The organism is Bacillus sp. OTU530, assembly GCF_038440375.1.
The window spans coordinates 1-57,671 of record NZ_JASATP010000036.1 but is presented as its reverse complement, the minus strand read 5'-3'; the positions used below and the strand labels follow the sequence as shown (position 1 = coordinate 57,671).

The 57,671-nt window shown below is 37.7% G+C and carries 50 protein-coding genes, 3 pseudogenes and 1 riboswitch (1 of these 54 running past the window's edge); of the genes and pseudogenes, 22 read left to right on the top strand and 31 right to left on the bottom strand.

Annotation, left to right across the window (positions count from 1 at the left end; genetic code table 11):
• The 3 genes from AAHB12_RS21920 to AAHB12_RS21910 form a co-directional block, all read left to right on the top strand.
• Positions 1-374: the 3' portion of a YdhK family protein gene (locus AAHB12_RS21920; protein WP_342047081.1), read on the top strand. 175 nt of this gene lie to the left of the window's left edge; the window shows 374 of its 549 coding nt (coding positions 176-549); its start codon lies beyond the left edge, outside the window; it ends in the stop codon at positions 372-374.
• Between the two features lie 1,155 nt (positions 375-1,529).
• Positions 1,530-1,697: a hypothetical protein gene (locus AAHB12_RS21915; protein WP_342047080.1), complete on the top strand. Its 168-nt coding sequence runs from the start codon at positions 1,530-1,532 to the stop codon at positions 1,695-1,697.
• Positions 1,657-1,992 carry a CBO0543 family protein gene (locus AAHB12_RS21910; RefSeq protein WP_342047078.1) on the top strand — a complete coding sequence of 112 codons (336 nt, stop codon included), beginning with the start codon at positions 1,657-1,659 and terminating at the stop codon, positions 1,990-1,992. The genes AAHB12_RS21915 and AAHB12_RS21910 overlap by 41 nt, the downstream gene beginning before the upstream one ends.
• Positions 1,993-2,342: 350 nt before the next feature.
• Here the strand turns inward: AAHB12_RS21910 and AAHB12_RS21905 are convergent, their stop codons facing one another.
• Positions 2,343-2,645: a hypothetical protein gene (locus tag AAHB12_RS21905; protein ID WP_342047076.1), complete on the bottom strand. Its 303-nt coding sequence runs from the start codon at positions 2,643-2,645 to the stop codon at positions 2,343-2,345.
• 47 nt (positions 2,646-2,692) lie between these two features.
• Here AAHB12_RS21905 and AAHB12_RS21900 point away from each other — a divergent pair, with 47 nt between their 5' ends.
• Complete coding sequence (locus tag AAHB12_RS21900; protein WP_342047075.1) at positions 2,693-3,577, top strand: YVTN family beta-propeller repeat-containing protein; 885 nt, start codon at positions 2,693-2,695, stop codon at positions 3,575-3,577.
• Between the two features lie 372 nt (positions 3,578-3,949).
• Here the strand turns inward: AAHB12_RS21900 and AAHB12_RS21895 are convergent, their stop codons facing one another.
• Together AAHB12_RS21895 and AAHB12_RS21890 are read right to left on the bottom strand one after the other, a co-directional pair.
• Positions 3,950-4,321: a hypothetical protein gene (locus AAHB12_RS21895; protein ID WP_342047074.1), complete on the bottom strand. Its 372-nt coding sequence runs from the start codon at positions 4,319-4,321 to the stop codon at positions 3,950-3,952.
• A 148-nt stretch (positions 4,322-4,469) separates the two neighbouring features.
• Positions 4,470-5,525 (bottom strand): DUF3231 family protein, encoded by a 1,056-nt coding sequence (locus AAHB12_RS21890; RefSeq protein ID WP_342047072.1) that lies wholly within the window; start codon positions 5,523-5,525, stop codon positions 4,470-4,472.
• A gap of 429 nt (positions 5,526-5,954) precedes the next feature.
• Between AAHB12_RS21890 and AAHB12_RS21885 the strand changes: the two genes are divergently transcribed.
• The 5 genes and pseudogenes from AAHB12_RS21885 (at position 5,955) to AAHB12_RS21865 (ending at position 9,077) form a co-directional block, all read left to right on the top strand.
• On the top strand, positions 5,955-6,452 hold the full coding sequence (locus AAHB12_RS21885; RefSeq protein ID WP_342047071.1) for a DinB family protein: 498 nt from the start codon (positions 5,955-5,957) through the stop codon (positions 6,450-6,452).
• A gap of 621 nt (positions 6,453-7,073) precedes the next feature.
• The gene (locus AAHB12_RS21880) at positions 7,074-7,655 is read left to right on the top strand and encodes a Crp/Fnr family transcriptional regulator (protein WP_342047069.1); all 582 of its coding nucleotides are present in this window, start codon (positions 7,074-7,076) and stop codon (positions 7,653-7,655) included.
• Positions 7,656-7,835: 180 nt separating this feature from the next.
• Positions 7,836-8,111, top strand: a complete 276-nt coding sequence (locus AAHB12_RS21875; RefSeq protein ID WP_342047068.1) for an ArsR/SmtB family transcription factor — start codon at positions 7,836-7,838, stop codon at positions 8,109-8,111.
• Between the two features lie 79 nt (positions 8,112-8,190).
• Positions 8,191-8,374 (top strand): annotated as a pseudogene (locus AAHB12_RS21870) (recombinase family protein); the annotation flags it as partial.
• A 415-nt stretch (positions 8,375-8,789) separates the two neighbouring features.
• Positions 8,790-9,077, top strand: a complete 288-nt coding sequence (locus tag AAHB12_RS21865) for a DapH/DapD/GlmU-related protein (protein ID WP_342047066.1) — start codon at positions 8,790-8,792, stop codon at positions 9,075-9,077.
• 131 nt (positions 9,078-9,208) lie between these two features.
• On the opposite strand, the gene AAHB12_RS21860 is transcribed toward AAHB12_RS21865, so the two are convergent.
• Entirely contained in the window at positions 9,209-9,577 is a 369-nt protein-coding gene (locus AAHB12_RS21860; RefSeq protein WP_342047065.1) for a Gp49 family protein, read from the bottom strand.
• Positions 9,578-9,837: 260 nt separating this feature from the next.
• Positions 9,838-9,981, bottom strand: a riboswitch (cyclic di-AMP (ydaO/yuaA leader).
• 194 nt (positions 9,982-10,175) lie between these two features.
• Between AAHB12_RS21860 and AAHB12_RS21855 the strand changes: the two genes are divergently transcribed.
• Complete coding sequence (locus AAHB12_RS21855; protein ID WP_342047064.1) at positions 10,176-11,798, top strand: FMN-binding glutamate synthase family protein; 1,623 nt, start codon at positions 10,176-10,178, stop codon at positions 11,796-11,798.
• Between the two features lie 395 nt (positions 11,799-12,193).
• Here the strand turns inward: AAHB12_RS21855 and fabF are convergent, their stop codons facing one another.
• Positions 12,194-13,429 (bottom strand): beta-ketoacyl-ACP synthase II, encoded by a 1,236-nt coding sequence (fabF, locus tag AAHB12_RS21850; RefSeq protein WP_342047063.1) that lies wholly within the window; start codon positions 13,427-13,429, stop codon positions 12,194-12,196.
• A gap of 120 nt (positions 13,430-13,549) precedes the next feature.
• Between fabF and AAHB12_RS21845 the strand changes: the two genes are divergently transcribed.
• The 5 genes from AAHB12_RS21845 to AAHB12_RS21825 all read left to right on the top strand — a co-directional run bounded on the left by AAHB12_RS21845 (position 13,550) and on the right by AAHB12_RS21825 (position 17,826).
• Entirely contained in the window at positions 13,550-14,401 is an 852-nt protein-coding gene (locus AAHB12_RS21845) for a helix-turn-helix transcriptional regulator (protein ID WP_342047061.1), read from the top strand.
• 68 nt (positions 14,402-14,469) lie between these two features.
• Positions 14,470-14,694 (top strand): hypothetical protein, encoded by a 225-nt coding sequence (locus AAHB12_RS21840; protein WP_342047060.1) that lies wholly within the window; start codon positions 14,470-14,472, stop codon positions 14,692-14,694.
• Between the two features lie 553 nt (positions 14,695-15,247).
• On the top strand, positions 15,248-16,312 hold the full coding sequence (locus tag AAHB12_RS21835; protein ID WP_342047059.1) for a PrsW family glutamic-type intramembrane protease: 1,065 nt from the start codon (positions 15,248-15,250) through the stop codon (positions 16,310-16,312).
• A gap of 596 nt (positions 16,313-16,908) precedes the next feature.
• Positions 16,909-17,082 carry a hypothetical protein gene (locus AAHB12_RS21830; protein ID WP_342047058.1) on the top strand — a complete coding sequence of 58 codons (174 nt, stop codon included), beginning with the start codon at positions 16,909-16,911 and terminating at the stop codon, positions 17,080-17,082.
• A gap of 513 nt (positions 17,083-17,595) precedes the next feature.
• A complete protein-coding gene (locus AAHB12_RS21825) occupies positions 17,596-17,826 on the top strand; it encodes an alpha/beta hydrolase family protein (protein WP_342047056.1) in 231 nt (76 codons plus the stop codon).
• A gap of 234 nt (positions 17,827-18,060) precedes the next feature.
• Here AAHB12_RS21825 and AAHB12_RS21820 read toward each other — a convergent pair whose 3' ends face one another.
• Positions 18,061-18,423, bottom strand: a complete 363-nt coding sequence (locus AAHB12_RS21820; RefSeq protein ID WP_342047093.1) for a CBO0543 family protein — start codon at positions 18,421-18,423, stop codon at positions 18,061-18,063.
• On the opposite strand from AAHB12_RS21820, the gene AAHB12_RS21815 reads away from it, so the two are divergent.
• The 5 genes from AAHB12_RS21815 (at position 18,389) to AAHB12_RS21795 (ending at position 24,876) form a co-directional block, all read left to right on the top strand.
• The gene (locus AAHB12_RS21815) at positions 18,389-18,706 is read left to right on the top strand and encodes a hypothetical protein (protein ID WP_342047095.1); all 318 of its coding nucleotides are present in this window, start codon (positions 18,389-18,391) and stop codon (positions 18,704-18,706) included. The genes AAHB12_RS21820 and AAHB12_RS21815 overlap by 35 nt on opposite strands.
• 815 nt (positions 18,707-19,521) lie before the next feature.
• On the top strand, positions 19,522-20,553 hold the full coding sequence (locus tag AAHB12_RS21810; protein WP_342047055.1) for a LacI family DNA-binding transcriptional regulator: 1,032 nt from the start codon (positions 19,522-19,524) through the stop codon (positions 20,551-20,553).
• 823 nt (positions 20,554-21,376) lie between these two features.
• Positions 21,377-22,165: an SDR family NAD(P)-dependent oxidoreductase gene (locus AAHB12_RS21805; protein WP_342047054.1), complete on the top strand. Its 789-nt coding sequence runs from the start codon at positions 21,377-21,379 to the stop codon at positions 22,163-22,165.
• Positions 22,166-22,184: 19 nt separating this feature from the next.
• A complete protein-coding gene (locus tag AAHB12_RS21800) occupies positions 22,185-23,129 on the top strand; it encodes a sugar phosphate isomerase/epimerase family protein (protein ID WP_342047053.1) in 945 nt (314 codons plus the stop codon).
• 325 nt (positions 23,130-23,454) lie between these two features.
• Positions 23,455-24,876, top strand: coding sequence for a sugar porter family MFS transporter (locus AAHB12_RS21795; RefSeq protein ID WP_342047091.1), 1,422 nt, complete (start codon positions 23,455-23,457; stop codon positions 24,874-24,876).
• A gap of 349 nt (positions 24,877-25,225) precedes the next feature.
• Here AAHB12_RS21795 and AAHB12_RS21790 read toward each other — a convergent pair whose 3' ends face one another.
• The 13 genes from AAHB12_RS21790 to AAHB12_RS21730 form a co-directional block, all read right to left on the bottom strand.
• Positions 25,226-25,780 (bottom strand): DUF2179 domain-containing protein, encoded by a 555-nt coding sequence (locus AAHB12_RS21790; RefSeq protein ID WP_342047052.1) that lies wholly within the window; start codon positions 25,778-25,780, stop codon positions 25,226-25,228.
• A 1,416-nt stretch (positions 25,781-27,196) separates the two neighbouring features.
• Positions 27,197-28,267: a toxic anion resistance protein gene (locus tag AAHB12_RS21785; RefSeq protein WP_446715599.1), complete on the bottom strand. Its 1,071-nt coding sequence runs from the start codon at positions 28,265-28,267 to the stop codon at positions 27,197-27,199.
• A gap of 15 nt (positions 28,268-28,282) precedes the next feature.
• Positions 28,283-29,890 (bottom strand): YceG family protein, encoded by a 1,608-nt coding sequence (locus AAHB12_RS21780; protein ID WP_342047051.1) that lies wholly within the window; start codon positions 29,888-29,890, stop codon positions 28,283-28,285.
• Positions 29,891-30,505: 615 nt separating this feature from the next.
• Positions 30,506-31,084, bottom strand: a complete 579-nt coding sequence (locus tag AAHB12_RS21775; RefSeq protein ID WP_342047049.1) for a TerD family protein — start codon at positions 31,082-31,084, stop codon at positions 30,506-30,508.
• Between the two features lie 57 nt (positions 31,085-31,141).
• Positions 31,142-31,735: a TerD family protein gene (locus tag AAHB12_RS21770; protein WP_342047048.1), complete on the bottom strand. Its 594-nt coding sequence runs from the start codon at positions 31,733-31,735 to the stop codon at positions 31,142-31,144.
• 748 nt (positions 31,736-32,483) lie between these two features.
• Complete coding sequence (locus AAHB12_RS21765) at positions 32,484-33,131, bottom strand: IS200/IS605 family accessory protein TnpB-related protein (RefSeq protein WP_342047047.1); 648 nt, start codon at positions 33,129-33,131, stop codon at positions 32,484-32,486.
• A gap of 202 nt (positions 33,132-33,333) precedes the next feature.
• Positions 33,334-33,543, bottom strand: coding sequence for a DUF5370 family protein (locus tag AAHB12_RS21760; RefSeq protein ID WP_342047045.1), 210 nt, complete (start codon positions 33,541-33,543; stop codon positions 33,334-33,336).
• Positions 33,544-34,757: 1,214 nt separating this feature from the next.
• Positions 34,758-35,285: a Panacea domain-containing protein gene (locus tag AAHB12_RS21755; protein WP_342047043.1), complete on the bottom strand. Its 528-nt coding sequence runs from the start codon at positions 35,283-35,285 to the stop codon at positions 34,758-34,760.
• Positions 35,286-35,394: 109 nt separating this feature from the next.
• Positions 35,395-35,910, bottom strand: coding sequence for a DinB family protein (locus AAHB12_RS21750; RefSeq protein ID WP_342047041.1), 516 nt, complete (start codon positions 35,908-35,910; stop codon positions 35,395-35,397).
• A 351-nt stretch (positions 35,911-36,261) separates the two neighbouring features.
• Positions 36,262-36,930 carry a DUF2642 domain-containing protein gene (locus tag AAHB12_RS21745; protein WP_342047088.1) on the bottom strand — a complete coding sequence of 223 codons (669 nt, stop codon included), beginning with the start codon at positions 36,928-36,930 and terminating at the stop codon, positions 36,262-36,264.
• Positions 36,931-37,010: 80 nt separating this feature from the next.
• Positions 37,011-38,354 carry an arsenic transporter gene (locus AAHB12_RS21740; RefSeq protein ID WP_446715598.1) on the bottom strand — a complete coding sequence of 448 codons (1,344 nt, stop codon included), beginning with the start codon at positions 38,352-38,354 and terminating at the stop codon, positions 37,011-37,013.
• A gap of 659 nt (positions 38,355-39,013) precedes the next feature.
• Complete coding sequence (locus tag AAHB12_RS21735; RefSeq protein ID WP_342047038.1) at positions 39,014-39,625, bottom strand: transglutaminase-like domain-containing protein; 612 nt, start codon at positions 39,623-39,625, stop codon at positions 39,014-39,016.
• A gap of 349 nt (positions 39,626-39,974) precedes the next feature.
• Complete coding sequence (locus tag AAHB12_RS21730; RefSeq protein WP_342047037.1) at positions 39,975-41,345, bottom strand: MFS transporter; 1,371 nt, start codon at positions 41,343-41,345, stop codon at positions 39,975-39,977.
• Between the two features lie 282 nt (positions 41,346-41,627).
• On the opposite strand from AAHB12_RS21730, the gene AAHB12_RS21725 reads away from it, so the two are divergent.
• Positions 41,628-41,936: an ArsR/SmtB family transcription factor gene (locus AAHB12_RS21725; protein WP_342047036.1), complete on the top strand. Its 309-nt coding sequence runs from the start codon at positions 41,628-41,630 to the stop codon at positions 41,934-41,936.
• A gap of 331 nt (positions 41,937-42,267) precedes the next feature.
• Here the strand turns inward: AAHB12_RS21725 and AAHB12_RS21720 are convergent, their stop codons facing one another.
• From AAHB12_RS21720 to AAHB12_RS21670, 11 genes are all read right to left on the bottom strand, one after another.
• The gene (locus tag AAHB12_RS21720) at positions 42,268-42,372 is read right to left on the bottom strand and encodes a helix-turn-helix domain-containing protein (protein ID WP_342047034.1); all 105 of its coding nucleotides are present in this window, start codon (positions 42,370-42,372) and stop codon (positions 42,268-42,270) included.
• Between the two features lie 224 nt (positions 42,373-42,596).
• Complete coding sequence (gene iolI / locus AAHB12_RS21715) at positions 42,597-43,442, bottom strand: 2-keto-myo-inositol isomerase (RefSeq protein WP_342047033.1); 846 nt, start codon at positions 43,440-43,442, stop codon at positions 42,597-42,599.
• A 51-nt stretch (positions 43,443-43,493) separates the two neighbouring features.
• Positions 43,494-44,915, bottom strand: a complete 1,422-nt coding sequence (locus AAHB12_RS21710; RefSeq protein ID WP_342047032.1) for a sugar porter family MFS transporter — start codon at positions 44,913-44,915, stop codon at positions 43,494-43,496.
• Between the two features lie 174 nt (positions 44,916-45,089).
• Positions 45,090-45,962: a helix-turn-helix transcriptional regulator gene (locus AAHB12_RS21705; RefSeq protein WP_342047030.1), complete on the bottom strand. Its 873-nt coding sequence runs from the start codon at positions 45,960-45,962 to the stop codon at positions 45,090-45,092.
• A 222-nt stretch (positions 45,963-46,184) separates the two neighbouring features.
• On the bottom strand, positions 46,185-47,387 hold the full coding sequence (locus AAHB12_RS21700) for a Gfo/Idh/MocA family protein (RefSeq protein ID WP_342047029.1): 1,203 nt from the start codon (positions 47,385-47,387) through the stop codon (positions 46,185-46,187).
• Positions 47,388-47,727: 340 nt separating this feature from the next.
• The gene (sdaAA, locus tag AAHB12_RS21695) at positions 47,728-49,290 is read right to left on the bottom strand and encodes an L-serine ammonia-lyase, iron-sulfur-dependent, subunit alpha (RefSeq protein WP_342047027.1); all 1,563 of its coding nucleotides are present in this window, start codon (positions 49,288-49,290) and stop codon (positions 47,728-47,730) included.
• 84 nt (positions 49,291-49,374) lie between these two features.
• Positions 49,375-50,727, bottom strand: coding sequence for an amino acid permease (locus AAHB12_RS21690; protein WP_342047086.1), 1,353 nt, complete (start codon positions 50,725-50,727; stop codon positions 49,375-49,377).
• A gap of 116 nt (positions 50,728-50,843) precedes the next feature.
• On the bottom strand, positions 50,844-51,821 hold the full coding sequence (locus AAHB12_RS21685) for an L-threonine 3-dehydrogenase (protein WP_342047026.1): 978 nt from the start codon (positions 51,819-51,821) through the stop codon (positions 50,844-50,846).
• Positions 51,822-51,923: 102 nt separating this feature from the next.
• Positions 51,924-53,120 carry a glycine C-acetyltransferase gene (locus AAHB12_RS21680; RefSeq protein ID WP_342047023.1) on the bottom strand — a complete coding sequence of 399 codons (1,197 nt, stop codon included), beginning with the start codon at positions 53,118-53,120 and terminating at the stop codon, positions 51,924-51,926.
• A 191-nt stretch (positions 53,121-53,311) separates the two neighbouring features.
• Positions 53,312-55,639: a helix-turn-helix domain-containing protein gene (locus tag AAHB12_RS21675; RefSeq protein ID WP_342047022.1), complete on the bottom strand. Its 2,328-nt coding sequence runs from the start codon at positions 55,637-55,639 to the stop codon at positions 53,312-53,314.
• Positions 55,640-55,716: 77 nt separating this feature from the next.
• Positions 55,717-55,884: a hypothetical protein gene (locus AAHB12_RS21670; RefSeq protein ID WP_342047021.1), complete on the bottom strand. Its 168-nt coding sequence runs from the start codon at positions 55,882-55,884 to the stop codon at positions 55,717-55,719.
• A gap of 124 nt (positions 55,885-56,008) precedes the next feature.
• Between AAHB12_RS21670 and AAHB12_RS21665 the strand changes: the two are divergent.
• Positions 56,009-56,546: pseudogene (locus tag AAHB12_RS21665) on the top strand (transposase); the annotation flags it as partial.
• A 63-nt stretch (positions 56,547-56,609) separates the two neighbouring features.
• Here the strand turns inward: AAHB12_RS21665 and AAHB12_RS21660 are convergent.
• Positions 56,610-57,152: pseudogene (locus tag AAHB12_RS21660) on the bottom strand (recombinase family protein).
• Positions 57,153-57,671: the final 519 nt, after the last annotated feature.

Below are 57,671 nucleotides of genomic sequence, written 5' to 3'. Positions count from 1 at the left end.
CAACCTATAAAGTTGGAACTCAAGCTACAGTCAAAGCCAGCCATATGGAAAGTATGAATGGAGCAAAGGCAACCATTGTTGGAGCTTATGATACAACAGCTTATGTTGTTTCCTATACACCAACAACTGGTGGAGCAAAGGTAAATAATCATAAATGGGTGATTCAAGAAGAGATTAAAAATGCAGGTGATAAAACATTAGAGCCTGGAACAGAAGTAACTTTGAAAGCAGATCACATGGAAGGCATGAATGGGGCAAGGGCAACTATTGATTCAGCCGAGAAAACTACTGTGTACATGGTTGATTACACCACAGCGGATGGAAAACAAGTGAAAAACCACAAGTGGGTAACAGAAAGCGAACTTTCAAAATAACCCTATTGTACTTCCAATAACGTTAATTATATAAACATGAAGCTCTTCAGATCATTTAACTGAAGAGCTTTTTTGTAGTTTCCTAAATACATTGAATTCCGATAATGCACGATTATGGTACGGTTCTTGTTTAACGACAGGGCAGATTACTTTAACAAACCGTATTTTAATAAAAGTCCTAATAATTGGAAACCTTAAACGAGATAGGGAATATTAATACATAATAAAAAAAGGACAAAGTTCCTTTCTGAAAGGAAAAGTGATGGATGATATGCTTGATAAAAGAAAATTATTATCCTTAAGTAATTTAATCGTTCCTTGGTTAACAGCTCCTCTTATTAGGAAAAAAGGCATTTATGCGTTTCCTGCCTGCCACGACTTTCGTTAACTTGATTATAGCTCTATTTAGTGTTGTAGCAGATAGGAAAAGATTCTGGAAAATTAAAAATCCGATATTCCCTTATACAGCAGTAGATTATTCCTATTTGTTAGGTTTATTTTTCGTGACGACTATATGGGTATTTAAATTAACATACGGTAACTTTAAAAAGTATTTAGCATTGAATATTGTACTCGACTATCTTCTTTCATTTCCTATTGCTAAGTTTTTCACTAAAGTAGGAGTATTTGAATTTAAAAAGCTGAGACCAATCCATTTTTTTAGCTTTAGTGTTTTTTTAGCAATCATTATTTATTGGTATCAATACTTAATTGAAAAAGTAATAATAGAACAAAAAGAAGATCAATTCATGTAAAATTTTAACTATCGGTTGGTATTAGCGAAAGAAAAGATTACATAAAACCCTCCTTTTTTATATAGCAGCTAGGCTTCTGAGGAAGCTGGAAATGTTGATTTATCAATGATGTATAAAATCCTACATAAACCATAAAAATGGACAAGTAGCCGAGACCTCATTCCGAACAGGAGGGGGGTCACCTTTCACTTCCTAGAACGCGAATCATGTAAAAACAAAACCTCTTCAGATCTTTCATTGAAGAGGTTTTTATAGTTATCCCTTAAAAAGCTATTTTCAATGAAGATGGTATAAAAAGGGAGTTTCACATCGAAATAAAAAAAGAATTAATGACAATTAATAAATTTTTAGGAAACTTATTAAAAATATTACGCTTGTCTCTGCAAGGGAGGACATAGAAATGGCATTCGAAGATGGGTTACAGCAAGTCGAGAAAGCAAACAAATTAATAGTGAAAGCCAATCAGATGATTACAGATGCACACATGAAGGCTTTTTTTCACATGGAATTGGTGGGTATCATTAGCTATGTTAATTCTTCCATGGATTTTATGGGTAATATTTCGTAAGAAAGAAAGCACAGCCCGTCTTCTTTTTGCAAGCTTTATCATCATGCTCTTGTCATCTACTCTAGATGCAGTAGGTGTTGATCATGGTAAATGGATGTATCCAATTAAAGTTAGCCCCTTGCCTACTATCAGTTATTCATTTCGATATTCTCTTTTGCCCGTTCTTACCATGTTTTTTCTTCAATTTAAGCCTAACGTTAAACCATTTGTAAAAGCTATTATTTTTGGTGGGTTAGGAGCATACATTGGAATGCCCATTATGAGTATGATTCATCTATATCAAAAAATAGATTGAGCATATACATACTCTTTTTTTATTTTAGTTACCATGTATTTGTTGGCTTATTGGTCTACTCGTAGTAAAAGTTTTGAACAAATTTAAAGAAGTATAAATTCTAAATTTTGTTGAAATCAAATCACTCAAATTTACCTACGTCCACTTTCGGATTTTATGTTAACTAAGGATGTATGGAATATACAAAAAGTTTCTTATAGATTAAACAAAAGACTTTTTTATGTAACCTCTTCTCTGAACATCAACATACTAAAATACACCTATTAAGTTTGGGAACAAACACAAGCTGATTCAAATATATATTTGATATATATTTGAATTCACACAAATTGAGGTGCATTTATTAATGTCTAAACATAAAGGATCCCCAGGGCAAGAGCCACAAGGACCTCCAGGGCAACAAGGACCACAAGGACCACCAAGACAATCAGGGCTTTCAGGGCAACAAGGACCTCCAGGGCAACCAGGACCACAAGGGCAACCAGGACCTCCAGGACCACAAGGACCTCCAGGGCAACCAGGACCACAAGGACCTCCAGGACCACAAGGACCTCCAGGGCAACCAGGACCTTCAGGACCACAAGGGCAACCAGGACCACAAGGGCCTCCAGGGCAACCAGGACCTTCAGGGCCTCCAGGGCAACCAGGACCACAAGGACCTCCAGGGCCCACGATTCCTACCTCTGTTAACCGAATTTATGTGGCAAACACAACCGGCAAAACCGTCTCGGTTATTAATGGAAACACCAATTCCGTCATTGCTACCATTCCACAATGCGGGCAACCAAACGGAGTAGGTGTAAATCCCACAACTAATCGAATTTACGTGTCTAATTTTCTTTCCCCTGCATGTCAAAATGTCTTGGTTATTGATGGAAGCACCAATACTGTCATCGCCACTGTTCCGGTGGGTACTAATCCAAACGGTGTAGGAGTAAATCCGACAACCAACCAAATTTATGTGGCGAATCGAGGCAGTAACAATGTCTCAGTTATTGATGGAAACACCAATACTGTTGGCGCCACCATTGCAGTAGGTACGCAACCATTCTATATGGGAGGCATAAACCCTATAACTAATCGAATTTACGTTCCAAACTTCGGTAGTAACAATGTCTCAGTTATTGACGGAAGCACGAATACCGTTATCGCCACAATTCCGGTAGGCTTGGGGCCATTCTTTGCAAGCGTGAATACGACTACCAACCAAATTTACGTCACAAACTCTAACGATAGTCCTGGCACTGTGTCGGTTATTGATGGGCTTTCTAATACCGTCATCGCCACTATAACGGTAGGCACTCAACCAGAAGGCGTAGGAGTTAATCCATTGACCAACCGAATTTACATTGCAAACGCAATGGATAACAATGTCACGGTATTCGACTTTAATACCAATACCATCATCGCCACCGTTCCAGTAGGTAATAGACCATTTGATGTAAGAGTGAATCGTTTAACGAATGCAGTTTATGTGGCAAACTTATTCTCCAACAGCGTCTCTGTTATCAGTGGAAATACTAACACCGTTATCGCTACCATTTCGGTAGGTCTTAACCCTGAAGGATTAGATGTGAATCCTTAAAAGATATCAATCAATAAAAGAGGAATAATACAGTTAACAAACAATTATCCCAAGTTATCTACGGATAATAATATGTTATGTAAAGTTTCCGACGAGATCTAATTCAGATCTCGTTTTTTTGTTTTGTCTATTCCATATTTAATAAAAGCAATTGATTTGCTTATTCGGAAGAGATTTTTTATAGGTTTCTAGATACATTGAATTCCGATAAGCGATTTTATGTTAACTTGACATGAATGAGATATACATTGTTCTTTATTTAACAGGTCGAGTTAGTTGAAGTATAGCTTTGTTAAAAACTATGGCATTAAAAAAGAATGCCATAGTTTTTAACTTTCTTTTAAATTGAAAGCTGAAAACAACTTAGCATTCTTATTTTATGAACGATGTAATGACTTTTTTTACAATCAATCCAATTAATACTCCTGGAATTACAAATAGCATTGGTAAAAAAATAGGACCTAAAAACAATACCAATATTGTAATTTTAGTGGAGTAAATTAAGCCAATAGTGACAAAATACGCAGCAAAAACAAATGGGAGAAATAAAAATGGAGAGTTTTCTTCTCCATTTGCATCCTTTACTGCATCCCACATCGAAAAAAAATACAAACAAGGATAAAACATTAGCCAATTGAAATTGATTTTCTCAATAGAATTATCAATATTACCATGAAAGCTTGAAAGGATAGCTTCATTAAAATTAGCTTGGATATTTACAAGGAATTCAATGGAAATAAACAATATGCCTTTTACATACTTTTGATTTAGTATTTGTCCAAAACCAGGTAAAGCGATGGATCATAATAATTTTTCAAACGCATTTTTATTCACATTTTTACCGGCCTGCTTTTCTTATTAGGGTAATTAAATGACTTTAAAATTCAAAGTTTCATGTCTGATTCCCAGGTGAGGATTTAGAAAGTTCTTTTCTGTCCGCAGCGGTAAATGGTTCTTCAAACCAACCGTGCTCTATCATCATATTGAGCCCATCATTGTTGTACTTTCCAATCATAGGAATCGCTGTCATAAACTCTGCCGCTAGGTCATGTCTCGTCATTTGAGAAAGAGCAGCACCAAGGTTGTTGAGAGTTGTGTTTCCAGCTAATGAACTGTGATACATCAAAAGTTTATCTGAAAAAGGAGAACTGGTTGAATCAGTTATATGTGCATCCATTAACTTAGGAGAGGGTAAGTCCTCATTTGTTAAATGTACAGATAAACCCTTAATTTGTTTACCTGCAAGTTTTGCTCCTTCATGAAAGTATTTTCTAATCTTTTCTGAAGAGGCAACCTGACTAAAACCTAACATTAAGGATTTACCTAAAATATTGGTGTTTATATTATATTGCAAATGTTTAATCTCATTAGCTGTAAGTGGTCTATCTCTTCCAATAATAATGGACATAAATGATTTTTTCTCAACAAAATCAACCTTTTTAGCATAAGGAATTGTTGGAGAACCAATATCCATTCCTTTTGAAAATAATAAATGAATACCTCTCTCATAGGTTTCTGCTGAATCATTCATAGAATTTCTAAAATAATTCATAATGTCTTGTCTATTCGCATTTCCATAAGCACTTCCGTAAGTTAGTAATGCTACACTAGACATTTGTGTAATATAATAAATCATGAACATATCACTGAATAGACGAGGTGCATCTTTTCGCACATCCTGTTCCCCAAAACCCACAGGTACAGGAATTTTTTCCATGATAAAAATGTCACTTATTTGCTTAACATGTCTTTTAGAAAGTGCTATCGCAAATTCTACATAATCCTTAACCTCGTCATCTTCCACGACTTGAAGAAAATGTTCGAATACACAGCTGAACATTGAGTCTCCAAGGAAATTTGCAAACAAATCACCTAGCTCAGCTGAAGTTAACAGTTTATTTTGCTGATGCTCTATAATTTGTTCTTCTACAAAAGAATTTTTATCCATTATTTCCCTCTATATATTTTATTCAAGATATTATTTGTAGTTTTAAGGGGAAATATTAGAAAGTATTTGTGAATTCACAGTCTACCTCGTCTATCCATATTGGAACGACAAGGTCGCTTACATTATTTCTTCATTTATATGAGTGCTTTTTTTGGTTCTGGTGCAAATACACATGTCCATCAAACAAAAAGAACAACATCCCCAAAATGAGTAAACTGTTCTGTTTACTCATTTTGGGGAAAACTTATTTTGTTAAGTGGATGGCGATGTGAGATCCCTTATTGTGGAGGCTGTGTAAAAAATGAAGAAGTTTATTACAAAAAAGGTTCGATTAATAAGCCTTTGCGAGAAGCAGATAGTTAGCTAAACATGCTACAATGAATTTGAAAGGCTTATATTGAAGAATTTGCTAATTTAAGGAGGTTTGAAATGTTTACATCAGTAAATGACTTCGTAAACGAATGGAAACAAGAAGCAGCGGTTACCCAAAAAGTGCTGGATGTGCTGACTGATGAATCGTTGAATCAGGAGATATCTCCAGGATTAAACAGCATTGGAAGCCTGGCTTGGCATATTACTGGAGCAACTTACTATTTTCCTTCACAGGTTGGATTAAAATTTGAGGTTCCTGATCTCCAAAGAGAGGCACCGAAATCAGCTGCTGAAATCAGCGAGACATACAAAACAGTAAGTCAGCGGTTAACACAAGCATTTTCTGAACAGGTTTCAGATGAACAAATGAACAAAATGGTGAATTTATTTGGAAGGGACATGCCAGTTCAGGCTGTTTTCCGTCTGCTAATTCAACATCAGGCTCATCATCGCGGACAATTGACTGTCCTTATGAGACAAGCTGGATTGAAAGTTCCTGGGGTATATGGTCCTAGCAAAGAAGAATGGGAAGCAATGAATGCTCAAAAGAGCTAATATCGACATGATATAAAAAGCCGGCAGATGCCGGTTTTTTTATTATCAGAATTTATTTCATTTCTTAGCTCAGTTTGCGCACTGAAGCTGTTTTTATATGACAATGATATTCAAGAATCGGGCCAGTTTAGGTGAATAAGCATTTCAGTATATGAACCCTTTCAGCGATATTCATACTTGCATAAAGGTAAGTGGTACTTTTGAAGAACACATCATATGCTTAATTAGAAAAAAATTTTTTGGAGGGAGTTATACCTTCATGCAATGGATAAAATTTATGATTAAACTATTCCTAAGGGAGCCTTTGTGGTTTAAAATACTAATTTCTACAACTTTGCTTATTTCAATTATTTTCAGCAGTTCATTTTTTTCGAATAATGCTTATTATCAAAGCTGTTCCAAATTAGCTGCGGCTATCTTTTTTTGTACTTGTGCTATTAAAATGAGGAGGAATCTTGTAACCTCTGTCATCTTATTTACTTGTGCAGTTATCTGTATTTTTCTAGCTATCCTAGCAATATATTAGAGGTGATTATTCTATTCCGTAGTTTTCGAAGTTGAGCATGGATAAAAGGAGGGAAAATGTCAAAATGAAAGTAAAAAATTTGAAAGGATAATAACATGAAGGAAATCTTGTTAAAGTATATGACTCAATTTACCTCTCTAAGCGAAGAAGAACAACGGACGATCTCTGAAGCTGTGCGTATTGAGGCATATAAAAAAGGAGCATACCTTCTTAGACAAGGGGATCTTCCTATTATTAAATGTTATTTCGTTTTAAAGGGGTGTGTTCGGCAGTTTGTTGTAGATGAATCAGGCAAGGAGGTTACATCGAATTTTTTTACGGAAGAACAAGCCATTCCGATTTTCAATGATCAACAACAAGTTGAGTTATCAAAATACTCTTTCATGTGTTTAGAAAACTCAATATTGGTGGTGGGCGACCTCGATTCTGAAAAGGTCATGTATAATAATTACTCACAATTGGAAACGATGACACGCAAAATGATGGAGATTAGCCTCAGTGAGGTACAAGATGAATTCGCCGAATTTATCAGATTCTCTCCTGAAGAACGGTACAAAGCAATATTAAAGAAGCGTCCTCAGCTAGTTCAACGTGTACCCCAACATCAATTAGCTAGTTTTCTTGGAATGACTCCTGAGTCGTTGAGTAGAATCAAGAAACGAATGAAAAACGATTAATTGTAAATAGCTGTTAGCTGCTTTTAGAAAATTTCCCTCCTTTGAAAGTAAAGAAAGTATAAAGTAATGAAATCAAGTAGATTGCAACCAAAAAGTTATTTGATCGTATTACTATATTAATATCCTCGTAACATTGATGCATTATGATGAAAGGGTGAAAAAGAGAAGGGGAATCATGAAATGAATATTGAAAAATTTAATGATAGCGCAGAATTGTTAAAAGTAGTTGCCCATCCTGTAAGACTTGCACTTGTAAAATTCATGATCGATAACGGTCCGTTAAATGTAACTTCTCTTCACGAGGAGTTCAGAATGCCACAAAGTACAGTTAGCCAACATCTATCGAAATTGAAGTCTGTCAAGGTTATTTCAGGAACACGCAAAGGCTTGGAAATTTATTATGAGGTAAAGGACAAGCGAGTGGAAACGATCCTTGATGCGGTAATCAGTGCCTAATTATTAGCTATTGGTACATAAGTTCATCAGAGGCGAGTCGCTGCGGCGGTTCGCTTTTTATTTTTTACCAAGAAAATATACGCTTGTTGTGTGGAGACTGGATCGATTAGGTGCGCAACATGCAGCATCTCATCCAAATTGTAAATGACCTAAATGAAAAAGGAATTAGCTTTCATAGTCTTCAAGAAAACATTACGATGGATAAATCCAGTGCGATTGGTCAATTAATGTTTCATCTATTTGCAGCATTCGCAGAATTTGAATGAAACCTCATTCAAGAACGTTCTGCAGCTGGCCGCGTGGCCGCAAGGGCCAGAGGACGCTTAAAGTGTAACGCTGTGTTACATTTTTGTAACGTTTATCTTCCGTTGTTATTAATAACTGGTTATGCCTTTTGAATTCCCTTCTAAAGAAAAGAGAATTAATATAAGAATATAGACATTTCAGTTTGTAAATTCCATTGTTTGTGATAATTTGATATGATATCAATTATTAAAATGGTTTAATAAGTTTTTTATTGAATACTTATTAAATGAATTTAATAAGTTTGTTTAATTGTATTGAAGTATAAGTGTTAGGGGGAAATCAAAATGATTAAATTGGTGTTAACTGATATGGATGGAACATTTTTGAATAAATGTAGGAAACAATTTCTTTGCGAATTATGATGCAATCATTTTGGATTGCGCAAAAGTTACAATTGGTGATGATGTTTTATTTGGACCACGAGTAGGAGTTTATACAGCTAATCATGTTACAGATCCTGAAGCTAGAGCAAAAGGTGATGTTTATGCTTTACCAGTGACAATTGGTGATAGAGTTTGGTTAGGAGCAAACGTAATTGTTAACCCTGGCGTGACTATTGGTGAAAATAGTATTATCGGGTCGGGAAGCGTAGTTACAAAAGATATTCCCCCTAATGTCATTGCTGTGGGGAATCCATGTAAAGTAATTAAGAAAATCTAGTTTTGTAAAAATATACAAATAAGCGAATTGTCAAATAACTTCCACTAACGAACTTTATGTTAACTGACAGCCCTTTTAGGGCTGTTCAGAGTGTCGAGAAACCCTTGGGTTTCCCGACACTCAGGAAAAAATTATACTAAGTATGCTCCTAATGCTTCCATGGATTTCCTTAATGCTTGTTCATATGCTTTATCTTTACCTATAACTAAACGGAAATCAGCCATATCTCGAACAGTTGAACGCCCTTCTACCTCATAACCATTTTCAAAGATAAGTAGACAAATTGTTGATTTATCACTCATACGGTGAAATTTTTTCTCAACAATCATTTCCTCTAACTTTGCTCGTTTATCATCCTTAATCCCAATGGTTCTAGAATATGGGATTACTATATGATCATATTTATGATTGTTCTTACAAGCTACTAAAAGAATTTTTTCTCCTTTAAGTTCTACGTTATTAATCTCTCCACATTTAGGACAAATACTTTCGATATTCATGATTGCTTCTCTCCCTGTAAATTAATGGATTTTCTCATGATTTTCTGCTAGAAAAGGAATTATGTTTTTTCAAAGTCGTTAAACAAAGCTAAAGAAACTAAATATGAATTTGAAGTACAGTTTGGTATGCATAAGTTAAGCTCCTACGAAGGATATACCCCTGATTTCTCCAAAATAAGAATAAAACTAATTTTCAGATAAGACGAAAACATAAAAAGAACACTAGTTTACTTAGTGCTCTTTAAAGGAAACAAAAGTAAACCTCCTCTCTAGACGCTTACGAGGTTAGCTGTTGGATTCGGGCTTAAAGAGTAGCCCTACCTTTTCAAAAAAGGATTCACCCCAAGTACAAATGTACAAAAAATTGGGTCCCCCGCTCCTATTGGATTAAGCGATATAAGGTTGCTTTAAAAAATTATTGAGTTTTATGATGATAAATATATTCCTTTATTAACAAGTTGTAAATAGAAAAATATAAAAATAATTTCTTAGAAATGTTTATGTAAAATTGCTTCGTCGACACCTTTTGTAATCCTTTTGGTATATAGTGGTAATAGATTCGTAGTGTTTTGTATGTTATATAAAGGGGGAATGTCTGATGTTATGGACTATTTTAATCTTTCTATTGATTGTGTTTATTGTTGGACCGATTTGCTTGCTTTTGTGGTTAAATAATTTAGCAAGGAAACCACAGCATTCGATTATCAGGGCACATCCTTATTTGGGATGGATGCGTTACCTATTAGAAAAGATTGGACCAGAATTCAGGCAATATTGGTTTGACGATGATAACAGCGGTAAGCCATTTTCACGATCAGACTTTTTAGGGATTGTTTTTTCTGCTAAATATCGAAGTGATCTTTTAAGCTTTGGTTCCAAACGTGACTTTGAAAAACCTGGTTACTATATTGCAAATGGTTTGTTTCCACTGTTGAATGAAGAATTAAGGGTAGACAATCAAGAGAAAATCCATGCAATGAAATATAAAATTGATCATGAGGGATTGTTTACTCGTCATGAACAGCTTGAAAAGGATCAAACAACACGTTGGCTTTATCATGAGGAAGATGCTGTAATTGTTGGCGGTGATCGGAAATTTCCATGGAGACTAAGCGGTCCATTCGGTGCATCCGCCACATCTTACGGAGCAGTGGGTGAAAACTATATTCTTTCAACAGGTCATGGCAGTCACATGGCAGGCGGTTCATGGATTAATACGGGGGAGGGCGGAATTGCACCAGAGCATTTAGAAAGTGATGCAGATGTGGTCGTCCAAATTGGCCCTGGTTTGTTTGGTTTTCGGGATGATGAGGGGAATTTTTCTATTGCTGAATTTAAGCTAAAAGCACAGGAGCCGAATATAAAAGCATTTGAGATTAAATTCGGCCAAGGCGCAAAAATCCGAGGTGGACATCTAGAAGGAGCGAAGGTCACAACTAAGGTGGCAAACATTCGTAAGGTTCCAGTGGGAAAAACCATCAATTCACCTAATCGCTTTCCATTTTTGCATAATGCGATAGAAACACTGCAGTTTATCAAAAACCTGCAAGATGAAGGTGGAAAACCTGTCGGAATCAAAATTGTCGTCGGATACTCTGCCAACTTGGACGAATTTTTCGAGGCTATGAATAATCTTAGGATTTATCCAGACTTTATTACGGTTGATGGGGGAGAAGGAGGAACAGGCGCCACTTACAAATCAATGGCAGATACAATGGGGCTTCCTTTATATCCTGCTTTAATTGCGGTGGTAGATAAGGCACACCAGTTTGGTTTACGAAATAAGTTGAAAATTTTTGCTTCAGGAAAGTTGATTTCAGCTGATAAAATTGCTATTGCACTTGCGATCGGTGCAGATGCAGTGAACTCTGCACGAGGGTTTATGATTGCTAACGGCTGTATTATGGCTCTACAATGCCATACCGGTAAATGCCCTTCAGGCGTAACGACCACCGATCCAAAATATCAAGAAGCACTTGTGCCGGAGGAAAAGAAATGGCGTGTCATGAACTATATTACTAATGTTCGTCAAGGATTGTTTGCCTTAGCTGCGGCTTGTGGCATCGATACCCCCCGTAAATTCAATCGTGATCACATTGTATTTAAAGATGCCGATGGGAAGGTAAAAAGGTTGTCAGAACTGTTTCCAATTCCTGATTCTTCGGCTGAATTGTCGAAAAGAACCCTATTAAATGAGGATGACGCTACGCAAGTTGGTTGAGTGTGAGTTAGTACTTGTTTTAAGGTTTGTAGTATATATTAAATAACGGATTTGAATGAAATTGGGGAAAATATTGATCTCAAAAGATTTTTTTCTTAGATGTAATTAGATAATAGAAATTAACCGTTATTCACTTAAAGGGCGCTCTTCTTTAAATAGGGAAGGCGCCCTTTTTTCTTGTATTTCAAGTGTTCTCATGATTCGGTGGTTTTTTTGTTTCCTCTCTTAGTTGACCAACACCCCTTTAAAGCGATAGCTGATAAGTTAAAATAAGGTTCTTCAATTAAAAAAGGTGGCCTAAAACTACAGTCATGTTATTTCGTAAAAGGGCCATTTAATGGAATAAATCTAACCGTTTCTAGAGAAAACGGTCAGATCGACGAGAGAAAGTTTATTCATTCGTATTTCTTTAAAACAATAGCTGCATTATGACCTCCGAAACCAAATGAGTTAGATAGACCCGTATGTATTTTCACTTGGCGAGCAACAGATGGTACATAATCGAGATCACATAATGGATCAGGATTTTCTAGGTTAATTGTTGGAGGAATTATCCCTTCCTTTAAACTCATTGCTAAAGCAATTGCTTCAACCCCACCAGCTGCTCCTAACATATGACCAAGCATAGATTTATTAGCTGTTACTGGAATCTGATAAGCTTGTTTGCCAAACAACTGCTTAATAGCCATCGTTTCAGAGATGTCTCCCACTTTTGTACTTGTTGCATGGGCACTAATAACATCAATTTCTTCAGGCGATATACCGGCATTTTTTAAAGCTGATCTCATTGCCAGATAGGCCCCTTTACCTTCCGGATGTGTAGCTACGATATGGTGTGCGTCTGAACTTGCCCCATATCCAATGACTTCTGCATAAATCTTTGCCTCTCTATGTAAAGCGTGAGATAAAGATTCTAAGATTAGAATTCCAGCTCCTTCTGACATGACAAATCCGTCTCGGTTTTCATCAAATGGACGACTTGCTTTAGTGGGATCATTATTTCTTGTTGATAATGCTGTAGCATTACCAAAGCTTGCTATTGATAAGTCTGTTATAGCTGCTTCTGTTCCACCTGCAAACACAACGTCAACCTCTCCAGAACGAATTAGTCTAAAGGCCTCACCAATAGCTGTATTTCCAATTGCACAGGCAGAAACAGGCGACAAAGAAGGCCCCATCGCGTTCCACCTGATACTAATTTGTGCAGCTGCAGCATTAGAAATCATGGCAGGTACTAGAGTTGGGCTGACTTTTCTTGGCCCTTTCTTCCTCAGCGCATCAATATTTTCAATTAAGGTTTCAATTCCCCCTATACCTGAACCTACGTATACGCCTAATCTTTCTACATCTATACGATCGAGTTCTAACTCAGAATCTGCCCAAGCTTGTTCAGCAGCAGCCAAAGCAAATTGAGAAAAGCGATCTAAACGTCTTGCTTCTTTCCTTCCTAAAACTTCATCTGCATCAAAATCTTGGACGATACCTGCAATTTTTGTCTTATGATTAGTAACATCAAATGTATCAATAGGAGATATACCAGATTTCCCGTTAATCAGATTGTTCCAAAATGTTTGGATGTTGTTTCCTATAGGGGAGACTACTCCTATACCGGTAATCACAACTCTTTCCACTTTTCATCCCTCCCAATCAATAATATACTTGTATTTTACAGATCTTTTATCCTATTACAAGTGATTGTTTATCCTGGTATAAATACTAATAGGCTAAATGGATATGGGGGAGTTTTAAAAATGAATGATAAAACTAGGCTTGAAGCTTTGTCGATATTCTTGAAAACTAAGCGTGCCCAAATTAAGCCAGAGTCTATTGGTTTGTCTGCTGGAACACGAAGAAGGACACCGGGGTTACGGAGGGAAGAGGTTGCACAATTAGCAGGGGTAAGTACCACTTGGTATACATGGCTAGAGCAAGGAAGAGATATAAAGGTTTCTTCAATCGTACTAGATTGTATTTCTTCAGCTCTACAATTAAATAATGATGAAAGAGACTACTTATATGACCTAGCCTTAGAGGCAAAATCAGAAATTATCCATCAAAAAAAAGATCAATCAGAGCTTAGCCCTTCTTTAAAGAGAATACTAGCTGAATTAACGTATTGTCCGACTATCATTACGGATCGACATTGCCATATTGTGGGCTGGAATCCTGCAGCTGCTCATGTTTTTTTAGATTTTGAACAAATACCGAATGATCAAAGAAATTTGATTCGTTTAGTGTTCACTAGAAAAGAATTAAAAGCATTAGCCGTCAATTGGGAACATTTTGCGAAAGGCTTTCTTGCTATTTTCCGTACCTACTATGGACACTATTTAGGTGATGAATGGTACAACCAATTTATTAAAGAAATGAGTCGTTCACATTCAGAATTCGAGGATTTATGGCAAGAAAGTCAAGTAAGTAAGGCCCCAGAAATGACAATTGAATTTAGACATGCTAAAGCAGGCAAAATGTTGTTTAATTTAACTTCTCTTCAAGTTCAAGGCGATATGGATTTACGGTGCAGTATCTATACACCAGTAGAGGAAACAGATACAGAAAATAAATTAAAGCGATTAATGAAGAGGGTTTCCGTTGGAAATTAATAAAGTAATTTCATTACCAAAAGGATTTAAAAAGATATGCTGTTATTAGGAATAGGAATCGTAAGCATGTGGCAGCGGTAAACAAAGTCAGTGTTCTGATTGTTATGTCCGCCGTTTCATTTTGGGAGGCTTTTGTAACAACAGTTCATCCGCTCAAGTATCTATTTGGTACCTTATTTCTTGTTGGTATGACTGGGGGATACTTCCGTTATTTCATGAAAAAGAAACGGACTGAGATGAAACAAAAGAACAAAACATTGAGCTATCCTATCTATTACTCATTGTTTTTTTAATCATCTATGTCGTGCGAACAATCATTGGCTATGAGGTCTCTAGCCAAGATTATGGCATTGTCATTGCGTTCTTCGTCATGGGGTCTATTTTATCACGTATTACAGCTTGTATGCTCGCTACCTATGGAATAAATAACATACTAACTGACTTCCTCTAACGTCAATTATGTAAACAAGCAAATCTCTCTAGTTAGGTACCTGGAGGGCATTTTTTATAAGATTCTAGGTACATTGCCTCCTGATAATGCGGGATTATGTCACATGAGTAAGATATACATTGTTCCTTACTAGAGATGTCATATAAAGGATTATATATATTATCCTGATTAATATGTATAATCCTTTTATATCTTTTCAACAAATGCGCTTTATAGTCGATTTAGAATAAAGTTTGATCAAGATGGATTTTTCGTACCTCGGGTTTTATTTGTGTATTTTCCCTTTATTTTACACATATTATCAAGGAATGGTTGGAACCGAATGACGTTCGGCTTCCTATATCCATAATATGGGTATTTTTGTTGTATTTGTGTATAAGAAGGGGTGAAGGTAAATGAAATGCCCACACTGTGACTATTCTAATCCGGAAGGGGTAAGGCTCTGCTTAACTTGTGGCCATGAGTTGTTTAGTCGTGAAACTCCAGAGCAGGACCCAAACAGCCTATTTTACGAATTTGCACAGCTTGTTGACGGGATTCCGAGTAACCGACGGTCGGTTAAACCTAAATTTCAAAATATCTTTTCGCGCGTGTTTCGAAAACATAGTGATATCGAGGCTGAACGGCTTTTTATTGTAGGTACCTCGCTAACCACGCCCACAATCGAAGAAGTGGCGGCTACATGGCCAAAACCTTGGCTTTTTGCGAGGGTGTTCCTCATTATGCTCATCGTATACTTAGGATTGTACTTGGGTGTAAGCTTGTTCGGAAATATAAACTTTATACCGGGTCTTATCGTCGTTGGTGCCTTTGCTGTTCCATTTACGACTCTGATTTTTTTTTGGGAAATGAACGCTCCTCAGAATATTGCTATTTACAAGATTGTCTATGTGGTCTTTATCGGGGGAATCCTATCCCTTTTATTGGCGCTGATCTTTTATGATATTCTTCGGAGTAACATCAATCCCATCACGATTGGAATCGTTGAGGAACTGGCCAAAGTGGTCGCTGTTATTTTTTTTGTTCGCCACCTTAAATATAAATATGTTCTTAATGGGCTGCTGCTAGGGGCTGCAGTCGGGGTCGGTTTCGCGTCTTTTGAGACTGCTGGTTATGCATTACGGGCACTCCTCTCCGACAGCTTTCATATGCTTTACAACACAATCTTGTGGCGTAGTGTATTTTCTCCCGGAGGACATGTCGCGTGGGCGGCTTTGACAGGGGCTGCACTCTGCAGGGTACAAGGAGATTCAAAATTCCGGTTAAACATGTTGATAAAGTCAAAATTTGTTTTCATATTTATTCTAGTCGTGATGATGCATGCTCTTTGGGACTCACCTATACTTAATTCGCTTGGACAACTTATTCTGATGATAATATCATGGATTTTTGTTTTCCGAATGATCCGAATCGGCCTAAATGAAATCACTGATAAGAAAAAAAGACTAACCGTTACATAAAAGAAAGGGATAGGAACTCCCCTAAGCTTGATTTTACCGGAGTACATTCAAGTCGCTGCTTTCGTTATATTTGCTATTTTCATCCTTCAATGGGGCACGGAAACGATTCGTAAATTGGGGTGCCACAAGTTATTAGTTAGAAGCTTAGAAAAAACAGTATGTGTTAGATTACGACGTGTCATCGAAGTGCACAATGAGAATCCAGCAGGAATTGCAACAATACAAATCCTTAAAAAACGGATTAATAAACAAAAGCTTAACTTCCGCTAACGTTACGAAACCCTCCAGCTAGGAACTGGAGGGCGTTTTTATAGGATTTTAGATAAATTGCATGCGGATAATTTATTTCAGTATAATTTTATAACTAGATTGAATTCCGCTTTTACTGATTATGTGAACATGGATACCCTTCGGATTACCGGAGGGTATTTTATTTCGAACCTTAGATACATTGACTCCTGATAATGATATTTTATGTTAACCAAAAACGATATTATGTTGACAAATGTTCATATTTTTATATCATAACATTGTAGGTATGTCATATCTAAAACAAACATAAAAATTCTCTGATTTGTAGAGAGGGGTTCACTCAAGTGCTTGGGAAAGAAGTAAGGTTTCAGGAAAATGTGTACATAGTCATTTATGATTATAAAAATGAGATGATTGAGATTAGGAAAAAAGGGGCAATCAATTATAACAGTCAAAATGTGCAACTAGTTAGAAGAACTGAGGTAGAGGTCGTAAAAGAAATCAGTAAGAAAGAGTAGTCACTACTTTCACTTCCTATATTCGCATATTATGTCAACCAGCCATGGGCTGGTTTTTTACTCGTAAACAGAAGTATTTTTCACACAAAAAAGCCAACTCACGTTTTTAGTTTCATGAATCGGCTAGTGAATCTTATGATAGAAATAAGTCATTATGATTTACTCCTCATGTTTGATGGCTTAAGTCTAAGAAGTTTATTTATTACGAATTCAAGCGTTTCCGTATGCTTCCATTGATTTGATATAGCTTTCCACTACTGAAGCGACGAAATTTGAAAGTTTTTTCATTTGAATTACCTCCTTCATGTATTGATTACACTTTATATTTTTTATGTTTTTTAGCAAATTGGTTATCTATTCATGGCAACGGAAACAATGAAAATGAAAGCGAATAATTGTTTGATTTGCACTACTAATAAGACATCTTAGGTACATTTAGAAACATTTTGGGATCCATTTTTTCAGAAAGGTAGAGGAGAGCATAAGGAAACCCGATCCCGCTTTGATGTCAAAGTGGGATTGGGTTTCTCTTATGAAAAAGGCGGGACGGTTTTTATCATGCATGGTGACGAAGATGAATTAGTCCTTTATAACCAAAGTGAATTATTGTTTACTGCTTTACAAAATAATGGACATAACGCGATCATGTATCAACTTAAAGGTGCCGGACATGGAACGGATGATTTTTGGCAAAAGCGTGTATTAGATATTGTTAGAAATTTTTTTGATAAACATTTAAAGTAGTCATTGGAAGATTTATATATAGAAAAAGGGAAGAGCAGGATAACCCTGTTTAGCAAATTTTCAGCGCTATTGCTGGCTCCATTATGGCTAAGATAGGAAAAAGTGAAGATACAAATACAAATGCACGATTTTGATCTGTTTGATTTCCTTTATATTTCTAACAGCTCTCTAACTCAAGAGTTCTAATGAGCAGTATTGAGATACTATCCCCCTCTCCGAACAGGGAGGGGGTTGCTATGGACATTTCTTGGATTCACTTATTTTTTCTTTCTTGTTTATCAATTGCATCAGGATACGGACAAACATCATTAGAAAAAAGGTGCTTATAAACGTGTATACCCATGTCCATGTATGGTATTGAATCAACGCAGTATATCTTTCAAAAATAACCTCAATGATTGTTAAAGCAGAGGTGTACAATGTACATTGTATAACCATGTTGATATAGCTTGAATGATAAGTTGTTTGATAAAAGTAAATACAAACAACTGGAAATAGAAGATGTTCGTAAAGAATGCTGGACGTGAAATAGTGACTTAAAAATCGTATAGGATATTCCAGCATGTTCTTTTCTACAACAAGAACACCAAGAAACATTGAAAAAAATGAGGTCAATAAAAAGATTAAAATCCAATTTTTGATTGGTGGTTTTCTTAAACTAAAAAACAATAGGACAATTCCGATTATGAGTAGTGACCACAAAATTATTTTTTCCATGGATAAATTAGTCCCCCAACGACGTAATTGTGTTAATACGTTCTCCAATTACATTGTTTTCTCACTGTTAGAGGGAAATCCCCTGTTAATTAATACAGCCAAAAATATAAAACAGGAAAGAGCAGACACCATCAGCCAAAGCGCCAATTCTATATTAAAGTGATTAGTAAAGGTACAAATAATGCCACAGGAAAAGCAGATAATATACAGCAAATCCATAATGTTCTTCCTAGTAACCTTAAATGCCAAGGCAACCAAAGTCCAAAAATAATAATGTATACAGGAATAGATCACCAAGCATGCCATTCCTTTAATTTCATGTACCCTACATAAACAAGCATCCATTCAGACAAGGAAGATAAAAGTGTAGACTCAAAATATAATTACTATTATTTGTAAATAATTTTTAAAAATGCATCAATGAGATTGAATAATATTGGTTAAAGACTCTACTTCCTCTAACGAATGTTATGTCGATCTGACATGAATAGGGGATATAAAGGATAGATAGTATAAAAGAGGGAGTTTTGACATAAAAAATCCCTTTAATGAAAATTGCATAGGAAAAACATTGTGGATGCTTTTTGATTCGTCGTATCAAACTATACGTAGTATGGTCAAGAAAGAACAATCTCTACAAAAATAGTGTTTTATGTATTAAAAATGCTGTATCTTTATGACCAGTGAATAATTATTAGATGGAAAATAATTATTGACTAAATATTTTCGATATTGTAAGATGATATCAAGATTTAGTGCATACGAATGCACAATATAAGAAGAGTTCAAAGCTATTATGACAATCATCTCAGAAGATATTGTGAGTAGTGATTTTATATTTTAGGTATTGAAAGTGCCAAATATTTAGTGCTCTGCAACAACTGTTAATTTGACTAAACAATCTCCATAGTATAAAATGTAATCAATTCACAAAGCATACGAATGCACAAAATAAAATGGAAGAGGCATGAAGCTATTATGGCGATTACCACAAAAGATATTGCGAAAATGGCGAATGTAAGTCAATCTACAGTATCGAGATGTTTAAATAACAGCCCGAGGATTTCTGAGAAAACAAAGAAAAAAGTATTAAAAATTGCACAAGAACATGGCTTTCAATTTAATGCTCACGCAAGAAGCCTAAGTGCTAATAAAACCTATACGATTGGTGTAGTTCTTCCAAAAATTTTGTTTGGTTTTGAGGGAGAAATGCACTTCAGATCGTGGCAGAATGAATTGATTGAAAGTTTAGAACAAATGGAATTTGATGTAGTTTTCTCATTTTTTGAGAATAGATTCACAAAAAAAAATAACATTCAGAGACTTCTTGCTGCAAAAAAAGTAGATGGACTTATCATTTTAGAGCCAGCTTTAGATGATGAAACAATAACTATCTTGGAACAAACAGATATTCCCTTTATTTTCTGCAAGTATATTCCGCCTTTTTACAAAACAAGAGATGTAGATTTTGTATGTGTTGATCAATTTAAGGGAGGATATATAGCTGCGGATCATCTGATTAAGCAGGGACATAAAAGTATAATGTGTATCTCAGCAAGTCATATAGGCGGCGAGTTTGAGTTAAGGACCGAAGGATTTAAAGCAGCTCTACGTGATAATAATCTTCACTATAGTGATAAGATGTTATTTTATGGAGATACTACATTTCAATCAGGTTACCAGGTGATAAAGGATAATATAGAGGTGTTAAGAGATATTACTGCTATCTTTGCTCAGAATGACTTAATGGCATTGGGAGCAATACAGGCATTAAAGGAATCCAGTATTAATGTACCGGAAGATATCGCCGTGGTAGGATTTGATGATATTGAATTATGTACCTTCTATAAACCATACCTTACCACAATACATCAACCTACTAAAGAAATTGCAGCGTTAACATGTAAGCGATTAATTGAGAAATTAAACTCCACAGAGTTGACTCTGAAACAAAAACTTGAGATTAGTCCTACTTTAGTCATTAGAGAATCGTGTGGAATAAACATTTAAATTTATTCCACCTTCTTATATATTTTTTTGTATCAATGCAAGCGTATGTACAAAAACAAGATTTAAAAATACTAACTAGAAAAGGGTGGAAGAAGTGGAAAGAAAATTAGAAGAAAAGACATGTATTGTTACAGGAGCTGCAAGAGGGATGGGGAGGGGGGCATAAGCCACCGAATATGCTACACATGACGCTAATAATGCATTGATAGATTTAAATAAGGAAAGTACTGAAATCACTACAAAATATAGCGTTGGCATGTAAACGATTAACTAAGAAGGCAAGCTCCATACAATCGAATGTAAAGCAAAACTTGAGATTAGTCCTACTTTAGTCATTAGAGAATCGTGTAGAATAAACATTTAAACTTATTCTACCTTCTTATATATTTTTTTGTGCATTAATACAAGCGTATGCATAAAAACAAGATTTAAAAACACTAAATGGGAAAGGGCGGCAGAAATGGAAAGAAAATTAGAAGGAAAGACATGTATTGTTACAGGAGCTGCAAGAGGAATGAGGAGGGCATAGGCCACCGAATATGCTACACATGATGCTAATAATGTATAGATAGATTTAAATAAGGAAAGTGCTGAAATCACTACAAAATATAGCGTTGATATGTAAGCGATTAACTAAGAAGGCAAGCTCCATACAATCGAATGTAAAGCAAAAACTTGAGATTAGTCCTACTTTAGTCATTAGAGAATCGTGTGGAATAAACATTTAAACTTATTCTACCTTCTTATATATTTTTTGCGCATCAATACAAGCGTATGCACAAAAACAAGATTTAAAAACACTAACTAGAAAAGGGTGGCAGAAATGGAAAGAAAATTAGAAGGAAAGACATGTATTGTTACAGGAGCTGCAAGAGGAATAGGGAAGGCAGTGGCTGTCAAGTATGCTGAACATGGTGCTAATGTTGTATTGATGGATTTAAATAAAGAAACCGTTGAAGCAACTGCAAAAGAAATAGAGGCATTAGGAGTAACAGTGCTACCGCTTGTAGTAAATGTGACTTCATCGAAAGAAATTGATGCTGCATTACAGGAAGTTGAGTCCCAATTTACAAAAATTGACGTGTTGGCAAACTGTGCTGGTATCTCTACTTCAAGATTAATCCTAGATATAGAAGAAGAAGAATGGGATCGAGTATTTAATGTAAATCTAAAATCTGTGTATTTGCTTAGTAAGGGTGTTGCCAAAAATATGATTAAAAATGAGGTCAAAAACGGAAAAATAGTTTCCATTTCTTCACAGGCTTCAAAAATCGGAGAGCTTGGGAACGGAGCGTATTGTACATCAAAAGCAGGAGTTAACTCGTTAACCCAAGTGCTAGCTCTCGAACTAGCGGAATATGGCATTGCAGTCAACGCAGTTTGTCCTGGTTTTGTAGATACTGAAATGCTACGAGAGGTTTTCCAAAAACGAAGCACGATTGAAGGGAAAGCACCGGAAGAATATGAAGAATTATTAACAAGCCAGGTACCAATGAGGAGGTTGGCGAAGCCTGAGGAAATCGCAGATTTCATGCTGTTTTTAAGTAGTGAGAATGCAAACTATATTACGGGTACTTCCATGACGATTGCTGGTGGAAAAACATTAATTTAAGAAAAAGGAGTGTTTGTTGATGCGAATGAGTTTGGTAACAGATTGTTTAGGATTTATGTCTTTTGAAGAAATGGCTGACACTGCCGTATCCTTAGGCTATGAAACCTTAGAATTTGCTTGTGGCAATTGGTCTAAAGCGCCACATGTGGACCTGGATGCTTTAATAGAAAGCTCCATTCAACGGGAAAAGTTTGTAAACGTTTTAAGAGAAAGAGGACTTTCCATTGAAGTTTTGAATTGCTCCGGTAATCAGTTAGCTCCAAATGAGGAGGGACGAGCACACCAGATAGTTGTAGAAAAAACATTTAGACTTGCAGAACTATTGGGGATAAAAAACATAAATATGATGTCGGGACTTCCTGGGGGAGGACCAGGGGAGAAAACTCCTAACTGGATCACAACAAGTTGGCCCCCAATTAATCTTGAAATCTTAAATTGGCAATGGAATGAGGTAGCACTTCCATACTGGGAAAAAACTGTGCAACAAGCAAAGGAATATGGCATTGAAAAGATTGCTCTAGAAAATCATGGCTCCCAGCTTGTTTATAACCCAGAAACGCTCTTTAGGTTAAGGAATCATGTGGGAGACATGGTTGGCATGAACTTTGATCCTAGTCATCTCTTCTGGATGGGGGGAGATCCTATTGTGACCTTAAGAACCTTAGGACCAGCAATCTATCATGTGCATGCTAAAGATACACGTATTGAAAAAGGACTCGTGGAAGCGCAGGGTGTACTTGATACAAAAACGATTGATAGTTTTTCAAATCGTTCATGGAATTATGTAGCATTAGGTCATGGTCATGATACGAATTGGTGGAAGGAATTCTTTTCAGTGCTTAGTATGGCTGGTTATGACGGACCTGTCAGTCTTGAAATGGAGGATCTAACGATGGATCCGCTAACTGCTTTAAAAAAATCAACTCAAGTATTGAAAGAGGCATTACCAAAAAGCTTTGACTAAGATAAACGAAAGAAAAATTACAATTTCTCATAAAAACTAAATTCGGGGTCAAACAACGAGACTTCCCTTTGGTGTGGGAGAAATGAAAGCCGCACGCCTATATACTAACTAGACTCCGCCCGTGACGACACCCTTGTTTTTTGACAAATGAAGTCGTTAAATAAGGATTAACAAATTTTTTTTCTGTGATGGGACTCAAGAGGTGACTCGAAGCTAAATAGCATTCACCTCTGGCTCCTCCACTAGAATACGTTTTACTGACTCAACAACATAAATGATGGAACATTACCATTCTATTCTTAAGGAGAGGGAAGGGAATATAGGTATGAATAAACAAGTCAATTACAGGTCGTTCCTTAGTACCATTATCTTGGTTTCAACATTCGGTGGGCTTCTTTTCGGATACGACACGGGTGTTATCAATGGTGCCTTGCCGTATATGTCGGAAGCGCTCGGTCTTAATTCATTCACAGAAGGTCTTATTGCAAGTGCTCTTCTTTTGGGTGCCGCTCTAGGTGCCGTGTTTGGCGGTCAGCTATCTGATTATGTTGGACGTCGCAAAAATATTCTTTATCTTGCTGTGTTGTTCTTTATAGCTACTCTTGGATGTACCCTTGCTCCGAACATTACAGTGATGATTGCTTTTCGTTTCCTGCTGGGATTTGCTGTAGGGGGCGCGTCCGTAACGGTTCCGACCTACCTAGCGGAAATGGCACCAGCAGAGAGCCGAGGCAAAATGGTTACTTGGAACGAATTGATGATTGTGTCTGGACAACTATTGGCTTTCGTCTTCAACGCTATTCTTGGCACCACAATGGGTGACCACTCACATGTTTGGCGTTACATGCTAGCCATCGCGGCACTTCCAGCAGTTATCTTGTTCTTTGGTATGATTAAAATGCCGGAGAGTCCGCGTTGGCTGGTTTCAAAAGGTAAAAATGAGGCTGCACTAAGTGTCCTAAGAAGGATACGTGAGAAGAGTCAGGCTCAATCCGAACTTAACGAAATTGAAAACGCTTTAAATGAGGAGTCAGGAGTACAGAAAGCGACTTTTAGAGACCTTCTGAATGTGCCATGGATGCGCCGCCTCGTATTGATTGGAATTGGGGTTGCTGTTGTGTCGCAAGCTACGGGTGTCAACTCGATTATGTATTATGGAACTGAAATCCTTAGAGATGCTGGTTTTGAGACATCCGCTGCATTAATCGGTAATACTGCCAATGGTGTAATTTCGGTTTTGGCAACTCTCGTCGGCATCTGGCTTCTTGACAAGGTTGGCCGTCGACCAATGATGCTGACTGGGCTAACAGGAACAACGACAGTACTCCTGTTTATTGGGATATTTTCATTTATACTTGAAGGGTCGGCCGCGCTTCCATATGTTATGCTTACCCTGACAGTCACGTTTCTAGCCTTTATGCAGGGAGCCATTGGGCCGGTATTGTGGGTTACGCTTTCGGAGATATTCCCGTTACGGTTGCGAGGTCTCGGCATGGGAATCAGCGTGTTTTTCCTCTGGATAACGAATTTCTTTATTGGTTTAACGTTCCCGATATTACTCGATAAAATCGGCTTGTCTGCAACATTCCTTGCCTTCGCAGCTATAGGGGTTGTGGCCATCGCCTTAATGAAGAAATACTTGCCGGAAACTAAGGGACGCACACTTGAGGAGCTAGAACTTTACTTCCGTACCCATAATGATCAAGATGCCCAGAACGATTATGAGGGTAGTACTCAAGCAAAATAAATTTAAAAGTCATACAACAAGTCAAGAGGGAAACTATCATAGCTTTGAAATGTAGTAGGGCCCATACCTTTTGTAAGCGTATAAAATATCCTAGTGTAATGATTATTTGTATTCCTTTTTAAGGTTGGAGCATCTATTACAATCATTTTCCTCCTTTTCACACACATATATTTATTTGCGCTACTCTCATATAATACAATAAATAGAAAAAGCATGGCGCCTCGCTATGCTTTTTTCAGTAACATAACTATTTAATTGTTGAAGATAGGTGTTTTTTAACCCATATTCTTTCTAACCCTCGACAATACACCTAATCCTTAAAACTACACCCCTTGATAAAAGAAAAACTCTAGTTGACCTTGCGTGGTTCTCTTATTGAATCTTTTTTTCTTTTCATCACTTTGGTTAAATATCCACCCTTAAATGAACGTATCTCATAAGAAGCCATAAATGCTTTCGGGGCAATCGTGTTTACAATTTCCAGGAATTCTTTCTCTCTTGAGCGTTTCGCCACTATATCCAAACGAAAACGGGTTGTATCATTAATACCTTCTCCCTCAAATACCGTAACTCCGAATCCTGACGATCGTAACGCCTCTACCAATTCATTAGATTTATCCAACAAACTTACATTATATGTAATGTAGCCGATCGCCAGTTTCCTTTCAATATACCCTCCTAACAGCAAACCGACGCTAAATCCAATTACATACGCAGTGATATTCCAAATATTAGATAGATCCTGGAATACAATTCCCAAACTTACGATGTAGATGCCACCTTCTAACAGTCCAACACCGGCTGCTGATTTCGTTTGGTTCTTTACTAAAAGAATTGTACGAATTGTTAAGATTGGAACATAAATAATTTGCAGTAAAAAGATTAGTAATGCTGGCCCTAACACACAATTTCCCCCTTATTTTGATCCATGTGCTACTATGATACTAAACATCGAAAGCATTTACTACAATAACTTTTTTCACAAATAGGTAAAGGAAAGGACAGGTAATTTGGTTTCGGTATAAATACAACGACAGCTTAAAAAGCGTTATGTGGTGAACGAGTTGAGGGAGATAGAAAACTACTATTTTATATTTACTTCCTTGTTAACCACCGGGAAAGCGAGAGGTCTTAAAGGAGAAGGGGGCTAGGAATATTCGAAAGGAGTTAGAGAGGTTCATAGATACTTATCCGTTTGATGGCAAGCAGCTCTGTGAAATGAAGAAAAAGTGGGAGAGAAGTATTAAACCAAAGGATATTGTAAAAGAGATTTGATGTAAATGTATAATCCTAAAATTAATTAGCGAAATATAATTTCATTTACTACGATATAAATAAAAATATAAAACACAAGTACATAACTAAGCAGGGAAGAACTTCCTTTACATCAATGCATTCTATAAAGTCGATCTTTATCGAAATATGTCGAATTTATCATTAAAGACAATTTTAATGCATAATAGTTTACATAATAATTTTCTGGTTAAAACAAGTGATTTATAGGAAAGTATTTGCTTAATAAGTTCTTTATAGCAGTTCAAGTCATTTTCAATAACATCTTGCAGACTTTTCAAATTGATAGGTTGGTCATTAGGGAAAAGCATATCTCAAAATTCCACTATTGCTTGCAATTGAGAGGGGAGGGGAGTGTAATCATATTATGATTTGCTAAGAGCCCAAATACGTCTTGGATTGTTCGCGGAATTTACCACGATAGTGTGCATTGCATTGCATCGCAATACTGGCTTCACATATATGTTGTATATTGAGAATAATGGGGTTCTGCTTTGTATTATCTTTAATTCTCTTGAGATCACTGATCTCACAGTTTGAAATAAAACAATCAACGGATCACATTCAAACCGTCTCAATATCTATAGTTTACTTTTGTTTTTGAAACAAAATCCATTTTATCTCTATAACTTCCGAGATTGTTATTGTAGATATATGATTAAACCGCATTGGTTTACCACTCAAATTATGCGTTAAACAAGGATTTAATGCGAAATTGGAACTAGCTTAAAATGGAGATAAATATCTTCCAAATTTTAAATGACGGCCACTCCCCTGCCTAGAAGCCTTCACTGAATATCATTTCCGATAATTTAACTTAATTGAGAAACTATTTGTGGCATTAAGGTATCCTGCACCCAGTTGGTTAGCTGTATCTAAAGATCTGGGTGCAGTTCAGTTGCGATTGCAATATTGAATTTTCCTTTACAAGTTCATGCTTTTCTTCGTTGATTAACCTCTGTTTACTCTTAAGAACACATACTCAATATACTGCTCAAACCTTTCAGGTGCTGTATTCTCCACGAGTTCAATTTGATTGGTGTTTGATTCGTTTAAAATTCTCCTGCAGCTGCTCTAAACGGTGCTTACCTTCTGCTCTTAAACGTTTATTTTCATCCTCAATTGCTTTTGTTTCTTGCATTCCTTTAATAATAATGTTCCATGTTTCCTCGATTGTTTCGATTTTAACACTCGGATGGCCAGCTAATCGCGCTATATCAACACTTTGCTGGGAAATGTTCTGGGCGTTTCGAAGTAGCATTTCGTTTGTGCGCTTATCTAATTCATTCATAGACTGAGCGACTAGATTCTGTCTTTTGGCAGTAATTGCGTTAATTAGTCCATTTTTAAAGATAGGAATTGTAGTGACGAATGCAGAATTAATTTTCGCAATTAGTTTTGTGTTCCCTCTTTGTAGCAAACGTATCTGTGGTGCAGATTGGTATGCTACTTGTTTTGCCATCTCTAAATCGTAGATTCGCTGCTCCATAAGTTCAATTGCATTCCTTAAGGAATCAAGTTCCATAGAAGCAATTTGGTCTCCTTGAGTTACCCTATTCTCTAAATGAGGAAGTTTTTCTTTTAACTCTTTGACGGCTAGCTCCCCAGCAACAATGTATTTTTCTAACTGCAGATAGTACTGGAAGTTTTGCTCATATAGCTGTTCAAGAGTAAGAGTTGTGTTTTTCATCTCTTGCTCATACTTCATAATTTCTATATACACCTTATCTATCTCTGATCCCATCGTTTGGTATTTATCAAATAATTTTTCAATAAGCTTCTGACCACGGTTAAATAGTTTTGAGAGGAAACCCTTATCTTCTGCAAAATCTTTACTATCAAAACGATCCATAATCTTACCTAAATGCTTAAGCAAAGCACTAGACTCTTCCATACTACTCGATTTGATAGTATCCAGTATTCGCCCAGAGAAAGTTGATATCTCGTTAGCAGGTTCTTTTCCGTATTCGAGTAAAGAAACTTGATCCTTATAGTCTATACTACGGGAAAGTCGTAGAACTTCCGGATCGCTGCTCAATTGTAGCTTTATTTCATTGGGGTTTGTTACTAATGCCTCTTCAGTTACGTTCATTGTCATTTTTTCTCACCCTAATTAGAATAATTTGTTTATAAAACGTTTGAAAACCGATGGTTCTTTAAATTCATCTTCAAGACTTATTTTCTCTAGCCAGTGTGTATCCAGATGCTTCTCTTCTATATAGTTCTCAATATCATTACGTCCTGAAGGGTTAAATATTACAATATCCAGACCAAACTCATTTAGCAACAACAATAGGGCTGCATCCGTACGATTTAAGGACCCACTTTGTGGAGTAGTTAATAAAATTACCTTAGGTACGTCTTGTGAATAATCAAACTTCTGCAATAGTTCAAGGAATGTGGTCGGAATATTCATAGATTGATTGAACAGATATAATTGTAACCGATATAGATCTTCGTGTAGCATTATCTTTAGTTTCGGAATGGCACAATACCTTGAAATAGCCGCTGCTAAGCCCTTTTGTAGTCCACTTGGAAGATCTTTATACCTCCACCAATTCCCGTTTATTATCTTCTCGGGGTCTAATGTTCCATCTGCTCCTAATGCATTCTGGTAGTGATAATGATTATTTCCAGAAACAGGATTAGCTATAGGGAATGAACGAATGGTTAAAGAAAGTTCGTGACTTGATATTTCCTGTACCTTGTTCCAATACTGCCTCTTATTCTCAGAAACACCTGCTACCTTAGCAAAAAGATTTGGTATTTGAATGACGTTCCCACTGGCCTGAAAGCCAGGACGAATGAATGCTTTTTCCTTCCACAATAAGAATATTTCATCATACGTGGTCTTTAATGTTACTGCCTTTGGAACATAAGAACGAAACTGCCAAGGTTTATAAAGAAGAGAGTCCTCTGTATGCAAAATCCTTTCCATTTCCTTAGATGCACGGTAGGCAACAGTTCCTTTTCTTACGGGTCTCACTTCTGGAAGTGGTATTAAAGATATAGTTGATGGGTATCTATAAATCGGCGTAAGTACACCTTTCCCATCGATTTGTAGCAGAATATCCTCCCCAGACGGATGAAACAAAAGCACATCAAAGCCGATTAAGATCAAGTAATATAAAAAATACATCTCACTCTTCGAGGCATTTCCATACCAAATCAGTCTTGGCATATTATCTGGAATCGTCTTAGCCCATTCTTCTAAGTGATTAAACATCCATTTTACAATATCTACTAGTATTCTTCTAAAATCTACATGTAGAAACCCATCTTTATGCGTTTGTCTAAAATGATTTAACACATCTTTTAATTTATTTCTAAGGTGAGTGTCCAAGAAGGGCACTTGAGTTTTTGGAATTAAGCACTCCCCCTCTAAGAATGCAATTAAACGATTTACAGACAGTCCCTTTTCTTCATTATTAATTAACAAGATTCGCTGAAGAGATTGAAAGCGTTCATTTGGAATGAATTTGTTCAGTTCCTTATTTAAGAGGAGAACTGGTATCTCTGAATTATCAAGTAAGTCGTATAAGAATTCAAAATACTCGTCCTCATCAATATGGGTACCTAATAGCCTTCCGGCCACTTGCTGAAATTTCAGCTGTTCCTCTGTATTATTGTAACCACCTCGGAGTGCTGGCGGTTTATTCAAAATATGTAACCAATCCAACTCATTTAAATTAATAACCTCAGGCTGTATCATTTTTACCATGACAGTTACTCACTTCTCCTGCTATTATAGACTAACTTTGAACTTATACTTTTTTAGGTTGTCCGAAAACGACGAACATACCTTCCCTCGTTACTATTTATGACTTTCCAAATTTTCGAATAGTCCCCTGGGGGAATTTTTCTTACTTTATAAGATTCAATAGCACTTAAAAATATTTCTATCCATTAAGTTCAGCCCCTGCTTGCTTATATACACCATATAATTCACCTATACTTGATGTACTCCCGTGTTATAATGTTTAAAATTCTGCAACTCCCATTTCATTATCGCTAACGGAGCTTTCTAAGCAAATCATAAGACCCTCATCTCTTCCAACTATATATTTACCAGATAGTACATCACTAGAAATTTGTGTTCTCGTTCCAGACGTGTATAAAACAACACCTAGGGCCTATACTAATAACCCCTTAGTTATAGCTAGATGTTTGGTGGAGACTGAATATCAAGGCTTAGCGTATAGATACTGAAGGTGTCTCAAAATACTTTTCCTCCCACGCTAATCTACAACATTTCTAACTATCTACTATACAGTAAAAAGGAAGATACGTTATAAAAACAACGTATCTTCACACATCTTATCAATCGGTTAATTTATTAAGCATCTAAACCATAATCCTTAACAAGGGACAATAATCCACCTTGATAACCGCTCCCGATAGCATTAAATTTCCATTCACCGTTATGACGATATAGTTCTCCAACAACAACAGCTGTCTCAATAGAAAAATCTTCACCTAAGTCATAGCGAATAAGCTCTGTGCCGCTTGCCTCATTTAAAATACGAACATATGAGTTACTAACTTGTCCAAAGTTTTGATTGCGAGCTTCTGCCTCATGAATTGTAATAGTAAAAGCAATTTTTTGAATGCTGTCAGGAACGGCTGGTAAGTTAATCATTATCTGCTCATCGTCACCTTCACCTACTCCCGTACGATTGTCACCGGTATGTTCAACAGCTCCGTTAGCACCTTTTGTATTGTTATAAAAAACAAAGTCATTTTCAGAGGCACATTTTCCATTCACATTCAGTAGGAACACAGAAGAATCTAAATCAAAATCTTGACCACCATCATACTTGTTAACATCCCAACCTAAACCAACAACAATGTTAGTTAAACCCGGATTTGTTTTTGTCAAATCAACCTTTTGACCTTTTGAAAGACTAATAGCCATTTTAACCCCTCTTTTCTGTAAAATAGTATATTTTTAAAATTATTAACAAACTAAAGTTTAAGCATAACGATTTGCAATGTCGCCAAGGGAAGTGTCTCGTGAACCTTGTCCCACTGCTGAAAATTTCCATTCTCCGCCATGACGGTAGATTTCCCCTGCAAATAATGAAGTTAAGCCTGAGAAGTTATCTGTAATGTTGTAGTGTATTAACTCAACTTGATTAGAAGCATCAGCTACACGAATAAAAGCATTTTTAATCATGCCAAAATCTTGTTTTCTTTGCATACATTGATAGATATTAACAACAAAAACAAGTTTATGTATATGAGCAGGCACCTTTTTTAGCTCAACATAAATCTGTTCATCATCGCCATCACCATCACCAGTGAGGTTATCACCGGAATGCCTAACATTTCCACACAAACTTACTAGATTCCCAAAATAAATCACATCTTTTTGGTCAACTATCTTTCCTTGCTCATTGAGCATCAATACCGAAGCATCACAATCAATGTCAGGCCCACCGCCAAAACCGAAGAAACCTCTGCCCTTTTTCACAGGGTCCCAGCCTAAACCAACCATAATAGTAGAGAGACCTGATCGGCCTTTAGTTAAATCGATTTTCTGTCCTTTTTGCAGTGAAATAGCCATCCTCCACACTCCTTTATTAAATAATCACGTTATCGTGATTATTAATGAAATAATACCATATTTTTACTATTATCCCAATGAATTTTTAAGGTTACCAATGATTATACCGATTAACCCCTGTTGTAAATTATAAATCAATAGGTAATAGGTTATGGTACAAAAACCTCTTGGGCTTGGACATACCCATACTATTAGTCTAGAACAAAGATGGTTCAGTGTGAAGCAGCAAAACCCATTCAAACGAAAATATTATTGTACTGGTATTATTTTACTAACAGTAAGATGGTAGCTATGATCCATCTCAGTTTTCTTGGTTTGGTGGAAGATTGTGGGGAGATATGGATTGTAGATAACTCATACAATCATTACGTGTTGGTTTCCTTAATGTGGACCTAAATTAGATGAAAGAGTACGACCTCATCTTAGCTGCTATTGAACTACCCCCACCTACTCGCTAACGCTCCTTGAGGTGGGAGATTCTGTATCCTCTTCCTAGGAAGCGAAATACAGAGCCGTTCAACAGGCTTCTCATAGGGCAAATAGGGAGAGCTCACACTTTCTTGTACGTGACAAAGTCACCGAGGTGACCTTGTCTCATACAAGTAGTGATAGTTGCTTCTCTTTTTTCACCCTATATGTGTTGCGATGTTCTTGCACCAATGCACCCACCATTCTGGAGCTCAATCCTTCTGGCTTTTGCGGCAAAATGATGGTGATGCAAGAACAGATGATGCCATTCCAAACGAAGTCAGGTTTCCCTTTCTTCTAACCAAACTTTTGGTACATACTTCTGCAAACTATCACGTTCTGCTTGTGTCAGCCCATAGTTACAAATCTCTTTGTTGAATAATGGATAAGATTGGCCCGATACATGATAGAATAGGTGCGAACGAAGTACGCTGAATGCTTTCGTCAAAACATTCCATTGTTTCCAGTGGTGCTCCCCATCCTTGCGTTCTGTATAGGTTTGCAACACCTTTGGTACCTGCTCCTTCAGATTCATGCCGCGTCTGCCAATGACGTAGGACGCCGCTTGATGGATCGAAATATGCATCTGTTTCATATACTTCATCTTCCCGATCTGGCTGGTGAAGGCAGGATTCACCTTAAACACAGCGACTCCCATTTTGGCAGCTCGGCTGTGAATGCTATCCTGCATCTTTTTATAGGCAAACATGCTCATTCTTCGATTTTGCTTCCGATTGCGGTAACGGCCGGCAGACTTTGATAGAGTTGTATCTAATACTTCTAACACAATCGGTTTATTTCTTTGAACCGCGATATCCACCAAACGAATCGCTTCTGCTTCTAGGATTTTTGTGATTTGTCCGCTTCGTTTTCCTTCTAAGGAGAAATAGAGACAAGAGGAGGAAAGTAATTGTCCTTGTCCATTCACATGGGAGAAAGCAATATGATTGTAGTTGAGATCTACACCAATGACACCGTCTGCTTTTGAATAATTGGTATGAGGATGTTCTAGTTCTTCTATCGTTTAACAGTTCGCAAAAGGCATATCTTTAGGAAAGAAAAGACGATGCAGTTTGTAAACGTGCAGACATAAGAAGCTACTGGCATCAGCGCTTCTTATGTCTGTTTATTTAATAACCATCCAATTCATCATGAGGATGAGTCTCTAAAAAAGAATTCACCAATGATTCCAGTTGTTCTGGATCAGGAGCTTCTCCTTCAAACGAGAATTCAATTTCTTGAATAAACTCCCCGTCCTTGTATACATGCAACCCTCCTCTTTGAAGTAAGACGCTGTATTCTACTTCAAATCGATATCCGCCTTGCTCAATTGCTCCCATTGTTTGGCCTCCTTAACCCGGTAACAGCATATTTCCTACCAAATCCATCTTGTACATCTGTTAGTGTTTACAATCTCAAGATAGCTATTCGAGTGCCGAGGGAACTGTCATATCGAGCTTTATTGAAGGAAGGTGCAATATTGCATGCACTCCCCCTCTATTGTTTAACAAGGGCGCTACATGCCTATCAAGTCAAAAAAACAGGTCACCGCAAAAATGATAAAATGATCTTCTTTGTTACAAGAAGGTCTAAAATTTCGTTCTGGGGATGCTGCAAAATTTTAACTTGATGGCTATGCGGCAGGACCACATTCAGGAACATTTATAATGCTACAAGTATCAAATATGTTAAATTTATTGTTAATATTAATGTTAATAATTTATAAATAACTGACGACTGTCATTGTCCACCCCCCCTCCAATCTGTATTGATCAATTTTCATTGAAACCATGATGTTACTAAAGGCAAAATAACCAATTCATCCAAGATCCGGAGTAACCAATCTTTACTCTCGTTACTACATTCTTTCATTTGTTCAGTCTTATGTATCATATAATAGCCTCCTATGTTTAATGAATAAATCAATGTTAATACCAATATAAGCATTAATATTAGTATTAACATTTTTGTCTTAATCTTTTATTTGCCTACGTGTATATGACATATAAAAAGATTCGTGGTAAATATAACCGAACCTGAGCAGGAGGTTATGCTACCTTTCTTTATAGAACTTTAATTTCTAGAAACACATTCAAGTTAGAGGAAGCATAATTAAACAGCTCTAGACATAAAAATATTCTTATGCGGTGGACAAGTTGAAGGCAGTCAGGAGGTAAAGAGTTAATACGAATTACATTTGCTTCCTTGTTAGCCGCTGGGGGAATAAGAGGATTTCAAAGGAGGAGATTGGCTATGAACATTCGAAAGGAGTTAGAGAAATTCATAGATACTCGTCCGTTTAATGATAAGCAGCTCTGCGAAATGTGGAAGAAATGGAGGAAGACCATTAACAACTCTAAACATGTCTCGAAAGAAAAATGCTGTAAATATATATGCCACTACTAATTATCTGCTGGGGAGTCTACTGAAAAAATACCTACTTTGATCGTTTAGAATACATCGACTATTATGGGTATTATGCGAATTCAAGAAAGATTAAACTACCTATCCCCGTAGAATACGGGGATAGGTAGTTTAAGTATTTTATGTGTCCTTATACCTTCCGTAAAATCTGTATCGTCTTAGACATGGATTTAAAAAAGCTTTCTATATCTTCTTTTTTAATAATCCAATTACAGTTTCTGTCATTAGGAAGGTCTCCTCGTGCCTGTATCCAAGGAAATTCCATATGTGTTAAATCCTCTAAAAATTTAGCCTCAAACTTACTATACTTATCCCAAACCCAGTGTAAAATCTGTAGTTGTTCAAAAGATAAGCTCAGCTCTTCAACTTTCACTCCTAGGCCTTCATCAATACGCCTTGATCCATATTTTTTATATTTATCATATAAATGAGGTACAATAGGACCACGGATCCACGCTTGAAAATCATCTCTGAAAAGTTTATGACCAGTAAAGGCGTATGTCCATCCCTGAGCATAGTACATGAGTTTCTGCAATTTTAAAGGAGATACTCGGAGATCATCATCTTCATCTTTAAATTCCTGTCCTTTAATAATAAAGAATTTTTCTACTTCTTCAATCGCTGTTTCTTCCCACTCTGTTTCTAGGTTTAAATTCAATAGGACCAGTAAGTTCCTGCCAGTTTAGCTGCTATTCTATCTAATGCTTCTTGTACTGTCGTAGGATCTTGTTTACATAAGAGCTTTTATTGGAGATTAACAGTGGGATCTACTTTTTTGTTGCGTACAAATAAAAAATATGATCAGTCATAATACCGGGATATCCTAACTGTCGCAACATAGCTGTTATATTCCCGCGATGATATGTGCCATGATTGACAACATGCTGTACTAATTCAAAAAGATTGGTTTCCAACCGACCTAAATTAGGATTAGGGTGTTCCAGGAGCACTGTTTGGTCCAGATCCCCTTGACTATCGAAAAACACTTTAAATTGATTGGATAAGTTCCAAAACATAGTCCCCATTTCTTCGAGGCTTTTTCCTTTTGTTTTTTCCTGCAATTGGCTCTTTAATTCTGTGACTTTATCGAAACTCTCACCAGACATGGCATTCAACCAAACGGTATCGACAATGTAAATATGTACTAAAACCTCTGAGATAGACGGAAAAACACTTTGAATCTCCTGGCAATAAACATTTTGCGGCAGTTCCTTCAAGTGCTCAAAAACTCTTTTATTTGCCCATACATGATAATCATACAAGGATAGTATGTGATGCCTCACTTGAAATTCCTCCTTTTCTTGTATTGCTCAAATAATCACTTCGACTCTTCCTATAATATCAAAATTTTTCCAATAATTAAATTGATTTTGCTAGATATAACATCTATTGCCTTTATAAAAAAATTCAATTTCTCTTCTCATGTTCAAATCCTCGAGAATTACCCTTTAGTTCAACAACAGAGGTGTGACGAAAACGTCACACCCCAAAACCCCTAACAAATCCAATAATTAGAGGAGGCTTTTCTAGTTAATATAAAGTCGTTTATCGGAAGCCAATGTATTTAAGAGCTCTATCAAAAACCCTCCAGATTGCTTGAACTGGAGGGCCTTTGTGATTCACATAATCAGTGTTTATGGAACATGTACAGATTTGATATGAGTAAGTTTCAAATACATCGTTTCGCCATTTTCAATTACCAATTCAATTAGGTTATTCTCTACTTTTTTTAGTAATCCAATTTTATCTGGATCTTTTCCCATATCAAACACTACTAGGTTTCCTTCTACTTCTTTTAATTGTTTTTCCAAGGAATGTTGTAAGGACGTATTAGAAAGTTTAGTAGGCAAAGAGTCTATATTAAGATTAAGTGTATAAGGTGTATAAGGTGTAACATTCGAATTATATAAGGTTAGCCATTTTAAGTGATTTAAGGAAATAAGCATAGTTTTGTATACGGGTGTATAAAACACAAGATAATCATTTAGCACATTTGTAATATATCCATGTAGCGATTGATCCCCCACAACTCGGATTTCAGTAAGACGTCCTTTTGAATTTGTTAAAATCGAACGATAGGATATAGACTCGATTTGTTCAGCTAGTGAAAACTCAATGGGCTGATCAATCTCTCCGTTTATATTATCACTAAGCCTTATTTTATGGACATGTAATAAAGGAATATATATAAACCTTTGTCCATCAAATAACACTAAAATATCGACTCCTATATCAGTGAGTATTCCTTCAAAAAATTTTCCTCCTGATAGTTTTACAATGATTTGTTTATTTAGCAACTGCATCAAATTCTTTAAAAAATCTCCTTTCAATAAATTTTTTTATTTTTTATATATAAAACTGTTTTATCATTTTGGATATGCAATTAAGCGAAGACAATTTGTATCCAGTTATATAACAAGAATAAAGTTACAACTACTGATACTGGAATGACAATCAAGGATACGCTTAAATAATCTTTCCATTTCACTTTAATTTTATTTTGTTTTAAGATGTGCATCCAGATTAAGGAGGCGAGTGTCCCAATAGGCAGCAACAATGATCCTACGTCGCTTCCGATAATACTTGCAAGATACATCGTCTTTAATGTGACAGGATCCAGGTGCATTTCTGTTAATGTAATGGTTCCGATCAACAAGGCTGGATGATTATTAAAAAAGTTAGATAATATGGAGACTAATCCGCCCATAATAAAGCTTGCTTCGAATAATCCTTGCTTTACAATCGGTTCACATACTTGCAAAAGGAGTGCTGTTAATCCTGAGTTGTGAAGGCCATAAATGAGCACATACATGGAAAAAGCAAAAATCAGGATGTGCCAAGGGGTTTTTTTCAAGATATCAATAGGATTTGTGCGTAAGTGGTACCATCTCCACACAAGCAACACGAGGGATCCCAATACCGCAACAAACTCGATTGGAATTGCAAGGAAAGATGCGACAAAGAGTGCGCAGCGCATCATAAAGACAAATAGTAAGATTTTTAACATAAATTGAGTACGTTGACGTTTCGTTTCAACAGTAATCTGTCCTTTTAACGGATGAAAATTTTTCGTGAAAAATATGTGTTCAATGTCATGTTCTGAATTGGGTAATTGTTTTGGCAGTTTTCGTTTTACCACTACGTACATCAACCATGACATAAACAATAATCCGAGTGAGGCTGGGATAAACATCATCGCAGTATGCATATACAGAGTCATGTGGACAATTTTCAATGCAATTAGATTCACAATATTACTTACACCGATAGGAGCACTTGAAGCTGTGGCAATTAAGGCCCCCGTTAAAAGGTATGGAATTTGTTGGTGTGGTTTGAGCCGAAGATTTTTGAGGAGTAAAATTAAAATAGGGGTAGTAATTAAGATACTGCCATCGTTATTAAATAAAAGTGTCATCAAAAAACATAACAATTGAATGTACCAGTATAGACGATACCCTGAACCTTTGGCTAAACTTGCAAGCCTTGCAGCTGACCAGTGGAAAAAGCCGAAACTTTCCAAGATAACAGCCATGACGATTGTTGCGATAATGGTGACGGAGGCGCCGCCAATCTTATGAATAATGTCTAGAACATCAGCACGGGATACAACGCCTGTTAATAAAATAATCCCTGCACCGATTGCTGCTGGCCATGCCTCATTGATCCCCTTCGGTCTCCACAATATTACTGCTGTTGCGATAAGGAATACGAAAATTGAAATCATCATGTGGATAGTCATTGTTGTATTGTTTGTTCCTTCCTTTCTAGAACCGCAAGTAATTTGATACTTGCTTGTTCAATTTTTATTCTATTATTCTACTCTATTTATATGCAAATCTATTAAAAAAGAGATAGGTAATTGAACTAATGTACTCAATATGTGTGTTTATCCCCTATGCTTTATTTTAGGATGATCTAGGCGTTTGCCGGTTATATCACTATAAAATGGAGAACTTGCCCAATCTATTTCTATTAATTTGAATAGTATATTTATATCAAATGACAGGAGGGAAAATAAGTACTATGAAGTTCTTAAAGAAGTTCTTTATTATCGGGATTGAATCTAATTTAGTTATACTCCTTGCTATGTTGCTCCTTCCGGTTTTTCTTTTTACAAATGATATTGAGTTTTTTGAAAAACTGATATCCTACATTTCAAAAGAGTAATTTCATTTATTTAAGGCTGTCTATGAGAATGTGATCCTTTATGGTTATATAAGTTAAGTGTTGGAAACTGATGTTGTATATTCTATACATGTCAGGTTTCTAGAAGCCTACATCATCAGAAATCAATGTGTCTAGAAGCGTATAAAAAATGCCCCTCAGATCGCGCTGCTGAAGGGCATTGGTATTAACATAATTCACGTTGTAGGAAGTTGTTTTGGTTTATCCAATTTGTTGTGGTAAAAAATGCAGATACATATTAAGACAGTCTGTGTGTTCGTCTAAAACTTTCATTGTCATTTCATTAGGTTCTGTATAAATAACAGGGTAATCCATTTCACCTAATTCAGGAGTAACAGAAAAAGCCAACTTTTCATCTTGTAAAGAAAACTCAGCTTGTACGCCTTCTTTATTACCCCTTGCATCTAAGCGTATCCATCTGTCTTCAGATTCAATATATACAGCGTTTAAAGCGTGAATACAGTATCCCTCTTCAGGCGTATCAAATAACATTAAACGCTGATAGCAAAATCCAGTAGGAATCCTTTTGGAGCGTAATAACGATGCCAATAAGTTCGATTTAGCATAGCAAATACCCTCACGTTCTCTAAGAACTTCAGATGCTTTCTTTGTCACCTTTGTACTTTGAATATCCCACGAATGAGAAATTTCATCCCTTACAAATTCATATACTTTTTTGATATAAGCCAGTTTTTCATCTGTCTCTTTGTATAGCTCATCAGCTTTCTGTTGAATTAAGGTGTTGGAAAAGTTGACTTCTGGAAGTTCGGTTAAGTAGTCTTCCAGATGTAAAGATTCAGAAGTTAGTCTCAAAATAACATTCCTCCTTATATTAATTTGCATGACTTTACCACAGTAGGAGCAGTGGGAGTGAAAAATCTGATTGTATACCCTATACATGTTAAGTTTACATAATCCCTCATTAGAGGAAGTGAATTTCCTCGGGCATCCACGTCAATACTGGATTTCTCTCATTCTCAAACGTTATGAAATATGCAGGATTTTATGCAATGCTGGAGCGGCGTGGCTTTAGGTTTCCCTGCTCTTTGACAAGCCTCCCTACTTTCGTATAAAGCCCTGCATATTTTGGGGACATTTAAGAATCTCTCACTTCTTTATATCTTCAAAAAATGTTTACACCAGAACTATTTTTTGTACGGTTCTATCTTTTAAAAGACCCCTTCTTCCCCCTTAAATATGCAACAAACATCAATAAGGAACATCCGATTAGGATCGTCAGTCCCATGAAAATATTGTGATACATATCTTCAGGTAAGAGATTTTTTTGCAATGTAAGCAATAAGCCGGACAGCGCAACACCGAATGCACCGCCAAAAAACTGAATTAACTGCGCCATTCCCATTCCCGTACCAATCTCATCGTTTGGTAAAAGACGGGATGTTTCATTTGAAATACTAGATATTAATGCAGAAAATCCTGTACTCATAAACATATACGTAATCAAAATCGCATATGGCGAGACGTTTGAAAAGAGCGAAAACGCTGCTGTGGAAATTATGAGAAACAGATGTCCGAACAAAATTAATGGTATGTTCCCCACACGGTCAATTAAGCGGCCGATATACTGGGCAGCCACAGCTGATAGTATGGCTCCTGGGAAAATTATCATCCCGATCGAAGCCGGTGTTTTTTGGAACACGACTGAAAGAATAATAGGCATTAAAAAGAGCGTTGAAAAATGGATGATAAACGCAGAAAATCCGATAAACAATACCTTAAGATACTGTCCATTTTTCAAAAGATTTGGCTGAATAAACGGAATTTCGATACGGTGGATATGTATCCATAAGATTACAATCGCTATAATACTTCCCAAAAGAATAAGGTATGAGAATGTCGATAAAAATAAAAGAAGTCCCGTTACGCTAGCTCCTGTTAACACACCGCCTACAGTATCAAACTTGACTGCTTGCATGTCTTCTTTTGGGAGTAATTTGCTAAATACCGGTAATACAACAAATACCAAAGCAGTAACTACAAACAAATAATGCCATCCTAATGCCTGTATAATGGTTCCGCCAATTACTGGACCTAATCCGAAGCCTAATGACGCCGCAGAAGAAATAAGCGACATTGCTTTTCCTCGTCTTGATTCAGGAATATATTTGCCTGCCAAAACCATTGCAAGGCCTGGAACTGCACCAGCACCTGCCGCTTGCAGAAGTCTAGAGGCTAATAATAGATAAAATTGCGTAGCAAACAGTCCAATAATTGAGGCGACGCCTAAAATGGTAATTCCAATTGTTAATAGGCTTCTGATTGGAATAAAGTCAGATAAGCGACTATATGTGAGTGTTGCAATAGCAAACACAATAGAGTAGCCCGATACAATCCAAGAGGCTGTGGATGAAGATAAGTGAAAATCATCCAATATACTTGGTAAAGCAACATTAAACATCGTCGTATTCATGACAACAAGCCACACGGTTATACTCCAAAGAAGTACAATTTTGTTTTCTTGAAGTAGCCCGTCTTTTTTAGTGGCTGTTATCGGAAAAGATGAACTAGGCATATTATTCCCTCGTTTCCGCTTATTTTATAAAGCATTGTATAGTCGTGTTTTCAACTAATAATTCTCGATTATCAACTCCTTTTTAAATATATGGTTATTCGGCTGACGATATTTCCATTGTTCGAAAATATTCGAACAATGGAAATATATCATGGAATATAGTATAATTCAACTGCTATGCAAGAATTTAATTTTCTTACATTTTCTGTGATGAAGCTGAAGCGCTTCTTCAAGGTTGGCTAAAGAGTATTATCTATTTTCAAGTCAGGTAGGTGAACCACATTGAGGACGCTCTATCATCCAAGCCGAAATGAGATCAGTTTATCAGCTGTTCTTTACGCGCTTAGTGATCAAATAAGACTCCAAATCGTTAGAGGTCTTGCAGAGAGTGGGGAACAATCATGTAGCGCCCTAGAAATTCCTATACCGAAATCAACTCTTTCCCATCACTATAAAGTTCTACGGGAATCTGGAGTTGTTAAAACAAGAATTCAAGGGACCCAACGTTTTATCTCCCTTCGTCAGGATGACTTAAATGATCGTTTCCCTGGTTTATTACACTCCATTTTACAGGCATCTGAACCATTCTAATCTTTGTATAGATGACCTGTTCCTAAACGCTAACATAATGCTAATTTATGTTTCGTTAGAATAAAGAAAACTCGCTGATTGGCGAGCCGTTAGGCGAGGACAGAAGCGCAGTTACACTTATACTGTATTCCTAAAGTTTCCGCTTATGTTGAATTCGCTTCCAGCTGGAAATTTATACTTTCTGGTGTGAAAAAATCAACAGAATTGCTTGCTAGTGCAACACGATTGAAAACTGGATCAGAATATCGGACAAGTCTTGGAAAGAAGAACATATAAAGAAGCACACTAAAAAGGCTATCTGTTTGAATAGCCTTTTTTTCACACTCTCTGCCTACTTCTGTTTTTCTAAGTAACGGTAAATCGCGGTACGAGAAATGCCCCACATTTGCGCAATATCCTTAATAGGTGCTCCGTTCGCTATAAGGAGTTTAAGCATCTCCAATTCCTCATTATCCACTTTTTCTGGCTTTTCACCTAAGCGTCCCCTTGTTCTTGAATGAGATTTTGCTCAAGTCCTACAAAGGCTGCAAATATAGAACAGAAAACAGCCCCCATGGGGGCTGTTTTCTGTACCACTGGTATCAAAAGCAAATGATTATAGAGAATCTTGCTTCTTTTCTCTTCAGTTTTTATTTATCTCACAATCATTTTTTCTACCTTTTATACTGTCTGTAAATCGTAATACTTTGATATCACTTTGAGTGTTGTTTCTTTTGCTGTCTTGATAGATTCTTCAGCATCTAGTTTATAGTATTCTGGACGGAATAATTCAACGGAGACAACATCTGAGAATCCAATTTCTTTCAATGTAGATAAAATGCTATCTAAATCGATGGCCCCAAGTCCTGGCCATACACGATCTTCATCTGTTAAGAAACCGATAGGGAAATCCTCTGTATCATCGATATGTAAAATGAAAATCTTTGAGCCATCAGCTTTTTTCAGATCATTTAAATCTGACCCCATCGCATGGAAATGGAAGCAATCAAGCACTAATCCCACATTTTCACGATTAACAGTTTCAACAATATCATATGCCTGGCCGAGTGTATTCACTGTACACTGCGGGTGTCCGACAAATTCAACTGCAATTTTAACTCCATAAGGTTCTGCAATATCTGACAGTTCTGTTAGTACCTCTACGCAGCTTTTCTTAATATCTTGTTTTAAAATCTTTTGCTCTGTTACCAATGGAACTGCTACAACATATTTGACGCCCAACCTCTTCGCAATCTCCATCATCCCCTTGAATTCGTTGATAATTTCTTTGTACTCGGCTTCATTACGATTATTAAAAAATACTAACGCATTAAATGCTAATGGTTTAATATGATGTGTGTCAAAAAACTCAGCCAGATCATCAAGAGACTTTTCCTTTAAATATTCAGGCAATTTGTCCATCGTGCGGATTTCAATATAGTCGTAGCCGTGTTTTTCACAATACTCCAGATCTTTGACTAGGTTAGAATTCTCCAGAGTTGTGGCTTGGTTAAAACAAAGTTTCATAATTAATTCCTCCGTTTATATCGATTTATAGTAATTAAAGTGTGATTGAATTCATTTTGCTTGGGCAGTAACCTGATCTAAATCTTCCTGAGAACCTTGATTATCATAAGTACGGAAATAATGTTCTAACTCCTCAAGTGTGCGGCCTTTTGTTTCCGGCAGATATTTTTTCACAAATACAATAGACATAAGTCCCATAGCTGTAAAGACAAAAAAAGTTGTAGATAATCCGATTTTTTCTAGTAAAACAGGGAAAGACAAACCAATGATGAAGTTGGCTATCCAAAGACAAAACACACTGATCCCCATACCGAGACCCCGTAACCGCAATGGAAATATTTCTGCAAGCATCAGCCAGGTTACTGGTGAAATAGCCCCCTGCATGAATGCTAAAAACATGACTGTCAGGCCAAGTATAACGTATGGAAGCGTAGCGGATCCTGCAAGCACTTTGGAGAATACCCCAATAAGCAGAAGTGACGTTGTTGTTCCAATCAGCCCAACTAGTAACATTGGTCGCCGTTGAACTTTCCCAAGAAGCCAGATACCAACGAAAACAGCTAGAACTGAGATTAATCCATTTGCTGTGTTAGCAATTAGTGCGGCTTTTGTTTGGAAGCCAGCATCCTTGAGAATTTGAGTGCCATAATACATAATCGAATTGACACCCGTAACCTGCTGTACAACAGCAATTCCAATCCCAAGTAATACAATGCGTCGTACCCATGGCACAGCTAAATCCTTCAAAGATGCTTTCTTCACCCCGGATGGATTCGTAAAACTTTCCCCAATCTCTTTTAATTCTAATGTAGCTTGCTTCTCCTCACGTACCTGTCGAAGGACATTAAGGGCATCCTCATTCTTTCCCTTTAATGCAAGCCAACGTGGACTCTCTGGCATTTTAATCATGCCGAGAAAAAGAAAGACTGCTGGAAGTGCTGCAATAGATAACATATATCGCCAAACATGCTCCTCACCAGACATTACATTTCCCAATATAGCATTGATCACAAAGGCTGCTAATTGGCCAGTAACAATCATCAATTCATTCTGGGTAACCATTCTTCCTCTTCTCTCAACAGGTGAAATCTCTGCTAAGTAAGTAGGAACTGTCACCGATGCTCCTCCTACGGCAAGGCCCAGTAAGAAGCGAAAGACAACCATAACCGTAACAGTTGGAGCGAGAGTACATCCAATTGTAGCAATAAAGAACAACAGGGCAAGATAAAGGATGCTTTTGCGTCGGCCACTATAATCTGATAGTCGTCCACCGAACACTGCACCAAGTGCTGCCCCAAAAAGAAGGGAACTTGCCACAAGCCCCTCAGTAAATGAGTTAAGACCAAGTGATTCAGCCATAAAAGGCAATGCACCATTAATAACACCTGTATCATATCCAAAAAGCAGTCCACCCAATGTTGAGACGATAATAATAGTACTTAAAAACGATTTTTGATTTATCGATTTATTCAAGTTAACCACTTCTCCTTGCCTTTATAATACAAATTACTTCTAGTTCTGTCGCGGATGCGTACTCCCCTCTTGAAGGAACTTCCTGATATCGTTTTCATTTTTCTCGATGTATTAATAAACCCTAGTTTCATACTCTTCAATCACTGGGTATAAAAAATAGTCTTCTTATTATTTTTATCTATCCCCATGATAACTTCCATCCACCCAGCACTTTCGATATTTGATGGGAGACATGCCAACGATTCTAGTGAAAATGGTGTTAAAATAATTAGAATTATCGTATCCTACCATAGATGCAATTTCGGTGGCACTATACTGGGTATTAATCAACAGAGACTGGGCTTCTCCAACTCTGCGCCGCATAATGTATTGCATAGGAGCGTAGCCGGTAGCTTCTTTAAAAATATGGCACAGGTAAGATAGACTAATATTCAATGACTCACTTATGCTTTCCAGCGTATGTGCCTCAGAATAATGGTCATCAATATATTTTTTAATGCGTTCCCCCAAAATAACACCCTTATTTTCCTCTGTATCAATACTTCTATCAATTTGCTTAATCAGCATAACAAGAAGGGTCTGCAGCAAATGATGGCAGATTTCTTCAGCCCCTGTATTCCCTGAACCAATTTGGGTGTACATCATACGAAATACACTTTCAATATCCTGGCTAAAGTCACTGCTATGTAAAACCGGACTTGCACCGTCAGGAAGTAGACAATTTTCCCGCATCCCCTCTAGTTTTAAGTTGCTCACTCCACAGCTGTACACACTCATATCTTCATCTGGATTTGTACGCTCATCATGGATAACGCCGCTGTTATAAATAAGAATATCACCCTGTTTGGTATGATATTGTCTTCCTCCAATCGTATGAATTCCTCTGCCATGTCTAATATACAAAATTTCTAGACGATCTTGATGCATATGCATCACACAGGGTAATTTCGTATGACTAGCTTCAGCCTTGCAAACGTAAAGCAGCTTAGGAAGATTGCTATTTCCAAAGGTCGGTGTGAATCCTTTTTTTACAAAACTCTGTACCATAAACTCACCTCTTCTTCTGTGATGTATAAGTCAATTATAGGAATTTAATGAGAGTTTATCAATTTTCCCAAAGAGTTTTGATTGGATGAGGTTTGAAAACTCATCTAGGACAATGAGGAAAGGAAGTTGTCCATAGACGAGCTTTCCATTTTTGTTTAACCTGTTTTCTATCCAGCGCACACTCTTAATGCTAGAATCAATAGTAGGGAATACAAAAGTTTGTTACACTAATGCTGCCTTTTTATGCTCAAACTCTACCCAAGTTGATCCGTTATCCGCAGAACGAACACAATTTTCAATCCAGCGAATGCCATCTAAACCAGCATCAATATCAGGATAAACGAGATTTTTTAATGTTTCCTCATCATTTCGGTTTTTAGCATCCATTGCAATGGCAAATTTAAGATAGATATTTGCCCAAGAATCAGACAAGCCTTCGACATGCAGTGCTCCTAAACGCTCATCAGCATTACAGCTATCATCTAAGTAAGACATTGCACGAATCAAAGTTTGGGTAGGTTCGCCTTGCACTTCATATTTGAGCTCACCGCCTAGGTTATCCCACCACTCTAGACTTCCCTTCGATCCTACAATGCGAATTCTATGACCATCCATACAGCCTGCATTGACAGAGGATGTCCAAAGTCTTCCTACCGCTCCATTTTCATAGTGCATGAGAACATAGGCATTATCCTCCAAAGGAGCGCGGCTTCCTACAAAGCTCTGACGGTCACATAATAATTTCTTAATTTTCATATGCGGCATAATCAGCTGGGACATGTAGTAAGTATGCGTAGAAAGATCACCTAACACAAAGCTTGGTCCCGCCACCTTAGGGTCAATACGCCATTTTTGCGCAGCACTTGTTTTATCTGCTGCATCATTTGCACTAAAGCCATGCGTATACTGCAGCTCCACCATACGAATGTCACCAATTTTTCCTTGTTCAATCATTGCCCGCATTTGAAGCAGCATTTGATTTCCAGAAAAACCGTATGTTACCCCAACAATTTTTCCTTTTCTCTCCGCCAAGGCTTTAATCTCCTCACCTTCTTCAGAGGTGAAAAATAAAGGTTTTTCACAGATAACATGCAAACCAGCTTCTAATGCAGCCTTACAAATTTCATAGTGAGTACCGTTAGGAGTTGCGATGGAGACAACCTCAATTCCATCCCCCCGCTTTGCCTCTTCAGCAAACATTGTTTTGTAGTCAGGATAGCAGCGGTTTTCATCAACGCCGATATTTACTCCAAATTCTTTCCCTCTTTCTGCATCAATATCAAAAGCCCCTGCAACTAAAGTAAAGGCTGTATTATCTCTTAGTGCACCCGTTCTATGTTTATAGCCAACTTGGCTTAGTCGGCCTCCACCTACCATGGCCCATCTGAAAGGTCTTGCAATTTTCTTTTCACCATTTAACATCATAAGCACCTCTTTTTAGAAATTATAATTTTATTTTTTCTGGAAATTACTCGAAAGCGCTTTCCGTATTTAAAATTATAGTCTTTTTGCACATAATAACCTCTAGTATCTTATTTTTATAGAAGTAGAAAAAACGCGGTTTGGCAGGACCTTATCAATTATTTTTTTAAAAAACTTCACAATCTTGTGCTAAGAATTTATAGATTTAAAAGAAAGGTAGGATTATGTATAGAGTAAGGATTACTAATGCAGAATGTAGCATATAAAAAAAGCCCTTATATTAAGGGCTTTTTTTATATAGAAATATTTATTTTGCCTTGTATACACGCCATACACGAAATCATTATTTAGTCTGGATTATTAAAATTTCATTAATGATTGGAATTTCGTTTTTTAATATGGTTAAAAGTTCTTTCCCAATCTGATTGTCGATTTCACAAATTGTAATCGCTGGACCATTGATTTTTGAACGTTCATTCGCCATACGGGCAATATTAAGCCCTTTTTGATAAAGAATGCCTGATAGTTCAGAAATGACCCCTTTTCGGTCGGTGTGGTGAATCACAAGTGTCGTCCGTTCACCGGAAAACTTTAACGGATAATCATCCAATTCCTGAACCTCTACTTTACCACCGCCTAAGGAACTGGCCAGTACCTTTACAGTCCGCGTTGCCCCAGATAATTCTACAAGCACCGTATTCGGATGATAGCTTCCAAGCACCCGTTTCGTAAACTCGTATTGTAAGCCATTTTCCTCAGCAATGGATTTTGCCTTTGGAATGCCTCCATCCATGGTTGATAGCCCCATCACACCGGCTATTAGTGCCAGGTCTGTCCCATGGCCTTGATAGGTTTCGGCGAAGGAGCCCATTAACGCAAACCTCACATATAATGGTTGTTCGTTTAACAACTGGCGTGCAATATTGCCGATGCGGACAGCCCCGGCGGTATGAGAGCTTGATGGTCCAACCATGACAGGCCCGATAATCTCATAGGCGCTTTGGTATTTGGCCGGTCCACATCCACTGCTTTTTTCCCCGAAAACCTGCTCTTTTAATTTTTTTCCTGTCGGGGTTCCGGCAAGTCCGCCAATCCCTGTTTCCCGTAACGACTCTGGCATTTGCTGCCCAACTTCATGCATCACATGGATCACTTCATCCGGTGGGATGATGCTGACTACCCCTGCTAACGCCATATCTGCCGCAGCCTGGGCGGTAATCGTGTGCAATCCGTTCCGCAGGATGCACGGAATTTCCACCAGTCCCGCAACCGGATCACAAACCAGGCCCAGTGAGTTTTTTAATGCAATTCCGACGGCATTTCCAACCTGCTTTGGCGTTCCGCCGGCAAGCTCAACTAAAGTGCCGGCAGCCATCGCGGTTGCTGAGCCGATTTCCGCCTGGCATCCGCCGGCAGCCCCTGATATCGAAGCTTTATTGGCAATTACCAAGCCAAGGGCAGAGGCAGTGAACATCGACAGCACGATCCGCTCCCGTGGGAATTTGCCACTGTCTAGAGCGTGAACGAGTACTGCTGGCAAAATCCCAGCTGAGCCTGCAGTCGGTGTCGCCACAATCCGCCCCATTGCCGCATTGACCTCCGATACGGCCAGCGCATTGGCTGCGGCATTTAATGTCACGGGATTGATAAAGGATTTTCCGTTTTCAGCATATTGGTAAAGGCGGTACCCATCGCCGCCGGTCAAGCCGGTACGGGACATGACAGCACTTGTCGTCCCTCTAAGGACGGCCTCTTCCATTACCGTAAATTGCTCGGCCATTTCTTCGATAATCGCTTCCCGTGGAATGCCCTTTTGCTGTATTTCAGTTTGGATCATTAATTCCGCAATCGTTATGTTTTGCTGCTCAGCCAGTTCAATTACTTCTCTTAAACTAGTGAAAGACATAATATCACTCCCTCAAAGAAGACGGTCCCCATGCATGAAGCATTTGAACCGTCCCCCCCTGGTTCACCCTTTGTTTTCTTTATATTATACTACTTTTGGTTTTGTGCCTTTTTCGTTTTCAGCCTCGTCTAACGGTACGCGTTTGTCCATTTTTAACAGATAGAAACTGGCTGTCATGATAGCAAGGAATACAATTCCCACGATTAACGGGATACGCGTACCTGGATTGATAAACATGCCGACAAGGACGACCAGTAAAAATACAATGGTAGCATAGTTGCTGTACGGTGCAAAAGGCATTTTAAATGGATGTTTTTCCATTGCACCAGCATTTACTTTTCTAAATCCGATTTCACTGATGAGCAATACAAACCACGGGATCATTCCTGGAAGTATACTCGCACTGTAAACATAAACGAAGATGGATGGCGGTGCAACATAGCTCAACACAACCCCAATAATCAAGCCGATTAAAACCGTTAATGTTGAATAAACAGGAACTTTATTTTCCGATAATTTAGCAAAAATCTTTGGAGCCTGTCCATTTTTTGCTAATGTGTAAAGCATCCGTGTGGCGCTAAAGATGCCGCTGTTACAGCCGCTCATTGCTGCCGTGATAACGACAAAGTTGATAATACCGGCAGCAGCCGTAATTCCAATTTTGGCAAAAACCGAAACGAATGGGCTGCCAATTTGATTGAGCTGGTCCCAAGGGTAAACGGTTACAATGACAAAGATCGCACCGATATAGAAAATTAAAATACGCCAAACGGTTGATTTCACAGCATGTGTGATCGTTTTTTGCGGATTTTCTGCCTCTCCGGCCGTAATCCCAATCAGTTCCACTCCTTGATAGGCGCCGATTACGATGGAAAGGGCAAAGAAGAATCCTTTAAAGCCGCCGGTGAAAAACCCACCATTTTCCCAAATGTTCGAAAATCCAATTGCATGGCCTCCATTCCCGAAGCCAAAGAGAATAATGCCAATACCAGCAATAATTAAGACGACAATCGTTAATACCTTAATTAGTGAAAACCAGAATTCGAATTCACCAAAGTTTTTAACTGAAATCATGTTGGCAACACCAAGGATCGCCATCGCTACCAGACCGGGTACCCATGTTGGCAGATGTGGGAACCAATAATTCATATACGAACCAACCGCGATGATTTCCGACATGCCGACAATGATCCATTGGAACCAATAGCTCCAAGCTGTCAAATAACCGGCCAAAGGATGGATATATTTATTGCCGAGGTCAGCAAATGAACCAGTGGTTGGTTCCAAATAAAGCATTTCCCCCATCGAGCGCATAATGAAAAATAAGAAGAGACCGGCAACTGCATAGGCAACCATAACCGATGGGCCCGTCCATTTAATCGTACTGGACGATCCCATAAATAACCCAACCCCGATAGTCCCACCCAAAGCAATCATTTGGATATGACGCGATTTAAGCCCCCGCTTTAATTCCTGGTTTTTTGACAAAAGCTCCCCTACTTTCCCTCATTGGATTTTTTTTAAACTCTTTCCTCTTGATGTTATTCTTTCTTTCAAACCAATACAGATTTCCCAAATGGAATGCCCAATTTTTCCGCTAAATTTTCGAGCATAGATTCTGTCATACGGTCTAAATCGTACTGCGGGTTAAAATCCCATTCCTCTTTGGCAGCAGACGCATCAATGCTGTTTGGCCAGGAGTCGGCAATCTGCTGCCGGACTGGATCTACCTGATAATCCATCGTAAACTCCGGTATAAATTTCCTGATGGAAGCAGCAATTTCTTCAGGTTCAAAACTCATGGCTGTAATATTAAAGGCATTTCGATGTTTTAATCTTGGTGAAACCGCTTCCATCAATTTAATAATCGAATCAACCGCATCCGGCATATACATCATATCCATGTAAGTGCCTTTCGCAATATAGGACGTGTATTTTTTGTTCTTTAACGCTTCATAGTAGATATCAACCGCATAGTCTGTCGTTCCTCCACCCGGAAGTGCGTTGTAGGAAATCAATCCAGGGAAGCGAATGCCGCGGGTATCGACGCCAAATTTTGCAAAATAATAGTCACATAGCAATTCAGCGCTTACTTTGGTAACACCGTACACCGTGTTCGGTCTTTGGATTGTATCCTGGGGTGTATTGTCTTTTGGCGTGGACGGACCAAAGGCGCCAATCGAGCTTGGTGTAAAGAACTGGCAATGGGAATTTCGCGCCACCTCGAGCGCATTCACCAATCCGCCCATATTTAAATTCCAGGCTAGCAGCGGGTTTTTCTCAGCCGTTGCCGATAGCAGCGCTGCCAAATGAATAATCGTATCAATGCGATGATCATTGGTCAGTTTCTGCATTCTCTCGCCATCCAGCACATCTAATGTATCAAATAAACCATTTTCTACGATTGGGTTGCCCTCAACACGGCGGATATCAGTGGCAAGGACATTTTCCTCTCCGTAAAGTTCCCGTAGTCTCATCGTTAACTCTGAACCAATTTGACCTAAGCTTCCGGTCACAAGAATTTTTTTCATTGTAAACCCCCTCCTGAGTATTTCCCTCAAAAAATGAACATGGTATCAAGTTGTAACATGGAAGAACCCATTCTGGAAACGGATCCCTTCCCTGCCTATCTTCTAAACTTGGATGACACCCAGTTCTTTTCCAACCTTTTCATATACAGCAAGCACTTGGTCTAGCATTTCTTTTGTATGGGCCGCAGTCGGCATATTGCGTACTCTGCCTGTTCCCTTTGGCACCGTTGGGTAGGTGATGGCTTTGGCGTAAACCCCCTCTTCCATTAGACGGCGGGAAAATTGCTGTGTTAATGTTTCTTCGCCGATGATACATGGTGTAATCGGTGTTTCCGAGTGGCCAATATCAAACCCTAAGTTTATCAAGCCTTCTTTTAAATAGCGGCCATTTTCCCATAACTGATCGACTCTCTCGGTTGATTCCGTCATGATGTTGATCGCTTCAATGCAGGCAGCGGCAACTCCTGGCGTCAGCGATGTTGAAAATAGGAATGGACGGGCGCGCACTTTTAACCAATCAATCAATTGCTGGGTACCGGCCACATAGCCGCCCACGACACCAATGGCCTTGGAAAGCGTTCCGATTTGAAAATCAATTTGATCGGAAAGGCCAAAATGTTTAACCGTGCCGGCGCCATTGCCCATGACACCTGAACCATGTGCGTCATCAACATATGTAAGTAAGCCATATTCCTCGGCAATTTCCACGATTTCAGGAAGCTTCGCTACATCCCCATCCATTGAAAAAACGCCATCGGTGATATACATAATTTTTTCATAGGCACTGCTTTCGACTGCTTCTTTTGCAGCTCTCCTTAAGTCATCCATGTCCTGGTGTTTAACCCGGATGATTTTTGCTCCGGACAACCGGCAGCCATCAATAATCGATGCATGGTTCAATTCGTCGGAAATAATCGCATCCTTCTTCGTCATGACCGCCGAGATTGCGCCCATATTGCAATTAAATCCTGATTGGAAAGCAATTGCCGCTTCCGTATGCTTGAATTCGGCAATCCTTTTTTCCAATTCATTATGGATGGTCATCGTTCCGTTAATTGTCCGAACGGCACCGGCACCCACACCGTATTGTTTCGTCGCTTCGGTTGCCTTTTGGATTAATCTTTCATTGTTTGCCAACCCAAGGTAATTGTTAGATGACATATTGATGACATCTTTGCCATTGATTGTCACGATTGGGCCATTGGGGCCTTCTACTGTATCAATGACGTTATATAGCCCTTTCTCACGCAGCTCTTGCAGCTGGGGAGTTAATACATCTTCTAATACTTTTCTAGACATCGTACAAACCTCCATCACTAAAATTTCTTATCCGTTTCCGATTAAGAAGAGTTGATTTGAAAACGCTTTCGTATATTTAGTTTAAATCGGATTTTGTCGATTTACATTCCCATCTTTGTTGTATGTACCTCCCTTATTTGCCCTCCTTCACATTTTCGTCACGTTTAACCACAAAAAAAGACCATTAAGTTTTAACTTAATGGCTTTATTTCAAAGAGATGAAAAGCGTTAAAGGTCAGGGTGGATTGTAAATAAAGCTCCTCTTCCACTTTTTTCTCATAAATTTGCAAATCAGGGTGGGTTCCCTGCTTGATAAAGGAAATGACCTCCTGGTCGTAAATATCCTGATGTTGCAAATTTATCCAGTTAATATAAAATTCGCCGTTATTTTGATCAAGGATGTGCTTGCGGATTTGGTACCGGCCAGGCGGCAGCCCTGAAATCACGACTTTCTTTTCCTTTGCGATGGAATGCAAAAAGAAGCTTTCGACCGAATAAGAAGGATTGATATAGGAGGGGTTATAAACGGCCAATTGGTAGCCATTTTCCCCCATTGCCATGACAAAATCCTCGCCTTCAGCTAAAATCCGCAATGCCATTTTTTCCATCAGTTGAAAATTAAAATAAGCAGGGCGTTTAATTTGATAATAATACAGGAGGGCAATTCCATTCATGGCAATATGGTCTTGATCCAGGTTATTTTTTTCCAGTGAGTGGGTATCAATCCAGAACCCCAAACCGGAAATTTCCTTCATCGCATCCAGCATTTCTTTAAAAATAAGGGCCGAACGGAAAAAAGTGCCGCTCAAATCCATCGTATTTCCATAAAGTGTATTCCATTCCGTAAGAAAAATCGGAACCTCCCCCAAACCCGCAAACGATAAACTTTCCTTTAATCTGCTGCATGCTTTCTTTACATAATTTTTTACTCCTTCAAAAGTATGATTATTCATATCGGTAAAATCTACTTCTTCATTCGGATTGCAGGTGAAGCAGACCAGCTCGCAACGGTCGGAAATTTGGTTTAAAAAGTCAGCAGCAGGAACGGGTATACCCTTTCCTAAAGAAAACGGCACATGAAGGCCGACTTTTGCGGCAGAAGCCCACTCTTTCACAGTTTGATAAAAATCTTGATAAAATCTCTTTGCTGGTTCACCCCATTCCGGGAAAACCAATTCAAACCGCCATTTTCCTACAAAGGCACTGCCAAAATAACTAAGACTGTGCTGTAAAAATTCACCTAGCTTCTTAAGATATTCAGAGCTGCTTGCCACTTCCTTTTCAACTTCCACGCGAATGAAAGGAACCAACCCTAATTGTTGAAAGCGGCTGAATAAGGCATCCATCTGATAAAATTGCCCACCTATTTGATAGAGGGGCGTTGTCATCGCAAAGCTATCCGAAAAAAGGTTCGTAAAATAGATATATTCAAATCCGAGTTCTTCTTGGATCAACTTTAAGTCTGCCTGCACTTCTTCATGCAAAGCATATTCCAGCTGCCCAATCACCAGTAACTTTAAGGCTTTTTCTTTGATAAAAATGGGCTCCGGCGGCAGGTCCACATATACTGCTGAAGCAGCCGGTTCCATCAGCGTGGTGCCCTTCTCATTTCCTGAAATATATTTGCTGATTTCCATTAAAAAGTTGGGCGATTGCAGTAATGTATATTGTTCCGTTTCATGTTTCACTTCCTCGACATCCATCGGTTCCACTTTATGAAGGCTGCGATATTCAGTAGGCGTTTGCTGGTATATTTCTCTAAAAGCCTTATTAAAAGCCTTCACATTGGGAAAACCATTATTCAGCGAGATATGGGTAATATTATGGTCGGTATACAGCAGCTCATAAACCGCTGATTTCAAACGGACATTTTTGACATATTGGGAGAAACTGATCCCAACTTCCTGCTTGAAATAACGCGACAAATAGTAAAGAGACAAATACCGCTGTTTGGCGATTTCCTCCAATGATATCGGTTTGCGATAATTTTTTTCGATAAAAGCTAGGATCTCTCTAATTCTATCATCCTTCATATCGGTGAATTGATGACTCCCGAGATGTGTTGTTTTAAAATTTCGAATTAGCAGTGTAACTAACTGGTAAATCAGGCCGTAAATCTCAATTTCACTTCCATCCTGCTTTTGATAATATGCAATCAAAATTTTTGCCATTAGTTGGCGAATTTGATCAAAGAGCAGATACAGCCCGTTATCCTCTTTGGGGGAATTGCAGTTAAAATAACACTCATGAATATTCGGATAATAAGGCTCGATTAAATCCAAGGGAATTTGTAACGATAAGACCACATTCTCCTTATTTCCCTTAATTGAGCGTATATCATTGGCGTTAATAAGCAGAAGATCATTTTCAGCTAAATGGCAGGAATGTTGATTGACCGTAACCTCAATTTCTCCCTTTATTACAAGAAGAATCTCAATTCCTAAATGGATATGGTGTGAGTAATATTCAATGTTTAGTAAACTTATTTGATAAGAATTATCTTTTATTGGCCGGTTCATGAACATTCACCTCAGGACTAGATTAAAAATGTGCGATGCACATAAAGAATAGACTAGAGCCTTTAATTCTAGTCTTTTTACTTGCTTTGAAGCTTATCCCAATGAAACAGTTTTTCCAAAACAAGAGTCAAAAATATGCCCCCACTAATAATCCGCTGCTCAATAGCAGCCGTATAAAGCCGGGAAGTCTGGAAAAATAGGACAGGGGCATAGTCATAATCACGATCCCACAAATGTTTTCTCACAATGAAATCTCAATGTTCATTATATTAATTACTCTTCATAATAACAAAGCTTCATTTGAATATCTTTCATAGGGCGAAGATATTTTGAGAAATATCAAGTAATTAAACTAATGGGCCCAGCTATTTTGATAGTGTAACAGGCGACTTTTTCGAAGGCAAAGCTACATCCTGGAAACGTGTAAACTTCATACGGTATTATTGAATTCATACAACCAATTATTGAACATTACAACGAGAAATTCCGGGAAACTTCATAATCTTTTCGCGGAGACAGTGGTTTTGCTGACCCGGTTTTATATAATTTGTGTGAAAAAGAAACAGTCTATTACGTGATTCGACTAAAGTCTAATGCCTAGTTACAACAAATTGTAGAAGAATATCATCCCTTCTCAATGCCTATAGATGTTACAAAGACCGAATTCTATTTTGAAGAAACTATTTATCAGGCAAAACCATGGTCTAAGCCAAGAAGAGTGATTATATAATCGGTATGCTCCTCGGGCGAACTGTTCTTTATCCATTCATTTTTTGTGACCAATTTATAAGTTCCCTTTTCTTCCAGAGATTCCGTCATCAAAGAGGATGAAAACGGTTTCAAGTTTGATCAGATGAAAAGCCATACTTTCCACGTGAATGAGATTAAAATGATCTTAAGCCTTCTGGTCTCTGGAATATAATAAATAAATTTCCTATATCCTACTGTTGCTCTTTACCAATATGGCCCTTTAAAGGAATAAAAACAAACTATTTTTCTCTTCTGAAAGCTTTCGATATAAAGCCGACCTTGAAACATTCGTAATTTCACAAATTTGCTTTACGGTCATTTTGCTTTCTCGATAAGGCTTTACTGCATAGTTAATCCCGGCATGCTTATGGTGATACTTTTTTTCCCTTCCGGTATTTTCCTTCCTTTTTCGCTAAATCAATTCCTTCACGTTGACGCATTCGAATAAAATCACGTTCCAGTTGGTTTACTCCACCCATCGCCGTCATTAAAAATTGGCTATAGGGATTATCTTCTGATAAATCTAACCAGGTGTCTTTTAAGAATCCCTTGTGCTGCGAGTGATTCGAGTAAGGTCCGTAACAAAAATGATGTCCCCATGTTGAAGAGATTCCAATATTTTTTGCAGCTCAGGTCGATCTTGTGTCGCCTCAGACAGTTTTTCTTCAAAAGCGATGTCCATTCCGATCTCATTTAGTTGCTGAAACTGCCTTGCAGAATTCTGGTCAACAGAACTCACTCGTACATAACCGATTTTCCTCATATTTTCATCTCTATTTCGAAACAAGTCTTATGGGACACTCCTGCCTATCATCCTACCAGTCTTTCATATTTGTTTCAATAGAGTCTATCCTATTGATAAAAAATGGACTGATCGGTTTTTACCGTTCAGTCTCTTGCTTCAGAAAAGCGTCCATTTCTTGAAGACTCAATATCAAGATAATATCAAAGGCATAACATAACAAGCTCCTTTTTTTATCCCATTTGAGAAATAAGAATGTCGTATTCCTGATTGGTTTACATAACCTCAAAGGCACCTACCAAGGTCATCGCTATAACTTTAGCACTGTGCTAAAGTTATGGCGATGACCTTCCCAGGTAACCTTCCATTCATAAGATAGCGACATATAATTCTGAAGAAGATACGCCAAATAACAAAGAAAGTCAGAGTTGTTTTCTGATAATGTAATGGTTAGTACCGTAAACGTCCATTTTTGATTCTTATTTTATTAGGAAATCAATTGGATATTTATGTTAAGACAGATAAGGGTTTGTGAAGAAA

What these genes read in the sequence shown, in the direction of transcription:
- AAHB12_RS21915 (WP_342047080.1), top strand. Translation starts at nt 1,530, where the DNA reads ATGGCATTCGAAGATGGGTTACAGCAAGTCGAGAAAGCAAACAAATTA.
- AAHB12_RS21910 (WP_342047078.1), top strand. Translation starts at nt 1,657, where the DNA reads ATGTTAATTCTTCCATGGATTTTATGGGTAATATTTCGTAAGAAAGAA.
- AAHB12_RS21890 (WP_342047072.1), bottom strand. Translation starts at nt 5,525, where the DNA reads ATGGATAAAAATTCTTTTGTAGAAGAACAAATTATAGAGCATCAGCAA.
- AAHB12_RS21885 (WP_342047071.1), top strand. Translation starts at nt 5,955, where the DNA reads ATGTTTACATCAGTAAATGACTTCGTAAACGAATGGAAACAAGAAGCA.
- AAHB12_RS21880 (WP_342047069.1), top strand. Translation starts at nt 7,074, where the DNA reads ATGAAGGAAATCTTGTTAAAGTATATGACTCAATTTACCTCTCTAAGC.
- AAHB12_RS21875 (WP_342047068.1), top strand. Translation starts at nt 7,836, where the DNA reads ATGAATATTGAAAAATTTAATGATAGCGCAGAATTGTTAAAAGTAGTT.
- AAHB12_RS21860 (WP_342047065.1), bottom strand. Translation starts at nt 9,577, where the DNA reads ATGAATATCGAAAGTATTTGTCCTAAATGTGGAGAGATTAATAACGTA.
- AAHB12_RS21855 (WP_342047064.1), top strand. Translation starts at nt 10,176, where the DNA reads ATGTTATGGACTATTTTAATCTTTCTATTGATTGTGTTTATTGTTGGA.
- AAHB12_RS21845 (WP_342047061.1), top strand. Translation starts at nt 13,550, where the DNA reads ATGAATGATAAAACTAGGCTTGAAGCTTTGTCGATATTCTTGAAAACT.
- AAHB12_RS21835 (WP_342047059.1), top strand. Translation starts at nt 15,248, where the DNA reads ATGAAATGCCCACACTGTGACTATTCTAATCCGGAAGGGGTAAGGCTC.
- AAHB12_RS21815 (WP_342047095.1), top strand. Translation starts at nt 18,389, where the DNA reads ATGTTCTTTTCTACAACAAGAACACCAAGAAACATTGAAAAAAATGAG.
- AAHB12_RS21820 (WP_342047093.1), bottom strand. Translation starts at nt 18,423, where the DNA reads ATGTTTCTTGGTGTTCTTGTTGTAGAAAAGAACATGCTGGAATATCCT.
- AAHB12_RS21810 (WP_342047055.1), top strand. Translation starts at nt 19,522, where the DNA reads ATGGCGATTACCACAAAAGATATTGCGAAAATGGCGAATGTAAGTCAA.
- AAHB12_RS21805 (WP_342047054.1), top strand. Translation starts at nt 21,377, where the DNA reads ATGGAAAGAAAATTAGAAGGAAAGACATGTATTGTTACAGGAGCTGCA.
- AAHB12_RS21800 (WP_342047053.1), top strand. Translation starts at nt 22,185, where the DNA reads ATGCGAATGAGTTTGGTAACAGATTGTTTAGGATTTATGTCTTTTGAA.
- AAHB12_RS21795 (WP_342047091.1), top strand. Translation starts at nt 23,455, where the DNA reads ATGAATAAACAAGTCAATTACAGGTCGTTCCTTAGTACCATTATCTTG.
- AAHB12_RS21785 (WP_446715599.1), bottom strand. Translation starts at nt 28,267, where the DNA reads ATGACAATGAACGTAACTGAAGAGGCATTAGTAACAAACCCCAATGAA.
- AAHB12_RS21780 (WP_342047051.1), bottom strand. Translation starts at nt 29,890, where the DNA reads ATGGTAAAAATGATACAGCCTGAGGTTATTAATTTAAATGAGTTGGAT.
- AAHB12_RS21775 (WP_342047049.1), bottom strand. Translation starts at nt 31,084, where the DNA reads ATGGCTATTAGTCTTTCAAAAGGTCAAAAGGTTGATTTGACAAAAACA.
- AAHB12_RS21770 (WP_342047048.1), bottom strand. Translation starts at nt 31,735, where the DNA reads ATGGCTATTTCACTGCAAAAAGGACAGAAAATCGATTTAACTAAAGGC.
- AAHB12_RS21760 (WP_342047045.1), bottom strand. Translation starts at nt 33,543, where the DNA reads ATGGGAGCAATTGAGCAAGGCGGATATCGATTTGAAGTAGAATACAGC.
- AAHB12_RS21745 (WP_342047088.1), bottom strand. Translation starts at nt 36,930, where the DNA reads ATGCAGTTGCTAAATAAACAAATCATTGTAAAACTATCAGGAGGAAAA.
- AAHB12_RS21740 (WP_446715598.1), bottom strand. Translation starts at nt 38,354, where the DNA reads ATGATGATTTCAATTTTCGTATTCCTTATCGCAACAGCAGTAATATTG.
- AAHB12_RS21730 (WP_342047037.1), bottom strand. Translation starts at nt 41,345, where the DNA reads ATGCCTAGTTCATCTTTTCCGATAACAGCCACTAAAAAAGACGGGCTA.
- AAHB12_RS21720 (WP_342047034.1), bottom strand. Translation starts at nt 42,372, where the DNA reads ATGCTTAAACTCCTTATAGCGAACGGAGCACCTATTAAGGATATTGCG.
- iolI (WP_342047033.1), bottom strand. Translation starts at nt 43,442, where the DNA reads ATGAAACTTTGTTTTAACCAAGCCACAACTCTGGAGAATTCTAACCTA.
- AAHB12_RS21705 (WP_342047030.1), bottom strand. Translation starts at nt 45,962, where the DNA reads ATGGTACAGAGTTTTGTAAAAAAAGGATTCACACCGACCTTTGGAAAT.
- AAHB12_RS21700 (WP_342047029.1), bottom strand. Translation starts at nt 47,387, where the DNA reads ATGATGTTAAATGGTGAAAAGAAAATTGCAAGACCTTTCAGATGGGCC.
- sdaAA (WP_342047027.1), bottom strand. Translation starts at nt 49,290, where the DNA reads ATGTCTTTCACTAGTTTAAGAGAAGTAATTGAACTGGCTGAGCAGCAA.
- AAHB12_RS21690 (WP_342047086.1), bottom strand. Translation starts at nt 50,727, where the DNA reads ATGATTGCTTTGGGTGGGACTATCGGGGTTGGGTTATTTATGGGATCG.
- AAHB12_RS21685 (WP_342047026.1), bottom strand. Translation starts at nt 51,821, where the DNA reads ATGAAAAAAATTCTTGTGACCGGAAGCTTAGGTCAAATTGGTTCAGAG.
- AAHB12_RS21680 (WP_342047023.1), bottom strand. Translation starts at nt 53,120, where the DNA reads ATGTCTAGAAAAGTATTAGAAGATGTATTAACTCCCCAGCTGCAAGAG.
- AAHB12_RS21675 (WP_342047022.1), bottom strand. Translation starts at nt 55,639, where the DNA reads ATGAACCGGCCAATAAAAGATAATTCTTATCAAATAAGTTTACTAAAC.